This is a genomic window from Stenotrophomonas sp. TWI1151, from assembly GCF_039673135.1.
Classification (GTDB): Bacteria; Pseudomonadota; Gammaproteobacteria; order Xanthomonadales; family Xanthomonadaceae; genus Stenotrophomonas.
Genome location: NZ_JBDJLA010000014.1, coordinates 1 through 57,671, shown reverse-complemented (window position 1 = coordinate 57,671; position 57,671 = coordinate 1). Strand labels below are relative to the sequence as shown.

Annotated in this window: 44 protein-coding genes (1 of these 44 running past the window's edge); 33 read left to right on the top strand and 11 right to left on the bottom strand. The window is 67.9% G+C overall.

Annotated features, from left to right (window positions below; genetic code table 11):
- From ABE422_RS15705 to gnd, 4 genes are all read left to right on the top strand, one after another.
- Positions 1-2,010 carry the 3' portion of a carboxy terminal-processing peptidase gene (locus ABE422_RS15705; protein ID WP_313211597.1) on the top strand. 168 nt of this gene lie to the left of the window's left edge, so only the last 2,010 of its 2,178 coding nucleotides appear in the window; its start codon lies beyond the left edge, outside the window; the stop codon is at positions 2,008-2,010.
- A gap of 128 nt (positions 2,011-2,138) precedes the next feature.
- Positions 2,139-2,771 (top strand): DUF2242 domain-containing protein, encoded by a 633-nt coding sequence (locus tag ABE422_RS15700; RefSeq protein WP_346483292.1) that lies wholly within the window; start codon positions 2,139-2,141, stop codon positions 2,769-2,771.
- A 22-nt stretch (positions 2,772-2,793) separates the two neighbouring features.
- Positions 2,794-4,074: a hypothetical protein gene (locus ABE422_RS15695; RefSeq protein ID WP_346483291.1), complete on the top strand. Its 1,281-nt coding sequence runs from the start codon at positions 2,794-2,796 to the stop codon at positions 4,072-4,074.
- Between the two features lie 3 nt (positions 4,075-4,077).
- Positions 4,078-4,980 (top strand): phosphogluconate dehydrogenase (NAD(+)-dependent, decarboxylating), encoded by a 903-nt coding sequence (gene gnd, locus ABE422_RS15690; protein WP_313211600.1) that lies wholly within the window; start codon positions 4,078-4,080, stop codon positions 4,978-4,980.
- Between the two features lie 85 nt (positions 4,981-5,065).
- Here the strand turns inward: gnd and ABE422_RS15685 are convergent, their stop codons facing one another.
- A complete protein-coding gene (locus ABE422_RS15685) occupies positions 5,066-6,106 on the bottom strand; it encodes an oxidoreductase (RefSeq protein ID WP_346483290.1) in 1,041 nt (346 codons plus the stop codon).
- Between the two features lie 170 nt (positions 6,107-6,276).
- Between ABE422_RS15685 and ABE422_RS15680 the strand changes: the two genes are divergently transcribed.
- The 4 genes from ABE422_RS15680 to ABE422_RS15665 all read left to right on the top strand — a co-directional run bounded on the left by ABE422_RS15680 (position 6,277) and on the right by ABE422_RS15665 (position 10,608).
- Positions 6,277-6,648: a BON domain-containing protein gene (locus ABE422_RS15680; protein WP_313211603.1), complete on the top strand. Its 372-nt coding sequence runs from the start codon at positions 6,277-6,279 to the stop codon at positions 6,646-6,648.
- A gap of 183 nt (positions 6,649-6,831) precedes the next feature.
- Positions 6,832-8,652: an ATP-binding protein gene (locus tag ABE422_RS15675; RefSeq protein WP_346483289.1), complete on the top strand. Its 1,821-nt coding sequence runs from the start codon at positions 6,832-6,834 to the stop codon at positions 8,650-8,652.
- Positions 8,649-9,089 (top strand): response regulator, encoded by a 441-nt coding sequence (locus ABE422_RS15670; protein WP_313211605.1) that lies wholly within the window; start codon positions 8,649-8,651, stop codon positions 9,087-9,089. The genes ABE422_RS15675 and ABE422_RS15670 overlap by 4 nt, the downstream gene beginning before the upstream one ends.
- A 4-nt stretch (positions 9,090-9,093) precedes the next feature.
- Positions 9,094-10,608 carry an ATP-binding protein gene (locus ABE422_RS15665; RefSeq protein WP_313211606.1) on the top strand — a complete coding sequence of 505 codons (1,515 nt, stop codon included), beginning with the start codon at positions 9,094-9,096 and terminating at the stop codon, positions 10,606-10,608.
- Here ABE422_RS15665 and ABE422_RS15660 read toward each other — a convergent pair whose 3' ends face one another.
- Complete coding sequence (locus tag ABE422_RS15660; protein ID WP_152152276.1) at positions 10,609-11,343, bottom strand: 20S proteasome subunit A/B; 735 nt, start codon at positions 11,341-11,343, stop codon at positions 10,609-10,611.
- A gap of 84 nt (positions 11,344-11,427) precedes the next feature.
- Between ABE422_RS15660 and folK the strand changes: the two genes are divergently transcribed.
- Positions 11,428-11,919 carry a 2-amino-4-hydroxy-6-hydroxymethyldihydropteridine diphosphokinase gene (gene folK, locus ABE422_RS15655; RefSeq protein ID WP_313211607.1) on the top strand — a complete coding sequence of 164 codons (492 nt, stop codon included), beginning with the start codon at positions 11,428-11,430 and terminating at the stop codon, positions 11,917-11,919.
- A 65-nt stretch (positions 11,920-11,984) separates the two neighbouring features.
- Here folK and ABE422_RS15650 read toward each other — a convergent pair whose 3' ends face one another.
- The gene (locus ABE422_RS15650) at positions 11,985-12,722 is read right to left on the bottom strand and encodes a pteridine reductase (protein ID WP_313211608.1); all 738 of its coding nucleotides are present in this window, start codon (positions 12,720-12,722) and stop codon (positions 11,985-11,987) included.
- 56 nt (positions 12,723-12,778) lie between these two features.
- On the opposite strand from ABE422_RS15650, the gene ABE422_RS15645 reads away from it, so the two are divergent.
- A complete protein-coding gene (locus tag ABE422_RS15645; RefSeq protein ID WP_313211609.1) occupies positions 12,779-13,963 on the top strand; it encodes a class I SAM-dependent methyltransferase in 1,185 nt (394 codons plus the stop codon).
- A 1-nt stretch (position 13,964) separates the two neighbouring features.
- Complete coding sequence (locus ABE422_RS15640) at positions 13,965-14,354, top strand: VanZ family protein (RefSeq protein ID WP_313211610.1); 390 nt, start codon at positions 13,965-13,967, stop codon at positions 14,352-14,354.
- A gap of 65 nt (positions 14,355-14,419) precedes the next feature.
- On the opposite strand, the gene ABE422_RS15635 is transcribed toward ABE422_RS15640, so the two are convergent.
- From ABE422_RS15635 to ABE422_RS15625, 3 genes are all read right to left on the bottom strand, one after another.
- Positions 14,420-16,756, bottom strand: coding sequence for a family 20 glycosylhydrolase (locus ABE422_RS15635; protein WP_346483288.1), 2,337 nt, complete (start codon positions 16,754-16,756; stop codon positions 14,420-14,422).
- 93 nt (positions 16,757-16,849) lie between these two features.
- Positions 16,850-19,480: a TonB-dependent receptor gene (locus ABE422_RS15630; RefSeq protein WP_346483287.1), complete on the bottom strand. Its 2,631-nt coding sequence runs from the start codon at positions 19,478-19,480 to the stop codon at positions 16,850-16,852.
- A gap of 135 nt (positions 19,481-19,615) precedes the next feature.
- Positions 19,616-20,644, bottom strand: coding sequence for a glucokinase family protein (locus ABE422_RS15625; protein WP_346483286.1), 1,029 nt, complete (start codon positions 20,642-20,644; stop codon positions 19,616-19,618).
- 100 nt (positions 20,645-20,744) lie between these two features.
- Here ABE422_RS15625 and ABE422_RS15620 point away from each other — a divergent pair, with 100 nt between their 5' ends.
- From ABE422_RS15620 to ABE422_RS15575, 10 genes are all read left to right on the top strand, one after another.
- Positions 20,745-21,011, top strand: a complete 267-nt coding sequence (locus tag ABE422_RS15620; RefSeq protein ID WP_346466634.1) for a hypothetical protein — start codon at positions 20,745-20,747, stop codon at positions 21,009-21,011.
- Positions 21,011-22,303, top strand: coding sequence for a sugar MFS transporter (locus ABE422_RS15615; protein WP_313211616.1), 1,293 nt, complete (start codon positions 21,011-21,013; stop codon positions 22,301-22,303). The genes ABE422_RS15620 and ABE422_RS15615 overlap by 1 nt, the downstream gene beginning before the upstream one ends.
- A gap of 42 nt (positions 22,304-22,345) precedes the next feature.
- Positions 22,346-23,413 carry a LacI family DNA-binding transcriptional regulator gene (locus tag ABE422_RS15610; RefSeq protein ID WP_313219581.1) on the top strand — a complete coding sequence of 356 codons (1,068 nt, stop codon included), beginning with the start codon at positions 22,346-22,348 and terminating at the stop codon, positions 23,411-23,413.
- Between the two features lie 6 nt (positions 23,414-23,419).
- Positions 23,420-24,448 carry an SIS domain-containing protein gene (locus ABE422_RS15605; RefSeq protein ID WP_313246741.1) on the top strand — a complete coding sequence of 343 codons (1,029 nt, stop codon included), beginning with the start codon at positions 23,420-23,422 and terminating at the stop codon, positions 24,446-24,448.
- Positions 24,448-25,596: an N-acetylglucosamine-6-phosphate deacetylase gene (nagA, locus tag ABE422_RS15600; protein WP_346483285.1), complete on the top strand. Its 1,149-nt coding sequence runs from the start codon at positions 24,448-24,450 to the stop codon at positions 25,594-25,596. The genes ABE422_RS15605 and nagA overlap by 1 nt, the downstream gene beginning before the upstream one ends.
- Positions 25,593-26,660 (top strand): heparan-alpha-glucosaminide N-acetyltransferase domain-containing protein, encoded by a 1,068-nt coding sequence (locus ABE422_RS15595; RefSeq protein ID WP_346483284.1) that lies wholly within the window; start codon positions 25,593-25,595, stop codon positions 26,658-26,660. Before nagA ends, ABE422_RS15595 begins: the two co-directional genes overlap by 4 nt.
- A 119-nt stretch (positions 26,661-26,779) precedes the next feature.
- Positions 26,780-29,773 carry an autotransporter domain-containing protein gene (locus ABE422_RS15590; RefSeq protein ID WP_346483283.1) on the top strand — a complete coding sequence of 998 codons (2,994 nt, stop codon included), beginning with the start codon at positions 26,780-26,782 and terminating at the stop codon, positions 29,771-29,773.
- A 159-nt stretch (positions 29,774-29,932) separates the two neighbouring features.
- On the top strand, positions 29,933-30,955 hold the full coding sequence (locus tag ABE422_RS15585) for a S41 family peptidase (RefSeq protein WP_346483281.1): 1,023 nt from the start codon (positions 29,933-29,935) through the stop codon (positions 30,953-30,955).
- A gap of 70 nt (positions 30,956-31,025) precedes the next feature.
- Positions 31,026-31,745 carry a helix-turn-helix domain-containing protein gene (locus ABE422_RS15580; protein WP_137190365.1) on the top strand — a complete coding sequence of 240 codons (720 nt, stop codon included), beginning with the start codon at positions 31,026-31,028 and terminating at the stop codon, positions 31,743-31,745.
- A gap of 123 nt (positions 31,746-31,868) precedes the next feature.
- Entirely contained in the window at positions 31,869-33,164 is a 1,296-nt protein-coding gene (locus ABE422_RS15575; protein ID WP_313211622.1) for an MFS transporter, read from the top strand.
- 322 nt (positions 33,165-33,486) lie between these two features.
- Here the strand turns inward: ABE422_RS15575 and ABE422_RS15570 are convergent, their stop codons facing one another.
- Both ABE422_RS15570 and ABE422_RS15565 read right to left on the bottom strand, forming a co-directional pair.
- The gene (locus ABE422_RS15570) at positions 33,487-34,656 is read right to left on the bottom strand and encodes a mandelate racemase/muconate lactonizing enzyme family protein (RefSeq protein WP_313219586.1); all 1,170 of its coding nucleotides are present in this window, start codon (positions 34,654-34,656) and stop codon (positions 33,487-33,489) included.
- A complete protein-coding gene (locus ABE422_RS15565; RefSeq protein WP_346483280.1) occupies positions 34,653-35,585 on the bottom strand; it encodes a dihydrodipicolinate synthase family protein in 933 nt (310 codons plus the stop codon). Before ABE422_RS15565 ends, ABE422_RS15570 begins: the two co-directional genes overlap by 4 nt.
- Positions 35,586-35,821: 236 nt before the next feature.
- Here ABE422_RS15565 and ABE422_RS15560 point away from each other — a divergent pair, with 236 nt between their 5' ends.
- The 5 genes from ABE422_RS15560 to ABE422_RS15540 are packed head-to-tail and all read left to right on the top strand — an operon-like array spanning position 35,822 to position 43,556.
- Positions 35,822-38,488, top strand: a complete 2,667-nt coding sequence (locus tag ABE422_RS15560) for a TonB-dependent receptor (RefSeq protein ID WP_346483279.1) — start codon at positions 35,822-35,824, stop codon at positions 38,486-38,488.
- A 31-nt stretch (positions 38,489-38,519) separates the two neighbouring features.
- Complete coding sequence (locus tag ABE422_RS15555) at positions 38,520-39,257, top strand: SDR family oxidoreductase (RefSeq protein ID WP_206663131.1); 738 nt, start codon at positions 38,520-38,522, stop codon at positions 39,255-39,257.
- The gene (locus tag ABE422_RS15550; RefSeq protein ID WP_346483278.1) at positions 39,254-40,177 is read left to right on the top strand and encodes a 2-dehydro-3-deoxygalactonokinase; all 924 of its coding nucleotides are present in this window, start codon (positions 39,254-39,256) and stop codon (positions 40,175-40,177) included. The genes ABE422_RS15555 and ABE422_RS15550 overlap by 4 nt, the downstream gene beginning before the upstream one ends.
- A complete protein-coding gene (locus tag ABE422_RS15545; protein ID WP_346483277.1) occupies positions 40,174-41,625 on the top strand; it encodes a 2-dehydro-3-deoxy-6-phosphogalactonate aldolase in 1,452 nt (483 codons plus the stop codon). Before ABE422_RS15550 ends, ABE422_RS15545 begins: the two co-directional genes overlap by 4 nt.
- On the top strand, positions 41,622-43,556 hold the full coding sequence (locus tag ABE422_RS15540; protein ID WP_346483276.1) for a sialate O-acetylesterase: 1,935 nt from the start codon (positions 41,622-41,624) through the stop codon (positions 43,554-43,556). Before ABE422_RS15545 ends, ABE422_RS15540 begins: the two co-directional genes overlap by 4 nt.
- Positions 43,557-43,659: 103 nt before the next feature.
- On the opposite strand, the gene ABE422_RS15535 is transcribed toward ABE422_RS15540, so the two are convergent.
- Entirely contained in the window at positions 43,660-44,880 is a 1,221-nt protein-coding gene (locus tag ABE422_RS15535; protein WP_313219590.1) for a multifunctional CCA addition/repair protein, read from the bottom strand.
- A gap of 55 nt (positions 44,881-44,935) precedes the next feature.
- A complete protein-coding gene (locus tag ABE422_RS15530) occupies positions 44,936-46,912 on the bottom strand; it encodes a transglycosylase SLT domain-containing protein (protein WP_313219591.1) in 1,977 nt (658 codons plus the stop codon).
- 174 nt (positions 46,913-47,086) lie between these two features.
- Here ABE422_RS15530 and ABE422_RS15525 point away from each other — a divergent pair, with 174 nt between their 5' ends.
- The 3 genes from ABE422_RS15525 (at position 47,087) to ABE422_RS15515 (ending at position 51,172) form a co-directional block, all read left to right on the top strand.
- Complete coding sequence (locus ABE422_RS15525) at positions 47,087-47,257, top strand: hypothetical protein (protein WP_167390394.1); 171 nt, start codon at positions 47,087-47,089, stop codon at positions 47,255-47,257.
- A gap of 199 nt (positions 47,258-47,456) precedes the next feature.
- Positions 47,457-50,330 (top strand): TonB-dependent receptor, encoded by a 2,874-nt coding sequence (locus ABE422_RS15520; protein ID WP_346483275.1) that lies wholly within the window; start codon positions 47,457-47,459, stop codon positions 50,328-50,330.
- Positions 50,331-50,545: 215 nt separating this feature from the next.
- On the top strand, positions 50,546-51,172 hold the full coding sequence (locus ABE422_RS15515) for a LysE family translocator (protein WP_346463457.1): 627 nt from the start codon (positions 50,546-50,548) through the stop codon (positions 51,170-51,172).
- Between the two features lie 301 nt (positions 51,173-51,473).
- Here the strand turns inward: ABE422_RS15515 and fhuE are convergent, their stop codons facing one another.
- Positions 51,474-53,639, bottom strand: coding sequence for a ferric-rhodotorulic acid/ferric-coprogen receptor FhuE (gene fhuE / locus ABE422_RS15510; RefSeq protein ID WP_346483274.1), 2,166 nt, complete (start codon positions 53,637-53,639; stop codon positions 51,474-51,476).
- Between the two features lie 428 nt (positions 53,640-54,067).
- On the opposite strand from fhuE, the gene ABE422_RS15505 reads away from it, so the two are divergent.
- The 4 genes from ABE422_RS15505 (at position 54,068) to ABE422_RS15490 (ending at position 57,574) form a co-directional block, all read left to right on the top strand.
- Positions 54,068-54,547, top strand: a complete 480-nt coding sequence (locus tag ABE422_RS15505; RefSeq protein WP_070471854.1) for a VOC family protein — start codon at positions 54,068-54,070, stop codon at positions 54,545-54,547.
- A gap of 103 nt (positions 54,548-54,650) precedes the next feature.
- Positions 54,651-55,502: an AraC family transcriptional regulator gene (locus tag ABE422_RS15500; RefSeq protein WP_346483273.1), complete on the top strand. Its 852-nt coding sequence runs from the start codon at positions 54,651-54,653 to the stop codon at positions 55,500-55,502.
- A complete protein-coding gene (locus ABE422_RS15495; protein WP_346483272.1) occupies positions 55,493-56,581 on the top strand; it encodes an alpha/beta hydrolase in 1,089 nt (362 codons plus the stop codon). The genes ABE422_RS15500 and ABE422_RS15495 overlap by 10 nt, the downstream gene beginning before the upstream one ends.
- Positions 56,582-56,695: 114 nt before the next feature.
- On the top strand, positions 56,696-57,574 hold the full coding sequence (locus ABE422_RS15490; protein ID WP_346483271.1) for an EamA family transporter: 879 nt from the start codon (positions 56,696-56,698) through the stop codon (positions 57,572-57,574).
- The last annotated feature ends 97 nt before the right edge of the window (positions 57,575-57,671 follow it).

The following is a 57,671-nucleotide window of genomic DNA, read 5'->3' as shown; positions in this document are numbered from 1 at the left end:
CCGCGCGCACTGGATGCGGCGACCTCCAAGGACGTCTTCAAGCGCTACCTGGAGTCGCTCGACAGCAGCAAGCAGTTCTTCACCCAGGCCGACATCACCCGCTTCGCCCCGTTCGAGGCCAACATCGCCACCGCCATCCGCGGCGGCGAGCTGGAACCGGCGTTCCAGGTGTTCGCGGTCTACAAGCAGCGCGTGGGTGAGCGTGTCGGCTATGCGCGCAAGCTGCTCAAGACCGATTTCGATTTCAGCACCGATGAGAAGTTCGAGTACGACCGCAAGGACGTGCCGTGGGCCGCGAGCAGCGCCGAACTGGACGATCTGTGGCGCAAGTCGGTCAAGAACGATTGGCTGCGCCTGAAGCTGGCCGGCAAGCAGCCGGCCGAGATCCGCAAGACGCTGGACAAGCGTTATGCCACGCTGGAAAAGTCGGTCAATGAGCTCAAGGGCGAGGACGTGTTCCAGTTCTTCCTCAACGCCTACACCAGCGCCGTGGATCCGCACACCGATTACTTCACCCCGCGCACCGCCGAGAACTTCAACCAGGCGATGTCGCTGTCGCTGGAAGGCATCGGCGCGCAGCTGCAGCGCCAGGACGACATGGTGGTGATCCGCGAGGTCATCGCCGGTGGCCCGGCCGCGGTCAACGGCACGCTGAAGCCGGGCGACCGCATCGTCGGCGTGGGCCAGGGCAAGTCCGGTCCGCTGGAAGACGTGATCGGCTGGCGCATCGATGATGTGGTGGCCAAGATCCGCGGCAAGAGCGATACCCAGGTCCGCCTGGAGTTCATTCCGGCCGAAGAGGGCGTCGACGGCAAGCACCACACCCTGGTGCTGACCCGCCAGAAGGTGCGTCTGGCCGAACAGGCCGCCAAGGGCGAGACCCTGACCATCCCGGCCAAGGATGGGGAGCCGGCCCGCAAGGTCGGCGTGATCAAGTTGCCCACCTTCTACCAGGACTTCGAAGGCCGCCGCCGCAACGCCGCCGACTATGCCTCTGCGACCCGCGACGTGGCCAAGCTGCTGGCCGGCTTCAAGGCCGACAAGCTCGATGGCGTGGTGCTGGACCTGCGCAACAACGGCGGTGGCTCGCTGGATGAAGCGATCGAACTGACCGGTCTGTTCATCGAACAGGGCCCGGTGGTCCAGGTGCGCGAGTCCGGTGGCCGCGTCACCGTCAACAGCGACCGCAGTGAAGTGGTGGCGTGGGACGGCCCGCTGGCCGTGCTGATCAACCGCGGCTCGGCTTCGGCGTCGGAAATCTTCGCCGGCGCCATCCAGGATTACGGCCGTGGCCTGGTGATCGGTGAGACCACCTTCGGCAAGGGCACCGTGCAGAACATCGTCGACCTCGACCGTTGGCCCAGTGGCGAGACCCAGCGCTTCGGCCAGGTCAAGCTGACCATCGCCCAGTTCTTCCGCGTCAGCGGCAGCAGCACCCAGCACAAGGGCGTGGTGCCGGATCTGGCCTTCCCGGCCAGTGTGGACGCCAGCGAGTACGGCGAAAGCACCTACGACAACGCTCTGCCGTGGACCCGTATCGCCGCCGTGCCGCACACCCAGTACGGCAACTTCGGCCCGCTGCTGCCCAAGCTGGAGAGCCGCCACGACACGCGCATCGCTGCCGACAAGGAGTTCCAGTGGTGGAACGAGGATGTCGAGCAGTTCCGCGCCGAGAAGGCCAAGAAGTACATCTCGCTCAACGAGGCCGAGCGCCGCGCCGAGCGTGAGAAGCAGGACAAGCAACGCACCGACCGCCAGGCCATCCGCAAGGAACTGGGTCTGGATCTGGATCCGTTGGCCGATGACAGCAATGACGACGGCCTGACCGGCAACGAGCGCGATATCGTCAAGGATGCCGCGCGTGAGAAGGCGGCCGAAAAGCGTCCGGATCCGCTGCTGCGCGAGTCGGCCGCGATCCTGGCCGATGCGGTCAACCTGTTGGAGGCCGACCGCCCGCTGTCGGCCCAGGTGCTGCCGCAGTCGACCGGTGTCGGCCGCTGGGCGGACTGACCGCCGCGGCAGCCCAGCTGAACCGGTGACAACTCCACAGGCCGCCCTTCGGGGCGGCCTGTGCATTTCCACCTCCTGCCAACGTGCGCAGGTCTATCCTTGCAGGCTGGATTTCCGCAGGAGCGGCCATGCGCTTTCGTCGTGTACGTTCGATCCCGCTGCTGGCGGCGGTCGCCGCCTTGACCGCCTGTGGCGGCCGCGCCGCTGACAGCACGCTGATCCGCGAGTCCTTCGACTCCGGCGATACCTATTCGCGCACCGTGCCCGGCCCGCCGGCCCAGGCCTGCGAGGCCGCGCGCCGCACCCTGCTCAGCCAGGGCTATGCGATCGCCCGCGCCGGCGATGACGCCGTGGAGGGCAACAAGAACTTCCAGCCCAAGGATGAAGAACACGAGCAACTGGTGCTGCGCATCTCCTGTGCGCCGCGCGGCGACCAGGCGCTGGTGTTCGTCAGTGCGGTGCAGGACCGCTACGCACTCAAGAAGAGCCCGACCTCGGCCAGCGTCGGCGTGGGCGCACTGGGCTCGGTGTCGCTGCCGTTCGGCAGCAACGACGACTCTCTGGTGAAAGTGGCCAGCAGCACCGTGCAGGACGCCACCTTCTACCGCCGCTTCTTCGAGCGCCTGCAGCAGTACCTGCCGGCCGCGGCCGTGCCCGAGCCGACGCCGCCGGCGGCCGCAGCACCGGCAGCGGCGCCTGCCACGGCCGTCGAGTCGACGCCTGCCGAGGTGGTGAGCGATACCCCGGCATCGCTGCGCTGAGCGGGCGGGGGTGGGGCAGGTCATGGCAGCAGGATCGCGGCGCTGGCATCGCTGTGCGCTCGCCGCGCTGCTGGGGCTGACCCCGGCGACCAGCGCGTGGAGCGCCGCCTCCTGCGCGCAGGGCGTGCTCGAGGATCTCGGCTGGCAGGTCGACGCCGCTGATATCGCCGCGCCGGTCGTGCACGGTGGTCCGGTCTGCGAACGTGCCGATCTGCGCCGGGCCCAGAGCGCCGGCGACCTGCGTGTGCAGCTGCCGCGCCAGTGGTCGGCGGCGCAGCGGCAGGCCTGGCTGCCCACGTTGTTCGATGACCCGGCCACGGTCTGCGCGTACGCCTTCCAGCTTGGCGCCGCCACGCGCCGCGCGACGACCGCGCTGCAGGACAACGATGGCTTCCGCTTCTCGGCACTGCAGCTGGGCTGGATCGGTTTCGGTGCAGGCGGCGCGCAGGCCAAGGGCTGGGAGCGCTTCCGCAGCTTCGGTCGCGGCTATCAGCCGGCCGAGGCCAACAGCGCGGCACTGCAGACCTTCTACGAGGGCCGCGTACGGGCCGAATGCGGGGTCGGCCGCCAGGTCGCGCAGTTGGCGACCCAGCGCGAGCTGTACGGCGATGCCGCGTTCGATCGCGAGTTCTCGGCCGATGAGCTCTCCATCGGCACCTTCCTGACCCTGCACGAGACCGACAGCATCCTGCTCGGCCGGCACGCCGGTGAGTTCCTGGCCGATGGCAAGGCGAAGCAGACCGCCCTGCGCGGGCGGCAGGCCTTCGTCGGCACGCCCGGTTTCATCGAGCACGTGTTCGAGCGGAAGTACCTGGACGACATCAACAACCAGGCCGAGAACTTCGTGGTGGTCGATGTCAGCGATGCGGCGGCACGCGCGCTGCGCGAGCACGAGGGCTTTGCCTATTACGACCAGATCAACCGGCGCATCTGGGCGCTGGCCCAGCGCATGCCGGGCCCGGGGCCGCGCCGGTTCGAGCGGCTGCTGATCGAGCGCGATCCGATCTGGCGGCGCGAGGTACCGGCCGAGCAGCAACCGCTGCTGAAGGAACTGGATGCCTTGCTGGACGATCCGTTCTACCAGGGGTTCCTGATTTACGTGCATCCTCGGGGTATACGTCCTATCGGGTACCACATCGCACGCCTGCTCGATCGCAATCCGCGTACACCGTTCGCGATCGAACTGGGGCTGCACAACCTGCATACCACGCTGTATCGGCGCTGGATCGACGCACGCCTTCGCCAGTGCGATTCCCCGCCGTCAGCGTTCCCGCAAGACAACACGACAACAGAGCAAAGGTGATTCATGGATATTGCAATGATCGGGCTGGGCCGCATGGGCGCGAACATGGCCGAGCGGCTGCACCGTGGCGGCCACCACGTGATCGGCGTCGATCCGGGTGAGGCCGCCCGCAGCGCGGCGGCCGCGCGTGGGTTCGAGGTCAGCGCCTCGATCGCCGAGACGCTCGCCGCGCTGCCGGTCCCGCGCGTGGTGTGGCTGATGGTGCCGGCCGGCGTGGTCGACCAGACCCTGGCATCACTCTCGCCGCATCTGTCCGAGGGCGATGTGGTGATCGACGGCGGCAACTCGTACTACAAGGACTCCATGCGCCGCAGCGAACAGCTGCAGGGCGAGGACGTGACCTACATCGATTGTGGCACCAGCGGCGGCGTGTGGGGCCTGCAGGAGGGCTACAGCCTGATGATCGGCGGTGACACGGCGGCGGTCGAACGGATCGGGGCGATCTTCCGCACCCTGGCGCCGGGCGAGGACCGTGGCTGGGCGCATGTGGGGCCGAGCGGGGCAGGGCACTTCTGCAAGATGGTCCACAACGGCATCGAGTACGGGATGATGCAGGCCTACGCGGAAGGCTTCGCGCTGATGCAGCACAAGACCGGGTTCAACCTCGATCTGGCGCAGGTGGCCAAGGCCTGGCAGCACGGCAGCGTGGTGCGTTCGTGGCTGCTCGATCTCAGTGCCGATGCACTGGGCCGCAACCCGCAGCTGGATGGCATCGCGCCGTACGTCGAAGACTCCGGCGAAGGCCGTTGGACCGTCGCCGAGGCGATCGATCTGGATGTGCCGGCCCCGGTGATCACGCTGTCACTGCTCGAACGGTTGCGCTCGCGCGAGAAGAATTCCTTCAGCGACCGTCTGCTGGCGGCGATGCGCAACGAGTTCGGCGGTCACGCGATCAAGACCACGTAACACGGATCGATGCGGGCCGGCCGAACCCCATCGTCCGGCCCGCATTCCTGCATGGCGTGGAGCTACGTGGGCTGGCGTGACCGATTCAAAGGGTCACCCGCCGCCCGCTGCGTGCACTCTCTGCGCCCGCATCCAGCAGGCGCATCAGCTGCAGCGCCTGCGCCGTGCTGACCGGCGCTTCGCCCACGCCCAGCATTGCATCGCGGAAGGCCGCATAGAACGCCCGGTAATCGCCGGGCATGTTGTCCACGGTGCTGCGCCGGGTGTGCCCGTCGGCATCGATCCGCACCAGATGACCGTGCTGCGGGTCCAGTCCCCAGCCCGGGGCGCCCGGGGCAATGCCTCGCCGCAGCTGATCCTCCTGCACGTCCAGCCCGTCCTTCAGATAGCTGCCGGCATCGCCATGCACGATGAAGCGCGGACCGGAGGCGGCCACCAGCGAGCCGGCATGCAGGATCGCGCGATGCCGGGGGTAATGCAGCACCGCATGGAAGTAGTCGTTGCCGAGCGCGTGTTCTCGCTGCGCCATCAGGTCCACACTGATCGCGCCGGGCCAGCCGAACAGCTGCAGCATCTGGTCCAGCAGGTGCGGCCCCAGATCCATCCACAGCCCGCTGCCGGGCGCATCGCTTTCGCGCCAGCGCTCGCGCACCTGCGGGCGGAAGCGGTCGAAGTGGGAATGGCATTCGGCGACGTGGCCGATACTGCCGCTGTCGATCACCTGCTTGAGCGTGAGGAAGTCGGCATCGTGGCGGCGGTTCTGGAACACCGTGACCACACGCTCCGCGTCGTGCGCGGCCTGCACCACCGATTCGGCTTCCGCCGCGGACAGCGCGAAGGGCTTGTCGACCAGCACATGTTTGCCCGCCGCCAGTGCCGCGCGCGCCAGCGGTGCATGCGCATCGTTGGGCGTGGCGATCACCACCGCGTCCACCGCCGGGTCATCGAACACCGCCTGCGGGTCATCGCAGATGCGCACATCAGTGAAGCTGCGCAGCAGGCGATCACGTTGCGAGCTTACGATGCTGTGCAGTGCAAGCCCTGGCGTATGCAGGATCAACGGCGCATGGAACACGCTGCCGGCCAGCCCGTAGCCGATCAAGGCGACCTGAAGTGTGGCGGCCATGGTGCGCTCCAACATAACGGGGCAGGACAGCGTAACGGCTGCGCGCGCGGGGCGGAAATCTGAACGATCCGGCGCCAACCTGAGTGGTTCACGGCAACGTTATGCGGCGCCCACGTCCTGTCCACGGCCGTGCACGGACACTGGCTGCACATCCGCAAAGGAATTCGAACATGACCAACACGACCCGTAATCTGCTTGCTGCTTCGCTGGCCCTCGGCATGGTGCTGGGCACCTCGACTGCCATGGCCAAGGATCCGCCGAAGACCGATCATGCCGCGATGACCCACGCCGACAAGCACGACTCGGCCGAGCCGGTCACCGACAGCTGGATCACCACCAAGGTCAAGACCGACCTGCTGACCAGCAAGAACGTCCCGGGTACCGAAGTGAAGGTGGAGACCGTCAATGGCGTCGTCACCCTGACCGGGACCGTGGCCAGCCAGGCCGAACATGACAAGGCGGTGCGCGTGACCCAGCAGATCAAGGGCGTCAAGCGCGTCGATGCTGCCAACCTGAAGGTGGCTGCGACCGCCGCACGCTGAGCCCCACCGCTGCATCGCTGAACAGGGCGCGCCTTCGGGCGCGCTCTTTTTTTTGCAGGCCGCCTGCCCCGTATTCACAAAGGGGTGGAGTATATTCACCGCTTCGCCATTGCCGATGGGGCTGCGCGGGCCGGCGCTGCCGCCTGGGCCGGGTCGTCGATGGCATCGAGCTGAAGAGGGACTATGGCGCTGGTGTTCAGTGATCAAATCTGGGACCGCTGGCGTCTGCCGGCCTTGGCCCTGGCGGCGGTAGCCATCATCGTGGTGCCGTGGCTCACCCTGCGCAAGCTGGCCAATGACAACATCGATGCGATGAACTGGGTCACCCATACCCAGGATGTCGGGGTGGCGGTCTACCAGCTGCAGGCCGATGTCCGCGATGTGGAATCCGCGGCGTTGACGATGTCCAAGGGCATCGATGCCCCCGGCCTGCGTGAGCGGTTGGCCCAGGCCGACGACATTCCCGGGCGGCTGGCGCGGTTGGCCGAACTCACCCGCGACAATCCCGATCAGCTGGTCCGGATCGGTCGCATCCAGTCCATGCTCGAGCGCCGGATGGAACTGGCCAAGCAGTTGGCCCGTTCCTCGCCCGATGCCGATCAGCGCCAGCTGGTGGCCGACCTGACCACGCGCTACCCGATCCGCAGCCTGGTGGAAGAACTCCAGGCCACCGAGGAACAGCTGCTCAAGCAGCGCTCAACGCTGTTTGCCGCACAGCAGCGGCAGGGCGAGTTCGTCTCCTGGTCGGCGCTGGTGGTGCAGTTGCTGTTGCTCGGCCTGGTGCTGTGGCTGTTGCAGCGGCAGATCCGCCATCGCCTCTCCGCCGAACGTGCCTCGCTGCGCGCGGCCGAGCGCGCGGCCTCGGTGCTGCATACCGTGCGCGAACCGATCGTGCTGCTCGACCGCAGCTTGCGGGTACAGATGCACAACCCCGCGTTCGCCGAACTGTATGGGCTGGACGAGGAGACATCGCCCGAGGGGCTGCCGCTGGACAGCATCGGCGACGGTGCCTGGGCCGATGCGGTGGTCCGCCAGCGTCTGACCGATGTGCTGCTGCGCGGCCGCGAGCTGTGGGACTACGAGCACGAACAGCGCACCGCCGATGACGTGGTGCGCATCATGCTCATCAACGCGCGGCGCATGCCGTTGCCCGACAAGGACGACGAAGTGGTGCTGATGACGGTCAGCGATGTCACCGTCCAGCGCGCCGTGCAGCTGCGGGTGGAAGAGCTCAATCGCCAGCTGGAAGGGAAAGTAGAGCAGGTCTCCGAGGTCAACCGCGAACTGGAAGCATTCAGCTACTCCGTCTCGCACGATCTGCGCGCGCCGCTGCGCCACGTGGCCGGCTTCTCGGACAAGCTGACCCGCCACCTGGGCGAGGGCGCGGACGAGAAGTCGCTCCATTACCTTGGCGTGATTTCCAATTCGGCCAAACGCATGGCCGCGTTGATCGACGACCTGCTGGTCTATTCGCGCCTGGGCCGGGCGGCGATGCGGCTGCAGGCCGTGGACATGCAGTCGCTGGTGGCCGACACCCGCGCCATGCTCGATGCCAACCAGCAGAGCGAGTCGGAGAACAGCGGGGTGCCGCACCATATCGACTGGAAGATCGCGCCGCTGCCGATCATTGTTTCCGATGAAAACATGATGCGGCAGGTCTGGCTGAATCTGCTCGGCAACGCGATCAAGTATTCTTCCAACCGCGAGCCGGCCCGGATCGAGGTCGACTACAAACTGCAGCCGGACGGCAGCCATCTGTTCACCGTGCGCGACAACGGCGCCGGGTTTGACATGGCTTACGCCGGCAAGCTGTTCGGGGTGTTCCAACGGCTGCACAAGGCCAGTGACTACCCCGGCACGGGCATCGGCCTGGCCAGTGTCCGCCGGGTGTTGACCCGCCACGGGGGCCGTATCTGGGCCGAGTCGGCGGTCGATCAGGGCGCCACGTTCCACTTCGTTCTTCCACCCGCGCTCGACGCAATCAACAAGGGCTCCGCCGCATGACCGCTCTCCGTACCATCCTCCTTGCCGAGGACAGCCCCGCCGACGCCGAGATGGCCATCGACGCATTGAAGGAGGCCCGCCTGGCCAACCCGATCGTGCACGTCGAAGACGGCGTGGAAACGATGGATTACCTGCTGCGCCGTGGCGCCTTCGCCAACCGCGATGAAGGCCTGCCGGCCGTGCTGCTGCTGGATATCAAGATGCCGCGCATGGATGGGCTGGAAGTGCTCAAGGAAATCCGCAACACCGAGGAGCTCAAGCGGCTGCCGGTGGTGATCCTGTCGTCCTCGCGCGAGGAAAGCGATCTGGCGCGCAGCTGGGACATGGGCGTGAACGCCTACGTGGTCAAGCCGGTGGACGTGGACCAGTTCTTCGGCGCCGTGCAGACCCTGGGCAAGTTCTGGGGCTTGATCAACCAGGCACCGGAGATCGAGTAAGCCCATGCCGCTGACCGGCCCCGCCCTGGGTGCGCTGCGGATCCTGCTGATCGAGGATTCGCCGGAAGACGCCGAACTGATGTGCGAGCAGATGCTCGACGCTGGCCTGGAGGCGAGCTTCGAGCGGGTCGAGAGCGCGCAGGAACTGCGTGAGGCGCTCGAGCGCGCCGCGCCGGATATCGTGCTGTCCGACCTGAGCATGCCCGGCTTCTCCGGCAATGAAGCGCTGCAGATCGTGCGCGCCGCGTTGCCCGAGGTGCCCTTCATCTTCGTGTCCGGCACGATGGGTGAGGAAAACGCGGTGGCCGCCCTGCACCAGGGCGCCAACGATTACATCATCAAGCACCAGCCGGCGCGTCTGCCCTCGGCGGTGGCGCGTGCCGTGCGCGAAGCGCGCAGCGCGATCGACCGCCAGCGGGTGGAAGCCGAGCTGATGCGCGCGCAGCGTCTGGAAAGCCTGTCGCTGCTGGCGGCCGGCCTGAGCCACGACCTGCGCAACATCCTGCAGCCGCTGCTGATCATGCCGGACCTGATGAAGGCGCGGACCGACGATCCGCAGCTGCACCATCTGGCCGACATCATCGCCGAGTGCGGCCGGCGCGGGCATGAGATGGCCGAATCGATGCTGTCCTTCGTGCGCGGTTCGCGCAACAGCAGCGAGCACATCTGCCTGGTCCACCTGTTCGAAGGGGTCGAGCTGCTCCTGCGCAGCAACCTGCCGGCCAAGGTCACCCTGCACCTGGAGGTGGCCGATGGCCTGGCGGTGGATGCCAACTACACCGAGCTGCAGCAGGTCCTGCTCAACCTCGCGCTGAATGCCATCCAGGCCATGCCGGACGGCGGCCGGTTGACGCTGCGCGCGGCATCCGCCGCCGATACGCATGGCGAGGATTGGTTGCGGATCTCGGTGACCGATGAAGGCATCGGCATGGATGCCGACACGCTGTCGCATCTGTTCAATCCCTTCTTCACCACCAAGGCCACCGGCACCGGTCTGGGCCTGATTTCGTGCAAGCGCATCATTGAAGGCGCACACGGCAGCATCCACGTCGACAGCCAGCCGGGTGTCGGCACCCGCTTCGATCTGCTGCTGCCGATGCGCGAGATCGCCGACACTGCCGCTGCGGTCGACGGGCCGATCGCCGCCGGTACCGGCCAGTCCATCCTGGTCGTGGATGGTGAGGCGACGCGGCTGTCGCTGCTGGGCAATGCGTTGTCCAGCCAGGGCTATCACCTGCAGCTGGCCTCCGATGGTGCGGCCGCGCTGCGCTGGATGCAGCAGGAGAGCATGCCGGCCCTGGTGATCGCCGATGCCGGCTCCAAGCTGCTCTCGGCCAGCCACCTGCTGGGCGAGATGGCCACGCTGGGCTACCGCGGCCCGGCGCTGGTGCTGGAAGAAGCCGAGGTGACCGTGCCGCTGGCGGTGTTCCCGCCCGGCATCAATGTGCACGTGCTGCGCAAGCCGCTGGAAATGCAGCAGGTGTTCCGTTCGGTCGCCGAGGCGCTGGAAACCGCCTGATCAGGCCTCCCAGGGAAACCGGGGGAGGCTGGCCACGGCCTGTTCGAGCTTGAAGGACCAGTTGCCGTGGATTTCCGCGTAGAGCGGACTGTCGCCGGCCAGGCGCATGCGCTGGGTGATGCGCAGGTCATCCTTGCGGATCAGCACCAGATCCACCGGCAGCCCGACCGACAGGTTGGAGCGGATGGTCGAATCCAGCGAGACGATGGCGGTGCGCGCAGCGTCTTCCAGCCGCGTCTGCGGGCGCAGGATCCGGTCCAGGATCGGCTTGCCGTACTTGGACTCGCCGATCTGCAGGAACGGGGTCTCCGGCGAGGCCGCGATGGCATTGCCGAGCGGATAGATCATGTACAGCCCCGGATGCTCGCCGCCGATCTGGCCGCCCAGGATCAGCGTGGCCTGGGTCACGATGCCGTCCTGGCCCGCCTCATGCGTGCTGGATTTGACCTGGCTGTCGAGCAGCACCCGGCCCACGTACTCGGCCACCTCGAACAGATGCCGGTAGGCGCGCAGGTTTTCCGGGCGTTGTTCCTCCACATCGCGGCGCAGCCGTGAGATCAGCAGCTGGGTGGTCGCCAGGTTGCCCGCGGCCATGATGACGAAGGCGGCTTCACCGGGAAACTCGAACTCGTGCAGCTTGCGGTGCACGCGTACGTCGTCCAGCGACGCGTTGGTGCGGGTGTCGGCGGCGAAGACCAGGCCTTCGTCCACCTCGATGCCGACGCAATAGGTCATGTCGGTGTCCTATGATGTGCACCCCGATTCTATGCGCTGGGCATGTTGCCCCCGTGTGGAATCGCCCCACGTACGCTGAATACCATGACCACTGCGCTCCTGAGCCTGGGCAGCAACCTGCAGCCGCAACAGCACCTTCACGCCGCGGTGGAAGCGCTGCGCGCGCGTTTTGGCGCGATCGCTGTATCGCCGGCCTACCGCACTGCCGCGGTCGGCTTCGACGGCCCGGATTTCCTCAACAACGCCGTGGCGATCGAGACCGATCTGCCGCTGCAGACGCTGGATGACTGGCTGCACGCGCTGGAGGATGCCCACGGCCGCGACCGCAGCGGCCCGCGCTTCAGCGACCGCACCCTGGATATCGATGTGGTGTTCTACGGCGATCTGATCGTGGAAGGCCCCGGCCACCTGCGCATCCCGCGCCCGGAGCTCAAGCACGCCTTCGTGCTCAAGCCGTTGGCCGACATCGCGCCGGACTTCCGCGACCCGGTCAGCGGGCTGACCCTGGAGGCGCTGTGGCGGGCCCATCGGCAGTTCGGCGAGCCGTTCGACACGATGGAGCTGGTGCCGGTCTGATCGATGCGGTAGGTACCGACCGTTGGTCGGTACGGGGCCCGCATGCGACCACCAACGGTGGCCGCCTACGACAACGTCCGCCCACCATCCACGCGCAGCGTGTGCCCGGTGACGAACGCGGCCTCGGTGGCCAGCCAGTACACCGCCTCGGCGATCTCCTCCACCGTGCCGGTACGGGCCAGCGGCGTGCGCGCCAGCAGCGCCTGCTGGGCGAAATCGTCCTTGCCCTGTTCCGGCCACAGGATGGCGCCAGGGGCGACCGCGTTGACCCGTACCTTGGGCGCCAGTTCCAGCGCCAGCGAGCGGGTGACCATTTCCAGGGCTGCCTTGGCGGCGGCGTACACCGGGTGGTCACGCATCGGCTGGGTACCGTGCAGATCGGTCAGGTTGACGATGCTGCCCTGCTGGCGGCGCAGGTGCGGCGCGGCGGCCTGGGCCAGCAGCAGCGGCGCGCGGGCGTTGACTGCGAACAGGTCGTCCCATTGCGCGGCGGTGATCTGGCCGAGCAGGGTGGGGTAGAAGTTGGAGGCATTGTTGACCAGGCTGTCCAGACGGCCGAACTGGGCCACGGTCTGGTCGATCAGATCGGGCAGGGCATCGGCATCGCGCAGATCCGCCTGCAGCGCCAGCACGCTGCCCGGGCGCAGCATGTCCATGTCGAAGGCCATCTGCTGCAGCTCGGTCGTGGAGGTGTGGGCGTGCAGCACCACCGACCAGCCACAGGCGTGGAACTGGCGGGCGATGGCCGCGCCGATCCGGCGCGCGCTGCCGGTGATCAGCGCCACGGGCGCGGTATCGGTCATCGGGGGTACTCCCTGCTCAGGCTATGCTGTGCATTGTCACCGCAATCGCCCGCGCCATGCATTCCCCACTGCCCACCCCCGAATCCGACGCCCTGGCCCACAGCGACGAGCTGGCTGCGGCGCTGCGTGCTGAAATCCTCGCCAACGGCGGCGCGATGCCGTTCTCCCGTTTCATGGAGCTGAGCCTGTACACCCCCGGTTGGGGCTATTACAGCGCCGGTGCCAGCAAGTTCGGTGCCGCCGGCGATTTCACCACCTCGCCGGAAATCGGCGCGCTGTTCGCCGCCACGCTGGCCAATGCGATCGCCCCGGTGATGCAGCAGCTCGGCCCGGAAGCGCGTTTCATGGAAGTGGGGGGCGGCAGCGGCGCGTTCGCCGAAGTGCTGCTCAAGCGCATGCTGGAACTGGACGCGCTGCCTGAGCGCTACGCGATCCTGGAGCCCAGCGCGGACCTGCGCGAGCGCCAGCGCGAGCGCCTGGAAAAGGCGCTGATCCCGCCCGTGTTCGCCCTGGTGGAGTGGCTGGACGGCCCGTTCGATGACGACTGGGACGGCATGGTCTTCGCCAATGAAGTGATCGATGCCTTGCCGACGCCGCGCTTCCTCGCGCGCGATGGCATGGTGTACGAGGAAACCGTCGAGCTGGATGCACAGGGCGCCTTCGTGCGCGGCGCGCAGCCGGCCGATGCGATGCTCACCGCAGCGGTGCGGCATGTCGAGCACTACCGCGAGAAGCCCTTCGCCGATGGTTACCGTTCCGAACTGCTGCCGCAGCTGCCGTACTGGATCCAGGCGATCGCCGGCGGCCTGAAGCGCGGCGCGATGCTGTTCGTCGATTACGGCTACCCGCGCAACGAGTATTACCAGGACGACCGCGACGACGGCACGGTGCGCGCGTTCTATCGCCATCACGTGCACAACGATCTGTACCGCTGGCCGGGCCTGCAGGACCTGACTGCCTCGGTGGATTTCACCGCGTTGGCCGAGTCGGGCACCGGTGCCGGATTCGAACTGGCCGGTTACTGCACGCAGGCCAGTTTCCTGCTCGGGAACGGGCTGGATACGCTGCTGGAGAAAGCCGATGCGCGCACCGACGAGATCGGCCGCGTGCGCCTGCGCGATCAGGTGAAAAAGCTGACCCTGCCGACCGAGATGGGCGAGCGCTTCCAGGTGATGGGCTTCCAGCGTGATGTCGATTTCGAACCCGCCTTCGAACTCGGCGATCTGACCTGGCGGCTGTAACGTGGCGGCCCCGGATCTGTTGAAGCCGCTGCGCTGGCCGCGGTTCTGGCTGGCGCTGTGGTGGGGGGCGGTATTGGGCACGATCGTGGTCTGCCTGATTCCGCCGCCGCCGCTCGCATTGCCGGAGAACAGCGACAAGGTCGAGCATTTCCTCGCCTATTTCCTGCTGGCCGCCTCCGCCGTGCAGATCTACCAGCGGCGTGCGGCGCTGGTCTGGGCCGCGGTCGGCCTGGTCGCGCTGGGCATCGGCATCGAATTCGCGCAGGGCGCCTTGACTGTCAACCGCATGGCCGACCCCATGGATGCGCTGGCCAACAGCGTTGGCGTACTGGCCGGCATGGCGATCGTGTTCACCCCGTTGCGCGATCTGCTGGTGCGCCTGCGCGGTTGATGGGTGTGACGTCGGCGACGCACGACCGGTAGTGCCGGCCGCTGGCCGGCACCCCGGTGCCCGAATTAGCGCGGCAACAGCGTCATCTCATCCAGCACCCACATCGTCGGCCGGGTATCGCCGGTGAAGCGCACGCACAGGTTCTGCGTACCCTTCAGCGACCGCGGCAATGCCGCCTCCAGCGTGATGAAGCCATCGGCGCCCGGCGCGGCCGGCAGCGTGACGCTGGCCAGCGGTTTGCCATCGCACTGCCCGCCGAGGATGTCCATCTCCCCGTGTGCGCTGCGCTTGGGCGCGAAGCGGCGGTTCGGCTCGTCGTGGGCCAGCTGGAAGTAGTACGGGATCTGCCCGGCCCGCACGCGCAGTTTGGCGATGCCCTCCACGTTCGCGTCTTTCCACAACCAGCACGGGTTGAAGATGTCCACGTTGAAGATCGCGCGCTCGCCATCGGCCGGGCCGTCGTCTTCCAGGCGCAGCAGCAACTGGCCTTCGCCCGGGCACTGCGCGAGATGTTCGTCGGTCCGCGACAGCAGCGACGCGGCGGTGACATCGAAGCGGCTGGCCGCCTTGGCCAACGCCTGGCCGTTGAAGAACGTGGCCGCCTGCAGCGCCACCGGCAGCGGCTGCTGCAGCGGGGCGGTGTAGCGCGGTGACTGCGCGGTGACCGCGCTGCCATCCACGCTGTAATGGATGTCGTAGCCGAGCGCGGTGCGCAGGGCCAGCGTCGCGGTGCCGGCGGCGCGGTCGTCCGTGCTGTCCAGCTCCACCTGGAACGGCGTCTGCGCATACGCGATGCCCATCGCCTGGTAACGCTGCAGCTGCGCTGGCAGGCGCGCCAGGAAATCCGCATAGTCGCGGCGCTCGCGCGGCGACCAGCCGGTCTCGGCCACCGCGGCCAGGCGCGGGAACAGGTTGTGCTGCAGACGCGCGTAGCTGCGCGTGTGCTCGGTGAACATGTTGGCCTGCAGGCCGAGGATGTGGTGCTGCTTGTCCTTGGCCAGCGCGTCCGGCACCGGCTCGAAGCCGTACACACGTGCCAGCGGAATCGTCGCCGGGCGGCCCGGCGGTTCGTTCGGTGAGTTGGTCTGCAGGTAGTCCATGTACATGTCGGTCACCGGCGACATGACCACGTCGTGGCCCTCGCTGGCGGCCTTGAGGCCGCCCTCGGTGCCGCGCCAGGACATCACCGTGGCTTCCGGCGGCAGCCCGCCCTCGAGGATTTCATCCCAGCCGATCAGGCGCCGGTCGTGTTGTTCCAGGAAGGTCTCCAGGCGCTTGATGATGTGGCTCTGCATTTCCATCTCATCGCCGGCGCCCACGTCGCGCATGCGTGCCTGCACCCGTGCGGAGGCCTCCCACTGGTCCTTGACCGCTTCGTCGCCACCCACGTGCACGTACGTGGCCGGGAACAACGCGATGACTTCTTCCAGCACGTTCTCGAGGAACTCGAGGGTGCTGTCGTCGGTGTTGAACAGGTTCGGGAAAACGCCCCATTCGCTCAGCGGCTTGAGTGGGGTGTCGATCGTGCCGAGTTCCGGGTAGGCCGCGATCGCTGCGGTGGCGTGGCCGGGCACGTCGATTTCAGGAATGACCTGGATATGGCGCGCGGCGGCATACGCGATCACCTCACGGATCTGGTCCTGCGTATAGAAGCCGCAGTACGGGCGCTCGGCGCCGGTGACCGGGTCACGGCCGCCATCGCCGGCCGGAATGCGGCAGCTGCCGATGCCGGTCAGTTTCGGGTAGCGCTTGATCTCCATGCGCCAGCCCTGGTCATCGGTGAGATGCCAATGGAAGGTGTTGAGCTTCTGCTCGGCCATCGCATCGAGGACCTGCTTGATCTCATCCAGGCTCTGGAAGTGGCGGGCCGAATCGAGCATCAGGCCGCGCCAGCTGAAACGGGGCGCATCGTCGATACGCAGCGCCGGGAGTTTGCCATCGCTGCCGCCGGTGAGCAGCTGCGAGAGCGTGGCCGCACCGTAGAACAGGCCGGCTTCGGTGGCGGCCTGCACGGTCGCGCCACGCGCGTCCGAACGCAGCTGGTAGCCCTCGGTACCGGTCTTGAGCGTGGCATCGAGCACGAAGCGGATGCCGTCCTTGCCGCGTCCTTCGCTGACCGTTACCGCCGGGCCGCCGCTGTCGCGCAGCAGGGTGGCGAACTGCGTGGCGACGCGCTGGGCGGCCTGGCCCTGTGCACGGACCGGCGTGGCGGCGGTCACGGTGTACCCGGCGCCGTCGATGCGATCGACCTTGGCGGGCGCGGGGATCAGCATCAGCGAACCGGGCAGGGCCTTCGGGCCAGCCGGTGCCTGTGCGTCGGCAGCCTGGGCCAGCGGTGCGAGGGAGAGCGCCAGTGCGAAGGGCAGCAGCGACAGCGAGGTACGACGGGTGCGGGTGTGCATCGGGTCATTCCTTTGTAGCGAATCGGGTTCCACCTGTGAAACGGGCCCGGAAATCCGGGCCCGTTTCAGGCATTCAGCATAGTGCCAAGGCAATCAGAACTTGAAGTGCAGGGTTGCCATGTAGCGGCGGCCGCTCTTGTAACGCGAGGCCAGGTGATCCTTGTCGCCCAGGTACTGGAAATACTCTTCATCGAGCAGGTTCTGGGCGTCCACGGTGACCGACCAGTTCTCGTTGAAGGTGTATCCGAAGCTGGCGCCCAGCTCGGCGTAGTCGTCCACGCTGGCCGGTGCCGAGCCTGCGACGTAGCCGCCGGCCAGATAGCTGTCACGCCAGTTGTAGGTCAGGCGGGCGTTGATCGGGCCCTTCTCGTAGTACGGGCTGAACGCAACCGAGTTGCGCGACTGGTAGGGCAGCGCATCACCGGAATTGTTTTCGCCGTTGGCGTAGGTGTAGTTCGCGGTCAGGCCGAAGCCGCTTTCGCCGAAGGGCTGCTGGTAGCTGAGGTTGAAGCCCTTGACGTGGCCGCTGCCGGCATTGCGCGGACGCTGGATGCTGTAGTCGCAGTAGCCGTCGGCCGCACAGCCGTTGGTGCCCACGATGTTGGCCCAGGTGGCCGGCGAGGTATCGCGGATCGAGTTGTACTGGCGCTCGGTGACGGCGCTGGTATCGATGTAGTTGTCGATCTTCTTGTAGAACAGCGACCAGGCCACCACCGACTGCGGAGCGAAGTAGTACTCGGCCGACAGGTTGTAGTTCCAGGACTCATACGGCGACAGGGCCGCATTGCCGCCACTGCCGGTCAGCGTGGTGTCGTTGAGGAAGGTATTGTTCACCATCTGGTTGTACGGCGCCCACGCGATGACCTTGCTGGCGCCGAAGCGGAACACCCAGTCGCTGTCGGTGTCGTAGACCAGATTGACCGAGGGCAGCAGGAAGTCTTCCTTCTTGGTCTGGGTCTGCCACTTGCTGTCCAGGTCGGTCAGGGTGGGGGTGCCGCCGTAGACGAAGCCGCTGCCGGCCGTCTTGGAATCCACGTAGCGCACGCCGACGTTGCCGCGTACCGGGCCGTTGGAGAAGTTCAACTGCGCATAGGCGGCGTTGTTGGTCTGCTCCAACGCCCAGCTGTTGTTGAGGTAGCTGGCCGGATCCGGGTTGGCGAAGTCCAGCGGGCTGCCCTTGACCCAGTTCAGCACGTTGTCACGGCCAACCTGGATATGACGGCCCTGGCCATCGGCGAAGCCCTGGATGTCGGTCAGCCCGATGGTGCCGACGTCGGCCAGGGTGCCCGGACGCACGCCGCCATACACGTTCAGATCAAAGCTCTCTTCATGCTTGCCGTGGCGAACGCCGAACTGCAGCTGGTTGAAGATGCTGTCGAACTGCACATTGAAGTCCAGCTGTGCGTAGGTGTCCTTGCTGTCGGTGGAGAAGATACCGTTGTTGCCGAACCAGCCACCGGCCGAGCCCCAGTTGGCCGGACTGCGGGCCGCATCGGGGTTGTCGAAGGTGATGCCCTTGTCCAGGTTCCAGCTGAAACCACCGTTGTAGAACGGCTCGATGAAGTACTGGGCCAGGTCCTTGTTCTCGGACTTGCTCTGGCCAGCCTGGCCACTGATGCCCCAGCCCTCGCCCTTCCAGGCGCCACGCAGGTCCAGGCCCTTGGTGGTCACTTCGGATTCGCGCACGTTGTTGTCGTAGATCACCGTGCCGCTGTTAGCGGTGGCACTGGCGTTGGAGTGGCCGCTGTTGACCACGCCGTTGCGCACATCGCCGAGCTGGTTGACCGCACCGATGGTGCCGGGATTCCAGGTCAGGAAGGAATACATCGACTGGTTGTAGTTGTCGAAGTTTTCCTTGATGTACAGGCCGCTCAGGTTGAACTCGAGCTCATCGGTCGGCTTGAACTGCAGGTTGACCACGGCGCTGTCGCGCTTGCGGTCCTGCTGGAACCACGCCGCATTGACCGAGTTGGGCACATCCGCGTTCGGGTCCACGCCCGGCGCATTGGTGAAGGTGGAGGCCTTGGCGTACCCGAACACTTCCATGCCCTGGCGGTCCACGCGCTCTTCATAGTGCTGCGCGGCCACGTTGATGCCGAAGGTTTCCTCGTCGTTCTTCCAGCTGTAGATCGCCGAGGCGTTCGGCTTGCCCTTGCTGGCCTGGTCGCTGTAGCTGTACCCCACCGAGGCGGCCACTTCATTGGCGCGCATGTCCAGCGGCTGACGGGTGTGCATCAGGATCGTGCCGCCCAGGCTGCCTTCGGTCAGGCGCGCTTCGGAGGACTTGATGACTTCCATGCGGCCCAGGATCAACGGCGACAGCAGGGTGTAGTCGAAGCCGCGGTTGGGCTGCTCGCCGTACAGCCAGATCGCCTGCGCGACCGGGTGGCCATCCAGGAAGGACAGGTTGAGGCTGGGGTCGGTGCCGTCGATGCTGACCCGCTCACCCTGGCCGAAGCGACGGTCCAGCGAGATGCCTGGCAGCTGCGACAGCGCCTCGGCCACGTTGGTGCTGGGGAACTTGCCGATGTCCTCGGCGGTGATCGCCTCGGAAATGGTCACGTTGTTGCGCTTGGTATCCAGCGACTTTTCCAGGCTGGCGCGGATGCCCACCACGCTGACCGTGTCCAGGTCGGTGGGGGTGGTCGAGGTTTCCTGCGCCTGCGCGCCGAACACCAGACAGCTGAAAATGGCTGCCGAAAGCAGACTCTTGCGGTGGTTCATGATGTCTCTCCTCATCAATCCGATGGTTCGCCGGCGACGGCGTGTCTTCTTGCGTCTGGTACGACTTTGCCGCGCGCACTGGACGGGGCGCGCAATGGGTGCCACGTACTGCGTATTGCCTTTCCCTGCACGCCCTCAGGCGTTCGGGTGGTCCCTATGTCCCAGGTACCAGCTGGCGGCGCCGATGACGCCCAGCTGCCCGTGCTCGACCACCTTCACGGGAATGCGTTCCAGCGCCTCGCGCATCGGCCCCTTGTTGAGGTACCGCTCGACGAAGGTGCTGTTCAACAGGAAATCGCGGATCTGCGGCAGGATGCCGCCGGCCAGGTAGACCCCGCCGGTGACGCCGTACTGCAGCGCCATGTCACCGATCGTGCTGCCGAGCAGGCCGCAGAACACGTCCAGGCTCTGCCGCGCGAGCGGGTCCTGATCGGCCACGGCGGCGGCGGTGATCGCATCGGGGGTGGTCAACGTCGGTGCGTGGCCGTTCAACGCGCACAGGGCGCGATACAGATTCATCAGGCCGGGGCCGGACAGCGCCTGCTCGACCGAGACATGCGACCGGTCGCGCAGCATCTGCCGCACGATCGCCATCTCCAGTTCGGTGGTGGTGGCCAGCGTCGGCTGGCCGGCTTCGGTGGCCAGGACCACCGCGCCATGGGCGGTCGGGATCCATACCGCCGCGCCGAGGCCGGTGCCGGGACCGACCACCAGGGTCGGGCCGCGCGGGGCGGTGGCCGGGCCGGTCAGCTGCAGCACGCCGCTGGCATCGACCTGGGCGGCGGCGTAGGCCACGGCTTCGAAGTCATTGACGATGTACACCTGGTCCAGCCCGACATCGCGCTCGATCTGCCGCGCCGACAGCGGCCAGGGCAGGTTGGCGGTGATCACCGTGCCGTCGTCGCGGGCATAGCCGGCCGTGGCGACCACGCAATGCGTCGGGCGCGGGCCGTCGGCCAGGAAGTCGGACAGGATCGCGCTGAGGCCGGCGTAATCCGCATTGCGGAACTTGCGGTAGTCCAGCAGCTCCACCGGATGGGCCGGATCGGCGCTGGCCTGGACCCGGCCAACCCGGACATGCGTGCCACCCACGTCGGCGGCCAGGAACGGCGGCGTCGCGGCGGGCGGGGCATGGGCCGGTACAGCGTGGGCGGCGTTGGTCACACGGACTCCATCGGTTGGGCACGGCCAGGGCTGACCCGGCGATTGAGGCGGAGTCTGTAATCGTTCTGACAACGATGTCAACGATAACCTCACACTTTCGATGCTGCGCCGCAACGTGGGTTTGCGCGGGAAAACGTTTTCATCACACTGCCGTCATGTTTTCGCAAACTGCCGTGAATACGGGCTTCGCTCCGCCCGCGCCGAGCGCTGCCGCCAGATTGCGCAGGTGCAGCAAAGGAAAATGCGCGGCGCTGGCGTGAACCAGTTGTTGACAAACCTGGCGGCTGCAACGAATAAATGTGACAACGTTGTTCCCAGCCACTCTTCCGATGCCGCCCAGGCGCCGTCGATGCAGGAGCCTCCTTGATGTCTGCCGTGCCTGCTGCCTCCGCGCGTTCGAGCGTGCTTACCTCGATCCTGATCATCGGCGTGCTGTTCTTCCTGATCGGCTTCTTCACCTGGCTCAACGGCCCGTTGATCACCTTCGTCAAGCTCGCCTTCGAGCTGGACGAGGTCGGCGCCTTCCTGGTGCTGATGGTCTTCTACCTGTCGTATTTCTTCCTGGCCCTGCCGGCCTCGTGGATCCTCAAGCGCACCGGCATGAAGAAGGGCCTGAGCCTGAGCCTGCTGGTGATGGCGGCCGGTGCGGTGGTCTTCGCGCATTTCGCCCAGCAGCGCTGGTACCCGGGCGCGCTCAGCGGCCTGTTCATCATCGGCAGCGGCCTGGCCCTGCTGCAGACGGCGGTCAACCCGTACATCAGCATCCTCGGCCCGATCGAGACGGCGGCGCGGCGCATTGCGCTGATGGGCATCTGCAACAAGATCGCCGGCATGCTGGCCCCGGTGCTGATCGGCACGCTGGTGCTGCATGGCATCGGCGATCTGGACGCCCAGGTGAAGGTCGCCGATGCGGCCGCCAAGACGGTACTGCTCAATGACTTCGCCGCCAAGATCCAGCTGCCGTACATGGCCATGGCCGGGCTGCTGGTGGTGCTGGCAGTGGGCGTGCTGTTCTCGCCGCTGCCCGAACTGAAGACCGCTGAAGCCAATGCCACGCCGGCCCGCGCGCCCGGGGTGGCCGAGCGCACCAGCATCTTCCAGTTCCCGCACCTGTGGCTGGGCGTGCTGTGCCTGTTCGTGTACGTCGGCGTGGAAGTGATGGCCGGCGATGCGATCGGCACTTACGGCCACGGCTTCGACCTGCCGCTGGACCAGACCAAGATGTTCACCTCGATCACCCTGGGCGCGATGCTGATCGGCTACCTGGCCGGCCTGGCGCTGATCCCGCACCTGGTCTCGCAGTCGCGCTACCTGAGCATCTCGGCGGTGCTGGGCGTGTTGTTCTGCATCGGCGCGCTGCTGACCCACGGCTATGTCTCGGTGGGCTTCGTGGCGGCCCTGGGCTTTGCCAACGCGATGATGTGGCCGGCGATCTTCCCGCTGGCGATCCGCGGCCTGGGCCGCTTCACCGAGACCGGCTCGGCCCTGCTGGTGATGGCCATCGCCGGTGGCGCGATCATTCCCCAGCTGTTTGCCGTGCTCAAGCAGCACTTCGATTTCCAGTGGGTGTTCGCCGGCCTGATGGTGCCCTGCTACCTGTACATCCTGTTCTATTCGATGCGCGGCCACCGCGTCGGGCTGTCCCGCGACGGGCAGTGATCGGCGATCATGGACGCTCAACCGGTCAGCCAGGAAAAGACGATGCGTAGAGCGACCATCAAGGATGTCGCCGAACGGGCCAAGGTATCGCTGAAGACGGTCTCGCGGGTCATCAACAACGAGCCCTCGGTGATGCAGGCCACCCGTGCACGGGTGCTGCGTGCGATCGCCGAGCTGGACTACGAGCCCGATCCGGCCGCGCGCAACCTGCGCACCGGCACCACGCTGGTGGTCGGGCTGGTCTACGACAACCCCAACCCGTACCACATCATCGGCGTGCAGAACGGCGTGCTCGCCGCCTGTCGCGAAACCGGCTTCGGGCTGCAGATCCACCCCTGCGATTCCAGCTCGCCGATGCTCGCCGAGGAACTGGTCGACTGGGTGCAGCGTTCGCGCCTGGCCGGGCTGGTGCTGACCGCGCCGATGTCCGAGCGCAAGGATCTGGTGGCCGCGCTCACTGCCCGCGGCATCAAGCTGGTGCGCATCATCGCCGCCACCGCCGATCCCGAAGACGGCGCGTGCGTGTTCGTCGATGACCGCGAAGCGGCCTATGAAATCACCGAGCACCTGATCCAGCTGGGCCACCAGCGGATCGGCTTCCTCTGGGGCGGCACTTCGCACAGGTCCAGCGGCGAACGTTACGCCGGCTACGAAGCAGCACTGCGCGACTACGGCATGAGCATCGACAAGCACCTGGTGGTGCAGGGCGATTACACCTTCGATGATGGTTTCCGCGGCGCACGACGGTTGCTGGCGCTGCGCGAACCGCCTACCGCGATCTTCGGCTCCAACGATGAAATCGCCGCCGGCGTGCTGGCGGCAGCCAAGTCCACCGGCATGAACGTGCCCTACGACCTGTCCATTGCCGGTTTCGAGGACAGCCCGTTCTCACGCCAGTCCTGGCCGCCGTTGACCACCGCCAAGCAGGCCACCGAAGACATCGCCCGGCATGCCGCGCGCCTGCTGATCGCGCAGCTGCGCAGCGATGCCTACGACGACGCACCACTGCAGCTGCAGAACCAGGGCTTCGTGCCGCAGCTGGTGGTGCGTGGCTCCACCGCGCCGATGCGCCCGCAGGGTGCACGGCTTCCTTCTCCTGAAACGACCTGAGTCCCCATGTCCCTGCCTGCTCCCCACGACACCCTGATGTACCGCGAAGCCGCCGAGGCTGCCGATGTGATCGCCGCGCAGTTCGCGCGCAACCAGGTGGCCGTGGAGACGCTGGCCGCCAGCCTGCGCGCGGCGCCGCCGCCGTTCGTGGTGACCTGCGCGCGGGGCAGCTCGGACCATGCCGCCACTTACGCCAAGTACCTGCTGGAAACGCGCCTCGGGCTGGTGACTGCCTCGGCGTCGCCGTCGGTGGGCTCGGTGTACGAAGCGCCGCTGAAACTGCGGGGCGCGCTGTACATCGTCATTTCGCAGTCGGGCAAGAGCCCGGACCTGCTGCGCAACGCCGAGGCCGCGCGTGCGGCCGGTGCGCGCGTGGTGGCGCTGGTGAACGTGGAGGATTCGCCGCTGGCGCAGCTGGCCGAAACGGTGATCCCGCTGGGGGCCGGTGCCGAACGCAGCGTGGCGGCGACCAAGAGCTACCTGGCCTCGTTGTCGGCGATCCTGCAGCTGGTGGCCTACTGGAGCCAGGACGCGGCACTGATCGCCGCACTGCGGGCGCTGCCCGATGCATTGCGCCAGGCCTGGAACAGCGACTGGTCGGCGCTGACCGACGGCCTGGTGCCGGCGCACAACCTGTTCGTGCTTGGCCGCGGCCTGGGCCTGGGCGCGGCCCAGGAAGCCGCGCTGAAGTTCAAGGAAACCTGCGGCCTGCATGCCGAGGCCTATAGCTCGGCCGAAGTGAAGCATGGCCCGATGGCGCTGGTGGGCCCGGGCTTCCCGGTGCTGGCGTTTGCCCAGCCCGATGAAACCGGCGCGGGCACCCGCGCGGTGCTGCAGGAGTTCGGCGCGCGCGACGCGCAGGTGTGGCTGGCCGATGTCGATGGCGACCTTGCGCTGCCGGTCGCACCGCACCCGGCCTGCGCACCGCTGCTCACCGTGCAGGCCTTCTATCGCGCCATCAACGCACTGGCGCTGCGCCGCGGGCACAACCCGGACCTGCCGCCGCATCTGAACAAGGTGACGGAAACCGTCTGATGAAAACCGTCCTGCGCAATGCCCGGATCCTGGCCGGCGATGAGTTCCGCGACGACCTGGCAGTGGTGATCGAAGACGGCCGCATCACCGCGCTGGTCTCCGACGCGGCCCCGCAACTGGGCAGCGCCGACGAACAGGTGGACCTGGGCGGCGGCTGGCTGCTGCCGGGCTTCATCGACGCGCAGGTCAACGGTGGCGGCGGCGTGCTGTTCAACAACACGCCCGACGTGGACAGCCTGCGCACGCTGGCTGCCGCGCACCGCCGCTTCGGCACCACCGGGCTGCTGCCCACGCTGATCAGCGACGATGTGCAGGTGATGCGCCGCGCGATCGACGCCACCCGCGCGGCCATCGCGCAGGGCGTGCCCGGCGTGCTCGGCATCCACCTGGAAGGCCCGTACATCGCGCCGGCGCGCAAGGGCACCCATGACGCCAACAAATTCCGCGTGCCCGACGCTGACGAGATCGCGATGGCGGCCTCGCTCGACAACGGCGTGACCCTGTTGACCCTGGCCCCCGAACGGGTGCCGCTGGAGAGCATCCGCGCGCTGGTCGAGCGCGGCGTGATCGTGGCCGCCGGGCATACCGCCGCCAGTTACGAGGAAGCGCGCGCCGGGCTGGACGCCGGCATCCGCGGTTTCACCCATCTCTACAACGCGATGTCGCCGTTGACCGGGCGCGAGCCGGGTGCGGTGGGCGCGGCGCTGGAAGACCGCGACAGCTGGATCGGCATCATCGCCGACGGCGTGCACGTGCACCCGGCCAGCCTGCGCGTGGCGCTGGCGGCCAAGCCGCGCGGCAAGGTGATGCTGGTCACCGACGCGATGCCGCCAGTGGGCGCCGACAGCCCCAGCTATGAGCTGTATGGCGAAATGATCACGGCCGTGGACGGCGTGGTGCGCAATGCCGCCGGTTCGCTGGCGGGCTCGGCGCTGGACATGGCCACGGCGGTACGCAACGCGGTGCACCTGCTCGGCCTGCCGCTGGACGAGGCTGCACGCATGGCCTCGCTTTACCCGGCGCAGTTCCTCAACCTGGACGACCGCCTGGGTGAGATCGCCGAGGGCTACCAGGCCGACCTGGTGCTGCTCGACGACGCACTGCAGGTGCGCGCCACCTGGATTGCCGGCGAGCGCGAGGACGCATGACCGCCTCCCCATCGCCGCGCATGGGCTCGATCGATGCCCTGCGCGGGCTGACCGTGGCGGCGATGCTGCTGGTCAACAACCCCGGCGACTGGGGCCATGTGTATGCACCGCTGCTGCATGCGGACTGGCACGGCTTCACGCCCACCGACCTGATCTTCCCGCTGTTCCTGTTCATTGCCGGCGTGTCGATGGCCTTCAGCCTGTCGCCGCGCGCGGGCGAGCCTGCGTTGCGCCCGGCCCTGCGCAGTGGCCTGCTGCAGCGTGCGCTGCGCATCGCGGTGGCCGGCGCGTTGCTGCACCTGCTGGCGTGGTGGCTGATGGACCTGCCGGCCTACCGGCTGTGGGGCGTGCTGCAGCGGATCGCGCTGTGCGTGGCGGTGGTCGGGCTGCTGGCGATCCAGACGCGTGCGCGCACGCAATGGGCGGTGCTGGTCGGGCTGCTGCTGGTGTACACGGCGATCCTGCTGGGGGCCGATTCGCTGGCACCGTGGGTCAACCCGGCCAGCCGCCTGGATACCGCGTTGTTCGCGCCGCTGCTCTACAAGTACGACCCGCTGACCGGGCTCGGCCACGACCCCGAAGGGCTGCTGAGCAGCCTGGGCGCGCTCGCCAGCACGCTGCTGGGCCTGCGTGCGGGCGCGTGGCTGCGGGCGGGGCAGGTGGGTGGGCTGGCGGCGCTGGCCACGGCATGCCTGTTCCTGGGCGGTGTAGCGACGCTGTGGCTACCCCTCAACAAGCAGCTGTGGACCCCCAGTTTCGTGCTGTGGACGGGCGGGCTGTCGGTGGCGGCCTTGCTTCTGGCTCACCTGCTGGTGGATCGCTGGGGTGCGCCGGCGCTGGGCCGACGCTTCGGCGTCAACGCCATTGCCGCCTACCTCGGCTCGTCAGCGATGGCGCTGCTGCTGATGGCCAGCGGCGCGTGGGGATGGCTGTACCAGACGCTGTCGGCGCTGCTGCCGACGGCCCCCGCACTGGCCTCGCTGCTGTGTGCGCTGAGCTTCGTGGCGGTGTGGTGGGGCGTGGTGTGGGCGCTGGACGCGCGGCGCATCTACCTCAAAATCTAGGATGGGCATCACGTGCGTTTACCCCCCCATCACGGCGCGGCGGTAAAAGTACTGACGCCGGTCTGCGTAGAAGCACTGGGCCGTTGCCGTACCCCCCTCTTGTAGAACAGGAAAGGCGTATGCGCTCCAAGCCCGCTTCGCCGGCACGCACCGTGCTGGCCGACCGCATTTCATATTGGTTGCGTCGAAGCTGCGGGGGCGCGCTCGGCACGGTCCTGCTGGCCGGTACCGCGCCCGCCTGGGCCGGCTGCGACAACCCCGCGCCCGGGCAGGACCAGACGGTGACCTGCTCGACCGCAGCGCCCAATCCGGATCCGGTGGCGATCGTCACCGCCGGTGGCGCGTCCAACACCACCATCAACGTGCTGGCCAACGCGCAGCTCGGTATCGCCAGCGGCAATGCGATCACCGTGCAGGCCGGTACCGGGCATGTCATCAACAACAGTGGCAGCATCATCGCCAACGCCGGCCGCGCGCTGCAGCTCAACGGGGCCACCTACCTGACCAACCGCGGCACCCTTGCCGGCAGTACCGGCGGCGTCGTGTCCGGTGCCGGCAACGATCGCATCGACATGCTCGGCGGCAGCATCCAGGGCGGCGTGCTGCAGGGCGCGGGCAACGACACCCTGGTGATCCGCGACGGCGTGATCGACGGCGTCGACCAGGGCGATGGGCAGGACAGCCTGGAGATCAGCGGCGGCAGCGTGACCGGCACCGTGCAGCAGGGCTCGGGCATCGACACCTTCCTGATGACCGGTGGCAGCATCGGCGCCCTGCTGCAGGGCGATGCGCTGGACCGCTTCCGCATGACCGGCGGGCGCATCGTCGGCGCGTTCGACGATGGCGACTACGCCGAAATGACCGGCGGCCGTATCGGCCGGGTCAACATGAAGCTGGACGACAACACCTTCCTGATGTCCGGCGGCACCATCGACGGCAACCTGGTCACCGGTTTCGGCCGCGACACCATCGTGCTGTCCGACGGCTACATCGGCGGCAACATCAGCGTCAGTGGCGGCGATGACGCGGTGACCATCACCGGCGGCACCGTGCGCGGCGAAATCCGGCTGAGCTTCGGCAACGACAGCCTGACGTGGAACGGCGGCGGCGTGGTGCACGGGGCGATCGACTTTGGCGAAGGCGATGATGTCGCGCAGCTGAGCAACCTCAACAACGCCCACCTGGGCGCGCTGCCGTCTTTCGATGGCGGGCTGGGCAACGATGTGCTCGGCCTGGACAACGTCAAGACCAATGGCGTGGCGCGCTTCACCAACTGGGAACAGGTGGCGCTGCGCGACGATACCCAGCTGACGTTCGATGGCACGTGGGTGCTGGGCGACAGCGGCAGCGGCACGGGCAGCCTGGACATCGATGCCACCAGCGCGGTGTTCGGCGGCGGCAGCAACGGCGTCCTCGCCCCGTTCGTGGCCGGGCGGCTGGCCACGCTCACCAATGCCGGCCGCATCGATCTCAGCAATGGGGGCGGCGTCGGCGATACCTTCACCGTGGTGGGCAACTATGTCGGCAACGGTGGCGCGTTGTACCTCAACACGGTGCTGGGCGACGACAGCTCGCTGTCGGACAAACTGGTGATCTCCACCGGCAGCGCCACTGGCACCACCGGCGTGGGCATCCTCAACGCCGGCGGCACCGGCGCGTCCACGGTGGCTGACGGCATCCTGGTGGTGCAGGCGATCAACGGTGCGACCACCGCGCCCACCGCGTTCGCGTTGTACAACCCGGTCGCTGTTGGTGCCTACGAGTATTTCCTGTTCAAGGGCGGCGTCAGCGGCGGCACCAGCGAAAACTGGTATCTGCGCTCGACCCTGGTGGCCAGCGTGACCCCGGCGCCCGCACCGCCGCCGGGTGGAGTCACCACGCCGCCGCCCCCGCCGCCGGAGGGCGCCGGGACCCCGCCGGCGGAGCTGCCACCCGCGCCGCCCCCGCCGCCGGACGTCAATCCGCCGGATGATCCGAACCCGGCCGCGCCCGAGCCGGCCCCACCGCCGGAGCCGGCCGATCCGGCCGACGTGGCGCCGCCCACCATCGATACCCCGCCGCCGGTGCCCACCGACGTGGCGGCGGTGCCCGGGCCGCTGGCGGTGCCGCCCACGCCCGGTGCGCGCCCGGCGCAGGGCGACATCATTCCGCTGTACCGCTTCGAGACCGGCCTGTATTCCGTGGTGCCGCCGCTGCTGCGCGAAACCAGCCTCGCCAGCCTGGGCACCTTCCACGAACGCCAGGGCGAGCAGCGGCTGTTGGCCGGGCAGGGCGGCGTGCGCGCGGCATGGGCGCGGCTGGTCGGGCAGAGCCACGAACAGCACTGGGAAGGCGACGCGCAACCGGGCTTCGACGGCGACATCCAGGGCATCCAGGCCGGCCTGGACCTGTACGCCAACGCGGGCGATAGCCATCGCGACCAGTTCGGCGTGTTTGTCGGGCGCACCCGTGCGCAGGGCAACGTGACCGGTTTTGCGATCGGCTGGGAAAACGTTGCAGTGGGCCGCACGCGGCTGGATGACAAACACGTGGGCGTGTACTGGACCCGCGCCGGCAGCGCCGGTGGCTACCTGGACGCGGTGGTGATGCAGAGCCGCTACGACGGCGACGCAACCTCCTCGCGCGGGCTGGGCATCGACGTGCGTGGCGATGGCACTACCGCCTCGCTGGAAGTGGGCAAGCCGCTGCTGCGCTTCGGGCAGAGTGCGTGGTGGCTGGAGCCCCAGCTGCAGGTGATCTGGCAGCGCACGTCGGTGGACGATGCCGGCGACGCGGTGTCCGCGCTGCGCTTTGACAACGACAACGCCTGGACCGGACGCGTGGGCCTGCGCCTGGCCGCCGACTACGACATCGCCGGTAACGGCTGGCAGCCTTACGTCAAGCTCAACTACTGGCAGACCCTGGACGGCGAAGACCGCATCGATTTCGATACCAACCGCATCCTCAACCAGCAGGATTCACGCGCGCTGGAAGTGGGCGTGGGCGTCGTTGCGCGCTTCAACAGCACCGTCAGTGCGTTTGCGGTAGCCGATTACACGCGCGACCTGGAAAGCAGTGCGCAGAAGGAGCGCAAGGTGATCGAAGGCAATGTCGGGTTGCGGTTGGACTGGTAGGGCGACAGCCAGCAGGGATCCGCGGCGGCACGCCGGGCGCAACCGGCGCTGCCGACCGCGTTGTGGCGTGAGGCATCGCTGGTTATGCGAACGGCGCACTGTTCCGGCTGGCGGGTGCAGCGGTAAGCTGCAGCCTCTTCACTACAGGGATGTAGCGCGATGATCGCAGGACGTTGCGGGTGGTTGATGGTGGTCTTGGCAGCGGCAAGTGGCGCTGCAAACGCACAGGACGTACCCAGTGCCGAGGCACAGGCGCGGATCCTGGATCTGCTGCAGCAGCAGTCGCTGTATCGCGACCGCGTGGACTGGTCCAAGGCCCGCGCGGAGTTGGCGGCCGCGCGTGACCCGGCGCAGACGCGGCGGTTGCTGGACGATGTGATCCAGCGCAGCAGTGGCGGGCACGGGCGTTGGATATCGCCCAGCCAGTTGCGCACGGAGTCGAAACGCGCACCGGCCACGCAGGCAGCGATGGGCGCTGCGCCCCTTCAGACAGAGGACGCCAGCACGGGACCGACAGCGCGGCTGGGGTGGATCAAGGTGGGCGCCTACATGGACGACCAGACCCAGCCCCAGGAAGTGCAGTACCAGGCCCGCAAGCAGGCGGCCATTGCGCTGCAGGCGGGCATCCAGGAACAGGACGATGGTAATCGCTGTGGCTGGGTGGTCGACCTGCGCGGCAACAGTGGCGGCAACATGTGGCCGATGCTGTTGGGCATGGGTCCGTTGCTGGGCGATGCCAAGGGCGCTGATCCGGTGGGCATGTTCCTGCTGGCCGACAAACGCCAGCCGTGGGCGTACCGCGAGGGTGCGGTCTGGCTGGACGGCAAGGCGGTGGTCGGATCGCGCAACACGCAGTACGCACTGCGCCACCCGGGCGCCCCGGTGGCCGTGCTGTTCGGGCCGCGCACTGCAAGTTCCGGCGAGGCATCGGTACTGGCCTTCCGCGGCCGGGCAGCGTCGCGCAGCTTCGGCCAGCCCAGTGCGGGCTATTCCACCGCCAATACCCCGCAGCGTCTGCCCGATGGCAGTCTGCTGTTGTTGACCGGCAGTGTGATCGCCGACCGCAACGGCGTCGGCGATGGCAACCGCCTGCAGCCCGACGTGATTGTGGCCGAGGGGCAGGATGCAACGACGGCCGCGCAGGCGTGGCTGTTGGCGCAACCGGCCTGCAAGCTGCCCTGAAAGGTCGTCGCCCCGGTCTGGCGTGTTGCTATTGGTGGCATTACCCGCGGGGGGGAAGTACGCTTTCCCGATGCGAACCAAGCCCAATGCACAGCCCAACCAGAGCCTGATCGACGGCATCGCCACCCTGCAGGCGCTGGCCTCGTCCCCCGAGCCGGTCGGCTGCCGTGAACTGGCCCGGCAGCTGGACGCCAACCCCACCCGGGTCAACCGGCTGCTCAAGACCTTGGCCTACCTTGGTATTGCGCGGCAGACCGCCGACCGCAAGTACACCGCCGGCCCGGGCATGCACGTGCTGGCCGCGCAGAGCCTGTTTGCCTCCGGGTTGATCCGGCGCGCGCTGCCGGTGCTGGAACACCTGCGCCGGTTCGGCCACACGGTGGCGCTGGGGGTGCTCTGGAACGACAGCGTGAGCTACCTGTTCCATGCCCCGCCTGGCATCGAGGCGGCACGCGGGCTGGGCCGCATCGGGCTGCTGCCCGCCACCACCAGCGGCATCGGCATCGCGCTGCTGGCCCAGCTGGGCGACGAGGACGTGCGCGAGCTGTACGCCGACCGGCCGATTCCCATGTTCCCCGAGGGCATCGAGCAACTGCTGGCCACCCTGGCCATTACCCGTGCGCAGGGCCACGCGCGCGTGCATGTGGCCGACGAACGTGACCACCACATCGTGGCCATCGCGATGGGCGATCCGGTGCATGCCGGCATTGCCATGTCCGGCTGGATCCCGGAAGCGGCCACCGAGGAACTGGTGGCGGCGCTGCGCGCGGCGGCGGCGGAAATCGGCTGAGCGATTGCCGCAGTGCGGTTTGACATGTTGCTACAATAGCAATACGTTGCAGCCTTCCGATGGGGAGGCATCAGCGATGTCCAAGCGTGCAGGCGGGTGAGCGGGACCGGGAAAACCAAATGGGTGCTGCTGGCGCTGCTGTTCTTCTCGACCGTCATCAACTACCTGGACCGGCAGGCGCTGTCGATCCTGGCGACGACCATCCAGGCCGACCTGAAGATGACCGACCTGGAATATGCGCGCGTAGTGCAGGTGTTCCTGTTCGCCTACGCGGCCGCCTATGTCATGGCGGGGCGGGTCACCGATTGGCTTGGCGCGCGCGTGGCACTGCTGCTGTTCGTGGGCTGGTGGTCGCTGGCCAACATCGCCACCGGGTTCGTGCGCAGTGCGGTGGAGCTGGGCGCGGCCCGCTTCGCGCTGGGCCTGGGCGAGCCGGGCAACTACACGGTGGGCACCAAAGTGGTGTCCGAACAATTTCCCGCGCCGCAACGCGGGCTGGCACTGGGGCTGTACACGGCCGGCGCGATGATCGGCGCCACGCTGGCGCCGCCGCTGATTGGTGGCATCGCGCTGACCTACGGCTGGCGCAGTGCGTTCTGGATCACCGGCGTGGCCGGACTGCTGTGGATGCTGGCGTGGTGGTGGGCCTATCCGCGCAAGGCGCAGGTGCCGGCTGCAACGCCGCAGGCCGAGGCCGCCGCTGCAGCCGAGGCCAGCGCGACCCCGGGACTGGAAACGCCGGTGCCGGTTGCGCCGCCCACCTCGATGAAAGGCGTGTGGGGGCGGCTGGCGCGCGACCGTACCGTTTGGGCACTGGTGGCGTCGCGCGCGGTTGCCGATCCGGTCTGGTACTTCTACCTGTTCTGGTTCCCCAAATACCTGGGCGATGCACGCGGCATGAGCCTGGCGATGATCGCGTCGGTGGCGTGGATCGTGTACGTGGCCGCTGATATCGGCAGCGTGGGCGGCGGGCTGATTTCCGGCCGGCTGGTGAAGCGCGGCATGCACCCGGTGCGTGCGCGCCTGACCACCATGATGGGCGCGGCGTGCCTGGCACCGGTCGGGCTGTTCGTGGCGATGCATCCCCCGATTCCGCTGCTGCTGGCGCTGGCCTGCGTGGTGACCTTCGCCCACCTTACCTACCAGATCAACCTGACCACGATGACCGTGGACCTGTTCCCGTCGCGCTACATCGCCTCGGTCGCCGGTCTGGTCGGCTGCGGCAGCGCGCTGGGCGGCATGGTGTCGGCGCAGGTGGTGGGGCACCTGGTGGCCGACGGCAACTTCGATCGCGCCTTCGTGCTGATGGCCTTCCTGCATCCTATCGCGGTGCTGTTGGCGTGGACCGCGTTGAAGCAGGCGCGCCGCTCGAAGATGACCTTGATCGGCCCGCAGGCTGCGGCGGTTGCGGCCGGCTGAGAAACGCCGCGCGTCCCGCCAATGAAGCGCGCGCGGATCATGGCCGCGTCGCCACGCGACCAGCAAACGAAACGCCACCGCACGTAGCGCCGGGCTCTGCCCGGCTGCCTTCATCAGCCCATGCCAGAAAAAGGTTCTTCGCCCTTACGCTCGCGACCGGCCGGATCGGAGACGCCAGCCGATCCAAACGGCGCTTGCACATCCGGCCATCCGCGTAGCGTCGTGCGCACTCTGCGACGGCCGTTGGAACAAGACGCTCCCCTCAAAGGGGCGAAGAACCAAAAAGGAGCGCCTGCGAACAGCAGCCGGGCAGAGCCCGGCACTACGCTACCGCTTCGGTGTGGTGCCAGAAACGGGCGTTCGGCACCGCGCCCAGGCCGGGGCCGCTGGGCAGACGATAGCCGTCGTGCGCGTAGGCCATGTCGGTGTCCAGCATCTCCACCGAACGCGAGAAGATCGAGTGCTGCCACTCGTGCCGCCACAGCCCGTCGATCACCGCCGATGCATGCAGGCTGGCGGCCATGAAGATGCCGCCGCCAATGGTCGCGTGCGGTGCAACCTGCACGCCACGGCGCGCTGCCAGCCTGGCGATGCGCAGGAACTGGGTAATGCCGGTGTGGCCCATCTCCGGTTGCACGTACGCCAGCGTGCCGCCGTCCAGCCGCAGGCGTGCCACGTAGTCGGTGGGCCACTCTTCGCCTGCCGCCACCGGGATCGGACTGTCGGCCCCGAGGGCGATCAGACCCGCCACGTCCTCCGGCTTCAACGGCGCTTCGATGAAGGTCAGTCGACTGGGCAGAAGCTCGTGCGCCAGTGCGAGGGCCTGGGCATGGTCGAACTTCCAGTGCAGGTCGACCATCAGCTGCACCTGCTCGCCCAGCGCGGCACGCAGCGCGGCCATTTCCTCGGCGATGCCGTCGTGGCTGACCACGGCATGCACCTTGAACGCGTCATGCCCCTGTGCGGCAAACGTGCGGGCCATGGCCACCTTCTCGTCCACGGTGGCCGCCGGCAGTCCGGACACATAGCCGGCAATGCTGTCGCGTTGGCGCGTGCCGAGCAGCGACCACAGCGGCTGCCCCGCCGCACGTGCGCGCAGGTCCCAGAGGGCGATGTCCAGCGCAGCCAGCGCGTCGGTATGGAAACCGCTGCCGCAGCCGCGCACGCGCATCAACCCGTACAGGTCATCCCAGATCGTTTCCACGTCCTGCGGATCGCGACCCACCAGTTCCGGGGCCAGCAGGTCATTGATGATCTCGCAGGTGGCACGCGGTGCGCAGATGCCATAGGTTTCGCCCCAGCCCACCGCGCCATCGGCGGTGGTGACCCGTACCAGCACCGAGCGGTCCACGGTGGGGTACAGCGTGCCGTTGCCGCGGCGTACCAGATAGCCCCGCGCGTTGACCCGTTCGCCCGCGCCGAGCGGACCCAGGTACGGCGTGGTGCGTGGCACGGTGAGGATGAAGGTCTCGACCTTGCTGACAACGCTCATGCGGAATGTCTCGTGGCCTGGCCGGGAACGGTATCCATCGGCAGCAGGTCGCCGATGCGGTCCAGCAGGATAGTCAGTTCCTGCTGGTCATGCCGGTCCAGCGACGGGCCCGGCGCGCGCACGTGGTCGCTGCCGATCAGGCCACGCCGCAGCAGGATCGCCTTGGTCAGGCGCCAGCGGAACACCGCCTGCATGCTCAGCAGGGGCAGGGTGCGTTCGAACAGGTCGCGCGCGCGGTCGCGGTCGCCGTCGGCCCAGGCGGCCAACATCGCCACATGCACTTCAGTGATCTCACAGGCCGGCATCGTGCCCACCGCACCGCGTGCCAGTTCGTCCAGCACGTAGCGCGCTCCGGCACCGCCGAACACCGCCTGCACGCTGTCGCCGGCACGTTCGGACAATGCGGTGATGCGATGGCCCGACGGCATGGTTTCCTCCTTGACGTAGGCGATGGCCGGCACCTGCGCGGTCAGTGCCACCACCTCGTCCACGCCCAGCCCCACGCCCATCGGGGCGGGCGCGTTCTGCAACATCACCGCCACGCCCGACTCGCTGCCCAGCCGGGCAAAGAACGCCGCCATCGTCGCGGCATCGCCGGCCAGCGCATGCGGGGTCAACACCATCGCCGCCTCGGCCCCGGCCTCGCCACCGGCACGCGCCAGCCGCACCGCATCCTCCAGCGTCTTCGCGCTGGCGCCGACGATGAAGGGCACCCGGCCGCGGTTCCAGCGCCCGATGCACGCGGTCAGGTGCAACCGCTCCTCCAACGACAGCATGTCGTACTCGCTGGCCAGGCCCGGGAACACCACGCCGGCCGCACCCGCGGCCAGGATGTACTCGAATACCGCCTCGGTGCCGCGTTCATCGAGGGCGCCGTGCGCGTCGAAGATCGTGGGGAGGATGGGGAAGACACCTTGCAGAACGGCCATTGCGCCGGGTCCTTGTTGAACTGTGTGTGCCGTGGATAGCAACACTATGGAAGGGAGGTTCCCGCACATGCCGCAAAGGAACCGTCATTCTTCGCTGCATTGCAGCGTGCGCGGCCAAAACATATTGCTATATTAGCTACACGCTGCCAAGCCGCAGCGCAGCAGCAACGACGGAAAAGCGCTGGATCCAGCCGGCAGTCCGGTCTGGGTCCCTACCTTGGGAGAGGGTCCGATCCATGCATCGTTTTCGACGTTCCACCTTGTTCATCGCCCTGGGCACCTGCCTGCTGGCGCCCGTGCTGGCAACGGCGCAGGACGCCGCCCCGGCCAGTCCCACCGCCGAACAGCAGGCGCAGACCCTGGACGCGGTCAGCGTCGTGGGCATCCGCGGCAGCCTGGAAGCCTCGCGGGATCTCAAACGTGACTCGGCGCAGATCGTCGACGCGATCGTGGCCGACGACATCGGCAAACTGCCCGACACCAACGTGGCCGAGTCACTCGGGCGCGTGGCCGGCGTGCAGCTCGAGCGCGGCATGGGCGAGGGCAGCGACATCCTGGTGCGCGGCCTGAAAGAAAACGTGCTGCTCTACAACGGCCGCCAGATCGTCGACGCCACCGGGCGCGGCGGCAACGGCCTGGACCAGTTGGCCACCTCCACCTACGGCCTGCTCTCGCTGGTGCCTTCCGAGCTGATCTCGCGTCTGGAGGTGACCAAGCTGGCTGGCGCCGACCAGCTCTCCGGTGGGCTGGGCGGCATCGTGGACATCCACACCCGCCAGCCGTTGTCCGGCGACAGCGACCAGAACGTAGTGAGCCTGGCCGGCACCTACGATGAAATGTCCGACGCGTGGGGGCACAACGCATTCGGGCTGATCTCACGGCGCAGCGACGACCGTCGCTTCGGTGCGCTGCTGTCGGCCACCTACGGTCGCCGCAACGTGGTGCAGCAGGGCCTGGACACCTTCTCCGGGTATGCCCGCTATACCGACCCCGCCGACCCTACCCGCACCCGCTTCGGCAGCACCGACATGCGTGCGCAGAACATCGACGATGACCGCACCAAGGTCGGCGTCAGCGCGGTGCTGCAATGGCGGCCGACCGACGGGGTGGAGCTCACCTGGGATACGTTCTATTCGCGCCAGAAGGCCGAGCGTGACCGCTACTGGATCGCCTTCAATCCCTCGGCGGGGTTGAGCAACGCGGTCTACTCCGACCACGACATCCTGCTGGCGGGGCGCTCCACCGGCACGGTGCTGCTCAATGCCGAATCGGCTGATATCGATTCGGACACGCTGTCCACCGCGCTGCGCGCCAGCTTCCGGGTCGGCGACCGCCTGGATGGTTCGGCCGAGCTGGACTGGGGCCGCTCCACCGCCAACTACAACCAGCGCTATATGCGCCTGGCGCCGATGGCCGGGCGCAGTTCGGTCACCGACTTCGACCTGCGCAGTGGCAGCTTCGGCAGCTTCAACGTCAGCGGCATCGACCTGACCGATCCGTCGCAGTGGCGCATGACCATCATGTTCGACAATGACTGGCGCGCACAGACCGACTCGCGCGCGCTGCGCACCGACTGGAGCCTGGCCTTCGGCGATGGCCCGTTGCGCTCGCTGGACTTCGGTGCACGCTTCAGCCGCCTGGAAAGCCTGCAGGATCCGCGCCGCGCCGATATCCGGCCGGTTGGCGGGGTGCCGGTCACGCAGATGGCGCCGTACATCCGCGTGTACAGCAACAACGACTTCCTGCCGGGCGAGTTCAGTGGTTTGCCGCGTGCCTACCTCGGGCCGTTCCGCAGCACCTTCGGGGGCTGTGAAAGCTTCACCACGCTGCCGCAGATCTCACAGAACGCGCAGTGCCTGGACCCGCGCAACAACGCGCTGGCCTACGCGGCCACCTTCAGCGTCGACGAGGATTTCCTGGAGGCCTACACCAAGCTCAACTGGGACACCGACGTGGCCGGCATGCCGCTGGGCGGCAACCTGGGCGTGCGCTTCGTCGGCCGCGACCTGACCTCGCGCGGCAACCTGATCAGCGGCAGCGGCGCATTGAGCCCCTCGCGGTTCGAGCGCGACGATCGCGAGGTGCTGCCCTCGGCGGTGGCCAAGCTGCAGATCACCGACAGCCTGATACTGCGCGGCGGCGCGGCCAAGGTGGTGGCCTTCCCCAACACCGAAGACCTCAACAACGGCGTCACCCTCAACAACAACGCGGTGTTCGACAGCAACGGCGTGCAGACCTCGCCGGGCACCGGCAGCGGCGGCGCCCCGGACCTGGATCCGTTCAAGGCCACCCAGTACGACCTGTCGCTGGAGTGGTACTACGGCGGCCAGGGGCTGCTGTCGGCCGGCCTGTTCTACAAGGATGTCTCCACCTTCATCGTGCAGCGCCAGAGCGCGGAGACCTACAACAACGTCAACTACCTGGTGCTGCGCAAGATCAACGGCGACAAGGCCAAGGTAAAGGGCGTGGAGCTGTTGGCGCAGGTGCCCTTCAGCGGCATGTTCGACGGCTTCGGGGTGGTCGCCACTTACACGTGGATCGATTCGGAAACCCCGATCACCGACATCAACGGCAGCGCGTTGACCTTCCCGGGCCTGTCCAAGAACAACGCCAACCTGATCGGCTACTACGAGAACGGTCCGTTCGGCATCCGCGTGGCCTACAACTGGCGTGACGAATACCTGGTCGGCCTGTCGGCCGCGTCCACCGGCATCTACAACGACACCTACAAGGATCTGTCGGCATCGATGAGCTACGATTTCAGCGACCGCCTGTCCCTGAAGGTGGAAGGCAACAACCTGTTGGACAGCGAGCAGCGCACCTTCGATGGCTATGCCGAAGGGCTGCGCACCAACGTGGTATTCGGCCGGTCCTACAAGGCCAGCCTGACCTACCGGTTCTGAGCATGGATCTTCTGGAAGGAAAGGGCAGGGCATGAGCGATACGGCAATGCACGGGCGCGTGGCGCTGGTGACCGGCGCGGCCAGTGGCATCGGCGCGGCGGTGGTGGCGCGGTTGCGTGCAGACGGCGCCACGGTGGCCACGCTGGACCAGGTGGCCAGCGACGGCGGGCAGGCCAGCGCGATCGCCGACCTGCGGTCGGCCGAGGCGGTCACCGCCGCGATCGGGCAGCTGCGTGCTGCGGTGGGTCCGTTTGATGCCCTGGTGCATTGCGCCGGCATCTGCCCGGCCGGTGGCACCCTGGCACACGACGATGCGGTGTGGCTGGATGTGTACTCGGTCAACGTGCTGGGCGCGCTGCGGGTGATCCGGCAGGTGGTGCCGGACATGCGCGGTCGCGATGGCAGCATCGTGCTGGTGTCGTCGATCAACGCCCGCTTCGCTACGCCCGGATTGGCGGCCTACGCGGCCTCCAAGGCCGCACTGGAGGAACTGGCGCGCACCGCCGCGCTGGAGTTTGCGGCCGATGGCATCCGGGTCAATACCATCGCCCCGGCGTCGGTGGATACGCCGATGTTGCAGGCCTCGTTCGCACGCGCCGCCGACCCGGCTGGCGCCCGCCACGCCAACGTGCAGCGACATCCGCTGGGGCGCCTGGGCACGCCGGCCGATGCGGCCGAGCTGGCGCTGTTCCTTGCGTCACCGCGCAGCAGCTGGATCACCGGCGCGGTGTTTCCCCTGGACGGTGGCGCAGGAGTGACCCGGCAATGAGTGAGGCAGCCACGCCGTACATCATCGGCATCAACTGGGGCAGCACCAATTTCCGCGCGTTCCGCATCGGCCACGACGGCCAAGTGACCGGCGCGATCGAACAGCCGCGCGGCATTGCGGGGCTGGAGCGGGCACAGATGCAGGCGCTGCTGGAGGATGTGGTGGCGCAGTGGCCGCAGGCCACGCGCATCTACGCCAGCGGCATGGTGGGCTCCAACATCGGCTGGAGCGATGCGGGCTATGTGGAATGTCCGGCCACGCTGGACGCGTTGGCCGGCCAACTGCACCCGGTCCAGATAGGGGCGCATGCCGTGGCGATCGTGCCCGGCCTGGCCTGTCGGCGGCCGGACGGCGCGCCGGACATCATGCGCGGCGAGGAAACCGAATTGCTCGGCCTGGTCGCCGCCGGTGCGGTGCCCGACACCGGCGTGGTCGCGCTGCCGGGCACGCACAGCAAATGGGTGCAGCTGGAGGGCGGCACGGTGGTGGCCTTCATGACCGCGATGTCCGGTGAAATATTCGATCGCCTCACCGCCGCCGGCCTGCTTGCCTCGGTGGTCGATGGGCCGGCGCACGACGGGGCGGCCTTCATCGATGGCCTGCATGCCGCGCACGACGGCGGCATGGGCTTGGGTACGTTGCTGTTTGGTGCGCGGGCGAAGGTGATCCGCGGCGACCTGCCGCGGTGTGATGGCGCGGCCTATCTGCGCGGGCTGCTGATCGGCGCCGAGCTGTCCGATGTGCGCCGGCAGTGGCCAAAGGCCCTGCACGCCGTGCCGCTGGTGGGGGCCGCCCCGGTTTGCGCGTTGTATGCACGCGCATTGGTCGAACTGGGCGGCGGCAGCCGCTCCATTGCCTCGCAGGACGCCTCCACCCGCGGCTTCCTTGCATTGCATCAGGCAGCCGGAGCGTTGGCATGAACGACGAACACGCAGAAACATTCGACGCCGCGCTGGCGCGTACCGGCATCATCGCGATCCTGCGCGGCCTGCCCGGTGACGAGGCGATCGCGGTGGTCGAGGCGCTGTACGCCGCCGGCGTGCGGCTGGCCGAAGTGCCGTTGAACTCACCGGACCCGCTGCGCACCATCCGCACCCTGGTGGTACATTTCCAGGGGCGCATGCTGATCGGTGCGGGCACGGTGGTCAGCACCGCAGCGGTCGAGCAGTTGGCCGCCACCGGCTGCGCCTTCTGCGTGGCCCCCAACACCGATGCAGCGGTGATCGCCGCGTCGATCGCGCACGGCATGGTACCGGTGCCGGGGTTTGCCACGGCCTCCGAAGCCTTCGCCGCAATCGCCGCCGGTGCGCGCCATCTGAAGGCGTTCCCGGCCAACGGTGCGCAGCCGCGCCTGCAGGCGTTGTCGGCGGTGTTGCCGGGCGGGGTTACCTTGATCGCCGTCGGCGGCGTCGCTCCCGCGCAGGTTGCTGAGTTCCGCGAGGCCGGGGTAAGCGCCTTCGGCGTGGGCACCGACCTGTACCGGCCCGGCCGCAGTGCCGAGGCGGTGGGGGAGCGTGCCTCCCGCTGGATGCACGCCGTGCAGGCGGCGGCACCGGCGCGCGCTACCCTGGTGTGCGACGCGCGCACCACCGTGGGCGAATCGCCCGTGTTCGGTGCCGACGGTGTCCTGCGATGGGTCGATCCGACTGCGCCCTGCCTATTGCGTTGGGACGGGACCCAGTGCGAACGGGTGCCGCTGTCCGAGCCGGTCTGGTCGCTGGCCATGGCCGACGGCACGCTGGTGGGCAACGGCGAGACGCACTTTGTCGCGTTTGCACCCGACGGGCCGCTGCAGGCGGGCCCGGAAGTGGACGTGGGCGCAGGGTGCCGGCTCAATGATCTGGTCACCGACAGCCGCGGCGGGTTGTGGGGCGGGTCGATGCATCGAGGCCTGCTCACTGGACGCGGCGCACTGTTCCATGCGCCGGCCGTGGATGCGCCGGCGCGGCGCGTGGCCGACGGCCTGGGCGTGGCCAACGGCATGGCGTTCTCGGCTGACGAAACCACCCTGTTCGTGATCGACACCTTGGCCCGCACCCTGCTCGCCTACCCGGCCGATGTGGTGGCAGGCACGTTGGGCGAGCCGAAGGTGGTCACCGATTTCCTGGGCGTGCCGGGCAAGCCCGACGGCATGGCGATGGCGCGCGATGGCCACCTGTGGGTGGCGATGTGGGGCGGCCATTCGGTGGTGGAGTTGGCCGCCAACGGCGCCGTCCTGCGCACGCTCGCGGTACCGGCGCCGCACGTGGGCAGCCTGTGCTTCGCGCCCGACGGACGGCTGTTCATCACCACCGCGCGTGCACGACTGGGCGAGCAGGCGTTGGCGCAGTGGCCCGGTTCCGGCGGATTGTTCGCGGTCCAGCCGTGAGCCTGCAGCGGCCTGCCGGGCCGGTCGGCGTGCTGCTGATTGCGTTTTTTGCGGTGGCGGCGACCTACGCAGCGCCAGCCCTGCTGGACGCGCCGTTCACCGACCACATGGTGGTGCAGCGCGACCGCCCGATTGCCGTATGGGGCGCGGCGGCACCGGGCGCACGGGTGGACCTGCAGCTGGCCGGGCATGCGCAACGCGTGCGCGCCGATCGCAGCGGCCGCTGGCAGGCGACCCTGCCCGCGTTGCCGGCCGGCGGCCCGCATGTGTTGAACGTGGCCTCGCAGGGGCGGCAGCAGCGCGTGGATGACGTGCTCATCGGTGACGTGTGGCTGTGCAGTGGCCAATCCAACATGGCCCTGCCGGTGGAGCGCACGCTGGATGCCCGCGCCGAACTGGCGGCGGCCACCCACGATCGCATCCGCCTGCTGCAGATTCCGGCCCAGGACAGCGCGGTGCCGACGCAGCGCTTCGCCGATGCACCGCAGTGGCAGGCCGCCACGCCCGACACCGTGCGGGGGTTTTCGGCCACGTGTTACTACTTTGCGCGCGCGCTTCAACGCGACGTGGATGTGCCGATGGGGCTGGTCAATGCGTCGTGGAACGGGTCGCGCATCGAGGCCTGGACACGCGCCGATGCGCTGCGCCGGGTCGATGGGCAGGCGCCGGCCCTGGCCGTGCTGGACCAGTACGCGCAGGACCCGGCGGCGGCACTGGTGGCCTGGGGTGCGCAGTGGGAACAGGCCTGGCAGCGCGATAGTGCCGATATGCGCCAGCCATGGCGCGTTGACGATACCGGTCCCTGGCAGAGGGCGTCCCCCACGACGGCGTGGGTTGCGCCGGCACTGGCCGACCACCTTGGCATGGGCTGGTACCGCACCACGCTGCAGCTCGACGCCGCGCAGGCCGGGCAGCCCAGCGTGCTGGAGTTGGGGCGGATCGACGAACTGGACACCACCTGGATCAACGGTCGCATCGTGGGCAGCAGCTTCGGTGCCGGGCTGGCGCGACGCTATGTGCTGCCGGCCGGCACGCTGCACGCCGGTGCGAACACGCTGGTGGTCAACGTGCTCAACACGTATCGCGAAGGAGGCCTGCCGGCGGAGCCGCGCGCACTGCGGTTGGCTGACAGGTCACGCCTGCCGCTTGCCGGCCCGTGGGACTACCAGACAGTACCGGCAGCCCAGCGCATGCCACCGACCGCGCCGTGGCTGTCGTCGTGGGGCATGGGCACCCTCCACAACGGCATGGTGTCGCCGCTGGCCGGGTATGGCCTGCGGGGCGCGCTGTGGTACCAGGGGGAATCCAATACGTTCGAGGCTGGGGCCTATGCCGCGAAATTGGCCGCCTATCGTGCCAGCCTGCGCGCCAGCTTCGGCAGCGCGCTGCCGCTGCTGGTAGTGCAGCTGTCCGGCTTCGGCCCGGCGCCGCTGCAACCAGAGGCCAGCGACTGGGCGCAACTGCGGGAGGCGCAGCGCAGGGTCGTGGCGACCGATCCGCACGCGGCGCTGGTGGTGGCGCTGGATATCGGCGAGCACGACGACCTGCACCCGGCCAACAAGCAGGCAGTGGGGCAACGCCTGGCGCGTGCCGCGCTTCATCTGGCCTACGCCGATCCTGCGCCAGCGTCCGGGCCGGTGCCGGTGCAGGCACGCCGCGATGGCAACGGCGTGCGTGTTGCCTTTGCCGACATCGAGAGCGGACTGGTCGCTCACGGAGGACTGTCGCCGGTCGGTTTTGAACTCTGCGGGGATACCCAGGCCAGCTGCCGCTACGCGCAGGCGCATATAGACGGCAACGACGTGGTGCTTGAGGCCGACGGCGCAGGGCAGGCTACCCGGGTCCGGTATGGATGGGCGGGCAGCCCGGTCATTACGCTCTACGACCGCAACGGCTTGCCCGCCGGGCCGTTCGAGGTGCCCATCCGGTAGCGCCCGCGTTGCATATGGCCTTGAGAAGATAACCCTCTTTGATGTGCTCGAACGGTTTCTGCAACCGCCGTGGCGTGTCGCCGCAGCCGGCTGATCCCGTAGGTCAACGCACCGCCGCAATCGCCCGCGTACGCGCTTTGGCCAGCGCTTCACCCACCGCCGGTCCCTTCAGGTGGGTGAGGTCCAGGTCGCGCGCCTGGACCGCCAGCGCCGCCTGGTGCAGGCGGGTGAGCGTGGTGCCCTGCGGGTAGTCGCTGTCCTCGAAGCCCAGTCGGCCGCGCTTGTCGGCCTCGCAGCACAGCGCGATCTGCGCGATCCGCTCCGGGCGACGGAAGCCGTCGCACCGGGCCAGCAGCTCCAGCACGGTGGCATCGCGCAATTCGTCGATGCGGTGCACGTTGAGATGATCGCGGCAGACCGCTTCGGCCAACTGGCGGTGATCGACCGGCACTTTCAGGCGCTCGGCCAGGGCACGCAGCGGGGCCACCCCGCGCTGCTCATGCATGATGTGGCGCGGCCATTCCTCTGGCGGGGTCAGGCCCTTGCCGAGGTCGTGGGTCAGCGCGGCGAAGCCGATCAGGTCATCGCCCGGGGCCAGCTGCGCGGCCATGTCGCTGACCATTTCCTGGTGCACGCCGGTATCCACTTCGGGGTGGAACTCCGCGCGCTGCGGCACGCCATACAGTGCTTCCAGCTCCGGCAGGATCGGGCCCAGTGCATGGGCATCATGCAGCGTGCGCAGGAAGGCGGATGGCCGCGCGGAGGCGAGGGCGCGTCGCAGCTCCTGCCAGACACGCTCGGGCACCAGTGCCTCAAGCTCACCGCTGGCGGCGATCTGCTGCATCAGGGCCATCGTCTCCTCGGCCACGGTGAAGCCGGCTGGGGCAAAGCGCGCCATGAAGCGGGCCGCACGCAGCACGCGCAGCGGATCTTCGATGAAGGCCGGACCGACGTGGCGCAGCACCCGCTGTTGGATATCACGCACGCCCCCATACGGATCCACCAACGTACCGGTGGCCTCATCGCAGGCGATCGCGTTGATGGTGAAATCGCGCCGCTGCAGGTCTTCTTCCAGCGTCACCGACGGGTCGGCATCCACCACGAAACCGCGGTAGCCGCGCCCGGATTTGCGCTCGGTGCGGGCCAGTGCGTATTCCTCGCCGGTGTCCGGATGCAGGAACACCGGGAAATCACGGCCCACGGCCTTGTAGCCCTGCGCTTCCATCTCCGTCTGGGTGGCGCCCACCACCACCCAATCGCGGTCACCGGGGGGCTGCTGCAACAGGCGGTCGCGTACGGCGCCGCCAACAAGATAGATCTTCATGCGCCCATGATGCCGCAGTGGGCCAAGGCGACGCCAACCGGCATACCGGGGCCGGTCAGTCGCCGCCCTTGTCTGCGTTGGCCGCGCAGGCGAAGGTCTTGCGCTTGACCTGCAGGCGGCCGTTCATGCGATCGGTCACCGGCAGCGCGTCGCCGTTCAAGCGCCAGTCGTAGATCACGCTGAAGGCCAGGATGCGCGCGACATACTCACGGGTTTCCTTGTAGCTGATCGTCTCGATCCAGATGTCCGGATCGAACCCCGGGCGCTGCGACTGCCAGCGGGCGGTCGGGGTCGGGCCAGCGTTGTAGGCGGCAATCGTGACGTAGGGCAGGCCCTCGTACTTGTTCATCAGCTGGCGCAGGTAGGCCGTGCCGATGGCAATGTTGGTGTCGGGGTCGTAGAGGCTGGCGGCGCCGCCGTAGTTGGTCAGGCCGATCGATTTGGCCACGGCCGCGCCGGTGGTGGGCAGGACCTGCATCAGGCCCATGGCGTTGGCCGGCGAGCGGGCCTTCGGGTTGAAGATGCTCTCGGCACGGATCTCCGCGGCGACCCAGGCCGGGTCGATGGCATTGCGTGCGGACTCGCGGCGGATGCTGTCGTCGTGGTGCAGCGGGAAGCGCAGCGAGTACAGGCGCTGCTCGTCCGGGGTCTTGCCGAGCGAGAACACCGCACGGTCGAACCAGCCGTTGTCGCGGGCCACTTCCACGGCGAGACGACGCTGCGTGTTGTCATAGCGGCTCAGTGCATCGTTCCACTCGGCCACGGCCCAGCCGGCACGTTCGATCTTGAACAGTTCCATCGCCCGCACGATCGCCGGGTCCCGCGCGACCGCCGCCTGCGCCTGGGCGCTGTCGTTGGGTTCCCACGGGCACAGCGTGTAGTTCTGGCCGAGCTGGTCGGCGGCCAGGAAGCCATGGAAGGTGGCCGCACGGGCCGCCTCACGGAAGGCCGCCTGCGCTTCGCTGCGTTTGCCGGTCTTGTCCAGCATGCGCGCTTCGAAATAACGCCAGCGCGAGTCGGCCCGCTGGGTGGGGCCCATCTTGCGGATGGCGGTCAGTGCGGCTGGCCAGTCGCCGCGCGACAGCGCTTCGCGCGTGCGCCATTCGTGCAGGCGCTCGTCGTACGCCGATTCGGGCACCGCATTGAGGCGACGGGCGGAGTCGGGACCGTACGAGGCGACCGTCCACAACGCGATCTGGTACAGCACCTGCGCGCGCTGCGCGGCGCTCAGCTGCAGGGCGTCGGCGTACTGCGGCAACTGCTGTTCGGTGGCTCCGGGATCGGCCTTGGCCAGCTTGGCCAGGCCATCGGTGGCGATGCGCCGGCTGCGCTCATTGCGTGGCCAGTTCAACGCGCTGGCGTTGGGCTTGTCGACGAAGGCGGCATAGGTGTTGGCCAACGCCAGGTCGGCAGCGGGCAGGCCGCGCGCGGCGCTGCGCATCACCGCCGGCTGCTGCTCATCGGCAGCGGCATCGATGCGCGCCCAGCGCAGTTCGGCGTTCATGCCGCCCTTGGCGTCCAGCACCGCGAACACCGGATCGCAGGCATCGGGCAGCGATTTGCCGGTACTGCGCCAGATCGCCTGCGCCTCGCTGACCCACTGCGCATCGGCCTTGCCGGTAGCCTGGCGTGCGTTGAGCTGGGCGCAGCGCAGGCCGACGTTGGTCGTGTCGGTCCAGTTGGCGAGCAGCGTCGGCCAATCCTGGCGCCGCGCCACCGCGGGCAGCCATACGTTGCGGAAGCTGGTGGCCACCGCCTGGCCGTTGTAGCGCTTCAGGAAATCCTGCGCCTGCACGTTGCTGACGGTATCGATGTTGCGCCGCAGGTTGGCGAATTCGACCCAGCCATACAGCGGGTGCCTGCTCAGTGCCGCCGCCTGGGCAGGATCGAACTGGCCGCGCTCGGCATTGTCGATCACGGCCTTGAGCTGCGCGCGCTGGGCATCCAGGTTCTGGGCATCGGCCACCGGGCTGACCCCGGTGCAGGCCAGCAGGACGGTCGCGCTGAAGAAATACAGGGGAAGTCGAGTCATGCCGGAAAGCATAACGGCGCGGGGTGAAAGGGAGTGAGGGCAAGCCGACTCGAGGATGAACAGCTGCCGCTTAGGCGCGCCATTCGCATCACCGTTCCATCGCTCCACGGGTGACCACGGACGTGGGAAGCACGTGCCGATCGCGATCCCACCGCATCATGGGCGGTGTAGCACGTGGATGCCCGTGCGGGCGACGTTCAACGGCTGCGCACTGAAGCCGATTCCGACGCGCTGGATGGCGCAAATGCCAAGGTTCCGGTCGCCACCCGAATCCTGGCATCAAGCGGATGGCGTTCGCGCAGCAGCGGCACGACGCCCGCCTTGGATGCCTTCAACGACCCTTGAAAACAGCGACATTTGCGTTCCTACGCGTCGCACGGGAGATGCCTCCATAGCTGGACCCTGCGCAGTCGGTTTTATCGAATTCCCGTGAAAGCGAGGCGCACGTCACTCCTTCACATTTACAGGTTGTTTACAAAGGAGACGCTGCCGCCATGCAGGGGGCGCGGCAGCCCAGCCCAACATTCCTTTGGAGAGAGAGCGAATGAACAACCTGCATCACCGCCCGCTGGCGGTTGCCGTATCGCTGTGCCTGCTGCTGGCTGCGCCGGCCCTGGCCAGCGCGCAGGACGCGCCCCGCAGCACGACCGATCTGGACCGGGTGGAAGTGACCGGCAGCCGCATCAAGCGGGCCGAGGTGGGAGGGCAGGTGCCGATCCAGACCCTCACCCGCACCGAGATCGAACGTACCGGCCTGACCTCGATCGGCGATGTGCTGCAGCAGCTGACCGGCTCCGGTTCGGCGCTCAATGCGAAGTTCAATTCCTCGGGCAACTTCGGCTTCCCGCCAGATGGCAGCGGTGTGGGCGCGGGCTCGGCCCAGGTCGATCTGCGTCACCTGGGTGCCAAGCGGGTGCTGGTGCTGGTCGACGGCATCCGCTGGGTCAACGAATCCTCCGCCTCCGGCGTGGGCGCGGCGACAGACTTGAACACCATCCCGCTGGCCATCGTCGAGCGCATCGAAGTGCTCGAAGACGGCGCCTCCTCGCTATACGGCTCCGACGCCATCGCCGGTGTGGTGAACATCATCACCCGCCGAGAATTCGACGGCGCGCAGGTGACGATGAACTACGGCGAGTACAGCAAAGGCGATGGCACCCAGAAGGGCGTGGACCTGGCGTGGGGTACCCGAGGCGACCGCTACAGCCTGTTCCTGGGCGCCAGCTGGACCAAGCAGGATCCGGTGTATGCGCGCGACCGCGAGCAGTCGCGCCTCCCGATCCCGGGCACCGGACTGGCCTTCGGCAGTGGCGGCATTCCCCAGGGGCGCTTCAAAATCATCGACCCCACTTCCGGATTGTTGCAGGACATCGTGCCCAATACCGGGGTGAGCAACCCACGTTACGACGGCAGTGCCGGCTGCACCCGCAGCGATGATTACCACTGCTTCACTTCCGCCGACCGCTTCAACTTCGCCGACTACAACATGGTGCTCACTCCGTCCGAGCGGAAGGGTATCTTCGGGCAGTTCCGTTTCGACCTCACCGATGACATCCAGTGGTACATCAAGGCACTGGGCAACCGCCGCGAATCCACCAACCAGGCCGCACCCGAGCCGCTGTTCTTCGGCCCCGATGGCGCCACCGGCAATCCGCTGGCGGACAATATCGTGGTTTCCGGGCTCAACCCGTACAACCCGTTCGGCTTCGATCTGGTTGCATCGGACAATATGATCTTGATCGGCCGCCGCCCGGTGGAAGGCGGCGTGCGCGTATACGAGCAGGAGGTCAACACCCAGTACTTCGCCACCGGGCTGGTGGGCCAGTTCCAGGCCGCGGATCGCAGCTGGTTCTGGGACCTCAACGGCATGTACAGCAAGAACAAGGCCGAGCAGACCAACTACGGCAGCTACGACATCTACAAGGTCAACATGGCGCTGGGGGAGCCGGCCATCTGCGCGGCCACGCCGGGCTGCGTACCGCTGAACATCTTCGGTGGGGTCGGCTCGATCACCCCGGAGATGCTGCGCTGGATCCAGCCGGTGGTCCGTGACCGCAGCCAGAACGAGCTGAGCCTGTTCACCGCCAACCTGAGCAGTGAGCTCTTCACCCTGCCGGCCGGCCCGGTCTCGTTCGCCACTGGCTATGAGTACCGCAAGTACGAGGGCCGCTACGATCCGGATCCGCTGACGGTGATCGGTCACTACAACGGCGTGCCGTCACTGCCGACCTCCGGTTCCTACGATGTCAACGAGGCCTACCTGGAGTTGAGCGTGCCGATCTTCGCCAAGAGCGCGCTCGGCGAAAAGCTCGACCTGAGCCTGGCGGGGCGCTACTCGGATTACTCCACCTTCGGCGGCGAATTCACCCCGAAGTACGGCCTGCGCTGGCAGGTGACCAACGACTTCGTGCTGCGCACCAGCTATGCCGAAGGCTTCCGCGCGCCGTCGATCGGCGAGCTGTACGGCTCGGCCGCGCGTGCCGACCTGCAGCTGTTCGATCCCTGCTCGGTCGGTCTGGGCGGCACGCCGCCGCGTGGCAGCGCGGCCAACTGTGCGGCGCTTGGCGTGCCGGGCGGCTTCCAGCAGGCCAACTCGCAGATATCGGTCACCACCGGCGGCAACGCGGAACTGGATCCGGAGCGCTCGCGCAGCTTCAGCGCCGGCTTCGTGTGGAGCCCGTGGTTCGGCAGCAACGCGTCCTGGTCGGAGCGCTTCGATGTCGAGGTGACGTTCTACCGTCACCACATTGAAGGCGCGATCCAGGCGATCAACGCCCAAACCCAGCTTGATCTGTGCGTGGACACGCTGGACCCGCTGTACTGCAGTGGCATCACCCGCGCCTCGACTGGTGCGGTCAGCAGCTTCAACAACCGGCTGACCAACCTGGGCTCGATCAAGACCGATGGCTGGGACGTGGATCTGTTCTGGACCCTGCCGCAGACGGAGATCGGGCAGTTCAAGCTCGGTTGGCAGAACACCTTCGTCGGCCGCTATGAGGCATTGGGGGCAGCCGGCCAGAAGCAGCCGCAGGAGCCGGGTGTGGAAGTGGCCGACAGCTCGATCCCGGAGTGGACCAGCAATGCCACGCTGAGCTGGAACCTGTCCAACTGGAACGCCTCCTGGACGGTGCGCCACATCTCCAAGCTCACCGAGGAGTGCGGCGATGTGGCCGCCTTCCCGATCTGCAGCAACCAGGCCGAAGGCACCAACGAACTGTCGGCCACCACCTTCCACGACATGCAGGTGGGCTACAAGGTCGACTGGATGAAGGGTCTTCAACTCAGCGCCGGCCTGAACAACGTGTTCGACAAGGATCCGCCGATCTGCCTGTCGTGCTCGCTCAACGGCTATGACGCGTCCACCTACGACATTCCGCGCGGGCGCTACTGGTACGTGCGCGCGGACCTGCGGTTCTGATCGCGGGCTGATGCGAAGGTGACACACCGGGGCGCCATCAGGGCGCCCCGGTGCCGGCTTGCAGCAGTACCGGTCAGGCCCCGCTGCGTGCAGGGACGGACAAACGCGTTGCGCACACCGGCCACCGCGCGTGCCTGGCATGCCGGTGCTGTCTGCGTCAGGCATCATGGGGAGCCGGCCAGCGGCCGGCACTACCTCTCCTGAACGGCATTGCCATGAACCTGCATACCTGGTGGATCTTCGCCGTCACCGTGTTCGTCCTGTGCGGCACGCCCGGCCCGAACATGCTGCACGTGATGACCCGCAGCGTGCGCGTGGGTTTCCGTCGCAGTATCGCCGCCATGGCCGGCTGCCTGACCGCGCTGGTACTGGCCCTGGCGATCTCCGCCGCCGGGCTGGGCGCGGTGCTCAAGGCCTCGCCGATGGTGTTCGACGTGCTGCGCTACGCGGGCGTGGCGTACCTGGTGTACCTGGGGATCAAGGCCTGGCGCGGCGGTGATGCGCCGATCGACGTCGGCAGCACCACGGCGCTGGTGCCCAGTTCACGCACCGTGCTGTTCCGCGATGGATTCATCATCGGCATCAGCAACCCCAAGTTGCTGCTCTTCGCCTCGGCGTTCCTGCCGCAGTTCGTTGATCTCACCCAGCCGCAGCTGCCGCAGTTCGTGATCCTGGTGGCGACCTTCGCGGTGATGGAGATGTTCTGGTACGGGGTGTACGCCGCCGGCGGCCGCGGGCTGGCCGGTCATCTGGCCAAGCCGGGGCTGCGCAAGGTGTTCGACCGTGTGGTCGGCACGATCTTCATCGGGTTTGGACTGGCGCTGCTGCGTGCCAGGCCGTGATGATCTGGCGCAGCGCGCGCGGCGTTGAGGTAGTGCCGGGCGCGGGGCCGCACCCAAGCGGGCCGTTAAGAGTGAAATTGGCGGCCCGCCCCCGCCCCGCCAAAACCAGGGGAGGCCCAGCGGGGCCGCCCGGCGCCCGCCACCCGGGCGGTATTTATGCTGTCCTTCCCGGGGCCGCCCCGGGGCGCCCACTACCGAGGTCTGGCCGTGCGGCGCCGCGCGGCCGTTGCGCATCGTGCAAAACGCAGAGAGCCGGGCAATGCCCGGCTCTCCTTGGTGACGCGCTGCGATCAATGACCGATCAGAACGACCAGGTAAACGTCAGGCCGCCATTGCGGCCATCACCGTACGCGCCGTACCCGTTGATCTGCGAGAAGTACGTCTTGTCCAGCAGATTGTTGAGGTTGGCCTGCACGCTGAACGCCGGCGAGATGCGGTAGCGCACGAACGCGCTGACCAGCGCATAGCCACCCTGCTCGATACGGCCATAGGCCGGCACCGGATAGTAGATGCCGTTCTGCCAGTTGGCACCGCCACCGACCGTCAGCGAGCTCAGCGACTGCGGGGTGTAGCTGGTGAACAGCTTGATGGTGGTCTGCGGCAGGTTGGTGTTGATGTCCGCATCGTTGATGTCCTTGGCCACGTAGCGCGAGGCACCGAAGGTCGCGTTCCAGCCCGGCGCCAGTTCGCCGTTGAGCTCAAACTCGAAACCGCGGCTCACCGTGCCGCGCGCGGCGATGTAGGCGAACTCACCCGGGCGGCTGGGGATCAGCTCGCTGGTGACCTGTGCGACGTTGTCCTGCTCGATGCGGAACGCAGCGACGGAGGCGTTCAGGCGATTGTCGAACCAGGCGCCCTTGACGCCGATTTCGTAGCTCTTGCCGTCCACCGGATCGAGGTAGCTGCCGCTGCGGTCGCGCGCCGTCTGCGGCTGGAAGATCTCGGTATAGCTGGCGTAGGTGGAGTAGGTGTCGTTGATGTCGAACACCAGGCCGGCGTACGGAGTGGTGACCTTGTGCGAACGGTCATCGCCTTCACCTTCGCTCTTCCAGTCGGTGTAGCGCGCGCCCAGGATGAGCTTGAGCGGATCGGCCAGCGACAGGCGGGTGGCGACGTAGCCGGCTTTCTGGGTGATGGTGCCTTCGCTCTGCAGCGGCAGGGTGCCGACCCAGTTCGGTTCGGGGAAATCCGCCACACCGGCCAGATAGTTGTCCAGCGGCGCCCAGCCCATCTGGTAGTCGCCGTAGTTGGCGAACTCGCGCTTGTTGTAGCTCAGGCCGGCCATGAACTGGTGCTCGCGACCGAACAGCTGGAACGGACCTTCCACGAAGCCGTCCACCGCATTGACCTTGCGCTCGGTGTTGTAGAACCCTGCCGAGGGCGTAACGCCGGCACCGGTGGTCTTGTCCAGCAGCGATGCACCGCTGGTCCAGTCGTTGTAGGCCGGGTAGAACAACTTGTCATCGGCCTTGGTCGTGTCGTGCGTTGCGCCGAGCTTGACCTTCCAGTCGTTGGCGAACGCATGCTCCAGCGTGGCGAACAGGCGCTTGCTGGTGGTATCCCAGTAGGTCCAGCGCGGGTTGGCGCTGAAGGACGCATCGAACGGGGTCGGGCTGCCATCGGAGAACAGCATCGGGAAGCCACCCCAGGTCGCGCCGTTCGCGCGCTTCTGCTGGTAGTCGTAGCCCACGCTCAGCTGGGTGTCCGGGGTCAGGTCGGCATCGATCACCGCATAGCCCAGCGTCTTGTGCTGGTCGTAGCGGTCCATCTGCGATTCGGTATCCAGGTAGCTGCCGATCACGCGCGCGCGCACCGAGCCGCTGGCGTTCAGCGGGGTGGTTACATCCACCGTGCTGCGGGTGCGGCCCCAGCTGCCGACATTGACCGACACGTTGCCGGTCAGTTCGGCGCTGTCGGCGTGCTTGCGGATCAGGTTCACCGAGGCAGACGGGTTGCCGGCGCCGCTCAGCAGGCCGGTGGCGCCACGGACCACTTCCACGCGGTCATACAGGGCCAGGTCCAGGCCGGAATCGCCGTAGCTCCAGTTCTGCACCATCTGGGTCGGCAGGCCGTCGAACTGGTAGCTGTCGATGTAGAAACCGCGCGCATAGAACTCGGTGCGCTCGGTATCGGACTGGGTGCTGCTCACACCGGTGGTGTTGGCCAGCACGTCGATGATGTCATCAAGGTTCTGATCTTCGATGCGCTGGTGGCTGATGATGCTGACCGACTGCGGGATCTCGCGCGGGGCCAGATCGAAGCGGGTGCCGGCCGAGGTCCGGCGGACCGAATAGCCTTCGGCGCGCTCGCCCTTGACCACGATCTTGTCCAGGGTGGTGGCGTCAGGAGTCGCATCCTGCGCGAACGCAGGCGCAACGGCGAGGGCGCACAGCGCCACCATCAAGGCCTGCGGCAGCGGGCGACGGTGCATCGACGGGCGGGACAGCACGTGGGCGGAGCGGGTCATCGGCGTTTCCAGAAAGGCGGCAACGGGCAAGGCCGGCGTCCTGGGTGGCCTGCGGCGGAGCGGGTGGGGGCAGGAAGCGGCTGGCGGGGGCGGTGACCCGGCGCGGGCTCGATAACTGTTCACGGGTACGCATCCCTTGCGCGACCCGGATCACACTATGGTAATAGCAATGATTCGCATCATCAACCGCATTGGACATCGGCACCGATGCGCAAGGCCGGCGACTTCAGGCGCTCTCGTATTCATACTTCCCGCTGCCGAGCCTCCGCGGGCGCAGGCGCGCCTCGTGCGTCGCCGGAGCTACCCGCGCGCTGGGTTAACAGCCCCGTCGCTACCCTGAGCCTGCGCTGGGTGGACAGCCTGAGCCTCCGCGCGATTCGGCGGCCCCGCGCAGGCCAGGCCGCCTTCCTCCGCTGCAGGAGATGCCCATGGTCAGCAAGAATACGATCTGCCTCTGGTTCGACGGTACCGCGCTGGACGCCGCCACCTTCTACGCCGCCACCTTCCCGGACAGCGCGGTGCACGCGGTGCATCACGCACCGGGCGACTTCCCCTCCGGCAAGCAGGGGGACGTACTCACCGTCGATTTCACCGTCGCCGGCATTCCCTGCCTCGGGCTCAACGGCGGACCGGCGTTCAAGCACAGCGAAGCCTTCTCCTTCCAGATCGCGACCGATGACCAGGCCGAGACCGACCGGCTCTGGAACGCGATCGTCGGCAACGGCGGCGAGGAAAGCGCCTGCGGCTGGTGCCGCGACAAGTGGGGCCTGTCCTGGCAGATCACCCCGCGGGTATTGACCGACGCGGTGACCAGCAAGGACCCCGCCGTGGCCCGGCGCGCGTTCGAGGCGATGATGACCATGCGCAGGATCGACGTGGCGGCCATCGAAGCGGCGGTGAGGGGCTGAGACAACAGGCGCGGCGTGTTGCAGCGGACAGCAAGAACGATCAAATGGCGCGGCGGGCGCTGGGTTACGCTGCGGTCCCGTTCATCGGCATGGATCTGGCGGTATGGGTGCGGCACGCAGGGCCCTGTGGTACATCGAAAGCCACTTCGCTGAAAACCCGTCGCTGGCCGATATCGCCGGCGTGGTGGGGCTGTCACCGTTCCATCTCTCGCGGCTGTTTCAGCTCACCACCGGCACCTCGGTGGTGCGCTATCTGCGAGGCCGCCGGCTGACCCACGCCGCGCACCAGCTGGCGGCCGGGGCCGATGGCATTCTCGAGGTGGCCATTGCTGCCGGCTACGCCTCACACGCGGCCTTTACCCGCGCATTTTCCGAGCAGTTCGGACGTTCGCCCGAGCAGGTGCGCGAGCAGGGGCTGGCCGGCATGGTGTTGGTCGAGGCATTGAAGCTGATCGATCCCTCGACACCCTGCACGATCGAACCCCATCGCGCGCACCGCGGTGCCCTGCGCGTGGCCGGCATCGGTGCACGCCATACCGCCGCGACCGTCGCATCGATTCCTTCGCAATGGCAGCGCCTGGACGAGGCGCATGGGCTGGGCGCGCAGATCGCCTACGGCGTGTGCGGCAACAATGACGCTGACGGCGGCTTTGACTACATCGCCGGCGTGGAGATCCCTGCCTCCGCGCCCGTGCCCGCCGGCTGGCAGGCGATCTCGATCGCGCCCCGCGAGTATCTGGTGGCCTGGCATGCCGGGCACATTTCCGCGATCCGCTCCACCTGGTTCTGGCTGTTGAATGACTATCTGCCGGCGTCCGGCCTGACCCTGGCCGACGCACCGGACCTGGAGCGCTACGACGCGCGCTTCGATGACCGCAGCGGCCACGGCGGGGTGGAGATCTGGCTGCCGCTGGCCGACACGTTGCACCTCAAGGAGATTGACCCATGCGAATGACCGCCCGTTGTTGTGCCGCGCTGCTGGCGCTGTGCCTGCCCCTGTTTGCCGCTGGGGCCGTGCCGCCCGTTGGCGAGCGGCACGGCGTTGCTCATACGCCCAGTGCGGCCGTGCGCGATGCCGACCACCGCGACAACGTGCGCTACACCGTGTGGTATCCGGCCCAGCCCGATGCGCAGGAAACCGCGCTGACGATCGGCCCGCCGGGGGCGCCCTTGTTCGAGGTCGGTACGGCGGCCGCCGATGCCGCCATCGCCAAAGGACGCTGGCCGGTCCTGCTGCTCTCGCACGGCAACGGTGGCAGTGCCCGGATGATGGGCTGGTTCGGCACCGCGATGGCGCGGGCCGGATACGTGGTGATCGCCGTGGATCATCCCGGCAACAACGGGGTGGACCCGATGACCGAGGCCGGCAGCATCCTGATGTGGAACCGCGTGGATGACTTGGCTGCCGCGCTGGCCGCGGTGCAGGCCGACCCGGCGCTGGCCGCGGAGATCGATGCCACCCGGTTGGGCATCGCGGGCTATTCGGCCGGCGGGTTCACTGCCCTGGTCGCCGCGGGCGCACGCCCGGACGTGAAGCGGCTGCTGGCATTCTGCCGCGCATATCCCGCCGATGGGGTATGCGCCCCGCAGGCGGAGAACCCGGCGCTGACGCTTGCCCGCCGGATGGCGGCTGCAGCCACACCGGAACTGGCCCCATGGGTGGCCAAGGCCGGTGAGGATCGCGCCATCCCAGGCGTGGACGCCGTGTTCCTGATTGCGCCGGCCATGGTGCAGGCCTTCGCCCCGGAGGAACTGGAGAAGGTCAGGCCGCCGGTCTCGATCATCGTCGGTGCAGCCGACACCGTGGCCTCGCCGGCCACCAACAGCGACGTGGCTGCCTCGGCACTTCCGAAGGCGACGCTGACCACCTTGCCGGCGGTGGGACACTACGACTTCCTGTCCAGCTGCACCGCTTTGGGCCAGACGCGCGTCGGCGCACTCTGCCAGGTGGCGGCTGACAAGCAGGCCACACACGGGGCCGCGATCACGGAAGCGACGGCATTGTTCGATGCTGCGCTGTCGGCCACGCGCTGACGCAGGTAGCTCCGCCCGGGCAACGTTCACGCCTTCCGAGCGCGGCACATCGAGGCCGCCGTCAGGGCCAGCAGCAAGGCGGCGTCGGCAGGCGATCCGCAATATCCTGTGCGCATGTCGACCTCCCGCCTCTCTACGTTCTTTCCCGCCCTGGCCGTGCTGGGCTCGGTCACCTCGCTGGCCGTCGGCACCTCGTATGCCAAACAGCTGTTCCCGCTGATCGGTGCGCAGGGCACCAGCGCACTGCGCGTGGGCTTCTCGGCGCTGGTGCTGCTGATGGTGTTCCGGCCGTGGCGCTGGACCACCTCGCGCGCGGATGCGGGGGCGATCTTCCGCTATGGCATCACGTTGGGGGTGATGAACCTGCTGTTCTACATGGCGCTGCGCACGATCCCGTTCGGCATCGCGGTGGCGATCGAATTCTGCGGGCCGTTGGCGGTGGCGATGTGGTCCTCGCGGCGGCCGGTCGATTTCGTCTGGGTCGGCTGCGCGCTGGTCGGGCTGTTGCTGCTGCTGCCGCTGGGCCATGGCGAGCCACTGGATCCGGCCGGGGTGATGTTCGCCCTGGGCGCGGCGGTGTGCTGGGCGATGTACATCATCTTCGGCAAGCGTGCCGGCCATCTGCCGGCCGGGCACACGGTCTCGCTGGGGCTGTGCGCGGCGGCGCTGGTGGTGGTGCCGGTCGGCGTGGCGCACGCGGGCATGGCACTGCTGGATCCGAAGATCCTGCTGTTCGGGCTGGGCGTGGCGATCGTCTCCAGCGCGATACCGATGTCGCTGGAGATGATGGCGCTCAAGCGATTGCCGAAGGAGACCTTCGGCATCCTGATCAGCATGGAGCCGGCGGTCGCCGCGCTGCTGGCGATGGGGTTGCTCGCCGAGCACCTGACCACGCTGCAGTGGGCGGCGATCGGCTGCACGGTGGTGGCCTCGGTGGGCAGTACGTTGACCGCGAAACGGGCGGTGGTGCCGTTGCCCGGTGTGCCGGCGTAATCGCGCGCGATGGTATCGGTAGTGGCGGGGGGGGGGGGGGGGGGTGCGCGACGCCACAATGCTGTAGGGGGGGCGCGGGGCGAGGGCGGCCCCAACC

Bases quoted from the DNA above. Each gene is read 5' to 3' on its own strand.
- ABE422_RS15620 (WP_346466634.1), top strand. From the start codon at position 20,745: ATGCTGCGCCGCAACGTGGGTTTGCGCGGGAAAACGTTTTCATCACAC.
- ABE422_RS15630 (WP_346483287.1), bottom strand. From the start codon at position 19,480: ATGAACCACCGCAAGAGTCTGCTTTCGGCAGCCATTTTCAGCTGTCTG.
- ABE422_RS15590 (WP_346483283.1), top strand. From the start codon at position 26,780: ATGCGCTCCAAGCCCGCTTCGCCGGCACGCACCGTGCTGGCCGACCGC.
- ABE422_RS15505 (WP_070471854.1), top strand. From the start codon at position 54,068: ATGGTCAGCAAGAATACGATCTGCCTCTGGTTCGACGGTACCGCGCTG.
- ABE422_RS15700 (WP_346483292.1), top strand. From the start codon at position 2,139: ATGCGCTTTCGTCGTGTACGTTCGATCCCGCTGCTGGCGGCGGTCGCC.
- ABE422_RS15560 (WP_346483279.1), top strand. From the start codon at position 35,822: ATGCATCGTTTTCGACGTTCCACCTTGTTCATCGCCCTGGGCACCTGC.
- ABE422_RS15545 (WP_346483277.1), top strand. From the start codon at position 40,174: ATGAACGACGAACACGCAGAAACATTCGACGCCGCGCTGGCGCGTACC.
- ABE422_RS15535 (WP_313219590.1), bottom strand. From the start codon at position 44,880: ATGAAGATCTATCTTGTTGGCGGCGCCGTACGCGACCGCCTGTTGCAG.
- ABE422_RS15645 (WP_313211609.1), top strand. From the start codon at position 12,779: ATGCATTCCCCACTGCCCACCCCCGAATCCGACGCCCTGGCCCACAGC.
- ABE422_RS15520 (WP_346483275.1), top strand. From the start codon at position 47,457: ATGAACAACCTGCATCACCGCCCGCTGGCGGTTGCCGTATCGCTGTGC.
- ABE422_RS15515 (WP_346463457.1), top strand. From the start codon at position 50,546: ATGAACCTGCATACCTGGTGGATCTTCGCCGTCACCGTGTTCGTCCTG.
- ABE422_RS15580 (WP_137190365.1), top strand. From the start codon at position 31,026: ATGCGAACCAAGCCCAATGCACAGCCCAACCAGAGCCTGATCGACGGC.
- ABE422_RS15495 (WP_346483272.1), top strand. From the start codon at position 55,493: ATGCGAATGACCGCCCGTTGTTGTGCCGCGCTGCTGGCGCTGTGCCTG.
- folK (WP_313211607.1), top strand. From the start codon at position 11,428: ATGACCACTGCGCTCCTGAGCCTGGGCAGCAACCTGCAGCCGCAACAG.
- ABE422_RS15500 (WP_346483273.1), top strand. From the start codon at position 54,651: ATGGGTGCGGCACGCAGGGCCCTGTGGTACATCGAAAGCCACTTCGCT.
- ABE422_RS15605 (WP_313246741.1), top strand. From the start codon at position 23,420: ATGTCCCTGCCTGCTCCCCACGACACCCTGATGTACCGCGAAGCCGCC.
- ABE422_RS15610 (WP_313219581.1), top strand. From the start codon at position 22,346: ATGCGTAGAGCGACCATCAAGGATGTCGCCGAACGGGCCAAGGTATCG.
- fhuE (WP_346483274.1), bottom strand. From the start codon at position 53,639: ATGACCCGCTCCGCCCACGTGCTGTCCCGCCCGTCGATGCACCGTCGC.
- ABE422_RS15670 (WP_313211605.1), top strand. From the start codon at position 8,649: ATGACCGCTCTCCGTACCATCCTCCTTGCCGAGGACAGCCCCGCCGAC.
- ABE422_RS15530 (WP_313219591.1), bottom strand. From the start codon at position 46,912: ATGACTCGACTTCCCCTGTATTTCTTCAGCGCGACCGTCCTGCTGGCC.
- ABE422_RS15635 (WP_346483288.1), bottom strand. From the start codon at position 16,756: ATGCACACCCGCACCCGTCGTACCTCGCTGTCGCTGCTGCCCTTCGCA.
- ABE422_RS15650 (WP_313211608.1), bottom strand. From the start codon at position 12,722: ATGACCGATACCGCGCCCGTGGCGCTGATCACCGGCAGCGCGCGCCGG.
- ABE422_RS15490 (WP_346483271.1), top strand. From the start codon at position 56,696: ATGTCGACCTCCCGCCTCTCTACGTTCTTTCCCGCCCTGGCCGTGCTG.
- ABE422_RS15665 (WP_313211606.1), top strand. From the start codon at position 9,094: ATGCCGCTGACCGGCCCCGCCCTGGGTGCGCTGCGGATCCTGCTGATC.
- gnd (WP_313211600.1), top strand. From the start codon at position 4,078: ATGGATATTGCAATGATCGGGCTGGGCCGCATGGGCGCGAACATGGCC.
- ABE422_RS15550 (WP_346483278.1), top strand. From the start codon at position 39,254: ATGAGTGAGGCAGCCACGCCGTACATCATCGGCATCAACTGGGGCAGC.
- ABE422_RS15615 (WP_313211616.1), top strand. From the start codon at position 21,011: ATGTCTGCCGTGCCTGCTGCCTCCGCGCGTTCGAGCGTGCTTACCTCG.
- ABE422_RS15585 (WP_346483281.1), top strand. From the start codon at position 29,933: ATGATCGCAGGACGTTGCGGGTGGTTGATGGTGGTCTTGGCAGCGGCA.
- ABE422_RS15680 (WP_313211603.1), top strand. From the start codon at position 6,277: ATGACCAACACGACCCGTAATCTGCTTGCTGCTTCGCTGGCCCTCGGC.
- ABE422_RS15660 (WP_152152276.1), bottom strand. From the start codon at position 11,343: ATGACCTATTGCGTCGGCATCGAGGTGGACGAAGGCCTGGTCTTCGCC.
- ABE422_RS15570 (WP_313219586.1), bottom strand. From the start codon at position 34,656: ATGAGCGTTGTCAGCAAGGTCGAGACCTTCATCCTCACCGTGCCACGC.
- ABE422_RS15555 (WP_206663131.1), top strand. From the start codon at position 38,520: ATGAGCGATACGGCAATGCACGGGCGCGTGGCGCTGGTGACCGGCGCG.
- ABE422_RS15685 (WP_346483290.1), bottom strand. From the start codon at position 6,106: ATGGCCGCCACACTTCAGGTCGCCTTGATCGGCTACGGGCTGGCCGGC.
- ABE422_RS15675 (WP_346483289.1), top strand. From the start codon at position 6,832: ATGGCGCTGGTGTTCAGTGATCAAATCTGGGACCGCTGGCGTCTGCCG.
- nagA (WP_346483285.1), top strand. From the start codon at position 24,448: ATGAAAACCGTCCTGCGCAATGCCCGGATCCTGGCCGGCGATGAGTTC.
- ABE422_RS15695 (WP_346483291.1), top strand. From the start codon at position 2,794: ATGGCAGCAGGATCGCGGCGCTGGCATCGCTGTGCGCTCGCCGCGCTG.
- ABE422_RS15595 (WP_346483284.1), top strand. From the start codon at position 25,593: ATGACCGCCTCCCCATCGCCGCGCATGGGCTCGATCGATGCCCTGCGC.
- ABE422_RS15565 (WP_346483280.1), bottom strand. From the start codon at position 35,585: ATGGCCGTTCTGCAAGGTGTCTTCCCCATCCTCCCCACGATCTTCGAC.